A 57,671-nucleotide genomic window follows, 5' to 3' on the forward strand; every position below is an offset into this window, starting at 1 on the left:
GTCGCTCACCAGGCCACCGGCTTCCTGGATCAGCAGCACGCCCGCGGCCATGTCCCACTCGGACAGGCCCGACTCCCAGAAGGCGTCGAAGCGGCCGGCGGCTACATAAGCCAGGTCCAGGCTGGCGGAGCCTGCGCGACGGATGCCGGCGGTCTGGCCGGTCAGGGCGCGGAACATGCCCAGGTAGTTGTCCAGGTCGGCCATCTGGCTGTCACGGAACGGGAAGCCGGTGCCCAGCAGCGCGCCTTCCAGGCTGGTGCGCGAGCTGACGCGCAGGCGGCGGCCATTGAGCTGGGCGCCACGGCCACGGCTGGCGGTGAATTCTTCCTGGCGAACCGGGTCGACGATCACGGCGTGTTCGAGGCGGCCACGGTATTTGCAGGCGATGCTGACAGCGAAGTGCGGAACGCCACGCAGGAAGTTGGTGGTGCCGTCCAGCGGATCGATGATCCACAGGTAATCCTTGCCTTCTTCACCGCTGCCCGCGTGCAGGCCGGTCTCTTCACCCTGGATCGAGTGGTTCGGGTAGGCCTTGCGCAGGGCCTCGACGATGACCTTCTCGGCGGCGCGGTCAACCTCGGACACATAGTCCTTGGCCTGCTTTTCGTCGACTTTGATGCTATCCAGGCGTTCGATGGAGCGGAAAATCAGTTCACTGGCGCTGCGAGCGGCGCGCAGGGCGATATTCAGCATAGGCTGCATGGGAAGGTCACCTGGAGATGTTAAAGAGGAAAGCCGATCATTCTAGCAGAAATCTTTGACGACAGAAGTGTCACATTTGCTTTCATGGCGTTACGCTGGTCGGTTCTGTAAGATCGAACCCTCCTGTTTCCGCATCCGAGAGCACGACACCTTGCTGCAAAATATTCGTGTTGTTCTGGTCAATACCAGCCACCCCGGCAACATCGGCGGCGCTGCGCGTGCCATGAAAAACATGGGCTTGTCGCGTCTGGTGCTGGTGCAGCCAAAAGAGTTTCCGGCCGCGGACGCCAGCGCCCGCGCCTCGGGCGCCGACGACGTGCTGGACAACGCCCAGGTGGTCGACAGCCTCGAGCAGGCGCTGGTCGGCTGCAGCCTGGTCATGGGTACCAGCGCCCGTGAGCGCAGCATCCCCTGGCCGCTGATCGACCCGCGCGAGTGCGGGGCCAGGGCCGTGGCCCAGGCCATGGGCGGCGAAGAGATCGCCCTGGTGTTCGGGCGCGAGCACGCCGGCTTGACCAACGAAGAACTGCAGCGATGTCACTTCCACGTGCACATTCCCTCGAACCCCGACTTCAGCTCGCTGAATCTGGCCGCCGCCGTCCAGGTGCTCTCCTATGAGGTGCGCATGGCCTGGCTGGCAGGGCAGGGCAGTGCGGTGAAGGTCGAGAAGGTCGACGCCAGCGAGCTGGCGACCATGGACGAAATGGAGCTGTTCTACGATCACCTGGAAAAGACCCTGGTGGACATCGGCTTCCTCGATCCCGAGAAACCCAAGCACCTGATGGCGCGCCTGCGCCGGCTGTATGGGCGAAGCTCGGTCGAGCGTCCGGAAATGAGCATTTTGCGCGGCATCCTTACTGAGACCCAGAAGGTCGCACGGGGCGAGCCGCATAAAAGGAAGGACTGACAGATGTTCGAGCGTCTGCGTGAAGATATCCAGAGCGTTTTCCATCGTGACCCGGCGGCGCGCAACGCCTTCGAGGTCCTGACCTGCTACCCGGGGATGCATGCCATCTGGCTGCACCGCCTGGGCAATGCCCTGTGGCGGCGCGACTTCAAGTGGCTGGCGCGGCTGGTGTCGAACTTCGGTCGCTGGATGACCGGCATCGAGATCCACCCGGGGGCGACCATCGGCCGGCGCTTCTTCATCGACCACGGCATGGGCATCGTCATCGGCGAGACTGCCGAGATCGGCGACGACGTGACCCTGTACCAGGGCGTCACCCTCGGTGGCACCAGCTGGAACAAGGGCAAGCGTCACCCGACCCTGGAAAACGGCGTGGTGGTCGGTGCCGGGGCCAAGGTGCTGGGTCCGTTCACCGTTGGCGCCGGGGCCAAGATCGGCTCCAACGCCGTGGTCACCAAGGCGGTGCCGGCCGGCGCCACGGCGGTGGGCATCCCGGGGCGGATCATCGTCAAGACCGAGGATGACGCCGTCGAGGCCAAGCGCAAGGCCATGGCCGAGAAGATCGGCTTCGATGCCTACGGCGTCAGCGGCGACATGCCAGACCCGGTGGCCCGCGCCATCGGCCAGATGCTCGACCACCTGCAGGCCGTCGACGAGCGCCTGGAGGGCATGTGCGGCGCGCTGACCCGGATGGGCAGTGACTACTGTGCCAAGGAACTGCCGGCGCTGCCCGATGATGACTTTGCCGCGGCCTGTGCCGAGCTGAAGCAGGGCGACACTCAGTCGCATTGATTGCGCCGGCCCGACACAAGGGGCGTGTGCTTGCGCCCCTTGTCTGCTACACTCGCGCCCGCCTCCCGCATGCATACCCGACTAAAGCACTAGGTCTAATAGTTGACTTAAATGCTCGGGAATCGCATACTCGCACACATCCTGTAACTCCCGTGGTACCCATACGCCATGCGACTGACTACCAAAGGCCGATACGCCGTGACCGCCATGCTCGACCTGGCGTTGCACGCGCAGCATGGGCCGGTGTCTTTGGCCGACATTTCCGAGCGCCAGGGCATTTCCCTCTCTTATCTGGAACAGCTGTTCGCCAAGCTGCGCCGCAGCAGCCTGGTATCCAGCGTTCGCGGTCCGGGTGGCGGCTACCAGCTGTCGCGGGGCATGGAAACCATCCAGGTGGCCCAGGTCATCGACGCGGTCAACGAATCGGTCGATGCCACCCGTTGCCAGGGCCTGGGGGACTGCCACGCCGGTGATACCTGCCTGACTCACCACCTGTGGTGCGACCTGAGCCAGCAGATCCATGAATTCCTCAGTGGCATCAGCCTGGCCGACCTCGTCATGCGCCGCGAGGTGCAGGAAGTCGCCCAGCGCCAGGACCTGCGCCGTGTCGCAGGCCGAGTTGCCCAGTTGGACAAGATTGAGACGTCCGCCGTCGACTGAAACCGCAGCGACGAGCGACGCCACCGCCTGATAGGAGATACTCAATGAAGTTGCCGATCTACCTCGATTACTCCGCGACCACGCCGGTCGATCCCCGTGTCGCCCAGAAGATGGCCGAGTGCCTGCTGGTTGACGGGAACTTCGGCAACCCGGCCTCGCGCTCCCACGTGTTCGGCTGGAAGGCCGAGGAAGCAGTCGAGAACGGCCGCCGCCAGGTCGCCGAACTGATCAACGCCGACCCGCGCGAGATCGTCTGGACCAGCGGTGCCACTGAGTCCGACAACCTCGCTCTGAAGGGCGTGGCGCACTTCTATCAGACCAAGGGCAAGCACATCATCACCTCCAAGATCGAGCACAAGGCGGTCCTGGACACCGCTCGCCAGCTCGAGCGTGAAGGTTTCGAAGTCACTTACCTCGAGCCCGGCGAAGACGGCATCGTCACCCCGGCCATGGTCGAGGCCGTGCTGCGCGACGACACCATCCTGGTCTCGCTGATGCACGTGAACAACGAAGTCGGCTCGATCAACGACATCGCCGCCATCGGTGAACTGACCCGCTCGCGCGGCGTCTTGTTCCATGTCGATGCCGCCCAGTCGGCCGGCCGCGTCGAGATCGACCTGCAGAAACTCAAGGTCGACCTGATGTCGTTCTCCGCGCACAAGGTCTACGGCCCGAAAGGCATCGGCGCGCTGTACGTCAGCCGCAAGCCGCGCGTGCGCCTGGAAGCCATCATTCACGGCGGCGGCCATGAGCGCGGCATGCGTTCGGGCACCCTGCCGACCCACCAGATCGTCGGCATGGGCGAGGCCTTCGCCATCGCCAAGCAGGAAATGGCCGCTGAAAACGTGCGCATCAAGGCCCTGAGCGACCGCTTCTTCAAGCAGGTCTCGGACCTCGAAGAGCTGTACGTCAACGGCAGCCAGACCCAGCGCGTGCCGCACAACCTGAACCTGAGCTTCAACTACGTCGAGGGCGAGTCGCTGCTGATGTCGCTGAAGGACATCGCCGTTTCGTCCGGTTCGGCCTGCACCTCCGCTTCGCTCGAGCCGTCCTACGTCCTGCGCGCCCTGGGCCGCAACGACGAACTGGCGCACAGCTCGATCCGCTTCTCCTTCGGCCGCTTCACCACCGAAGAAGAAGTCGACTACGCCGCGCAGAAAGTCTGCGAAGCCGTGAACAAGCTGCGTGAATTGTCGCCGCTGTGGGACATGTACAAAGACGGCGTCGACATCTCCAAGATCGAGTGGGCCGCCCACTAAGCAGTCGCCGGCAAGAGCGGCTCCCTGATGAGGAAGGAATTGCACCATGGCATACAGTGAAAAGGTCATCGACCACTACGAAAACCCGCGCAACGTCGGCAAGATGAACGCCGACGATCCGGATGTCGGCACCGGCATGGTCGGCGCCCCGGCTTGCGGCGACGTGATGCGCCTGCAGATCAAGGTCAACGAGCAGGGCGTCATCGAAGACGCCAAGTTCAAGACCTACGGCTGCGGTTCGGCCATCGCCTCCAGCTCCCTCGCCACCGAGTGGATGAAGGGCAAGACCCTGGATGAGGCCGAGACCATCAAGAACACCCAGCTGGCTGAAGAGCTGGCACTGCCGCCGGTCAAGATCCACTGCTCCGTGCTCGCCGAAGATGCCATCAAGGCCGCTGTTCGCGATTACAAGCAGAAGAAAGGCTTGATCTAAGTCGACTGTCGCGAGGTAAGGAGTTCCGATGGCTATCAGCATGACAGAAGCCGCCGCCAACCACATTCGCCGTTCCCTCGACGGGCGCGGCAAGGGTGAGGGCATTCGCCTGGGCGTGCGCACCACCGGCTGCTCGGGCCTGGCCTACGTGCTGGAGTTCGTCGACGAGCTCGCCGCCGAAGACCAGGTGTTCGAGAACCATGGCGTGAAGGTCATCATCGACCCGAAAAGCCTGGTCTACCTCGATGGCACCGAGCTGGACTTCGTCAAGGAAGGGTTGAACGAAGGCTTCAAGTTCAACAACCCCAACGTGCGCGGTGAGTGTGGCTGCGGCGAAAGCTTCAACGTCTGAGGCTGGCCGTGGGTACTCCTTGTCATTTCGCCCTGTTTGAGCTGCAACCCGGTTTTCGCCTGGACCTCGACAAGCTGGCCGTTCGCTACCGCGAGCTGGCCCGCGAGGTCCATCCGGACCGTTTCGCCGACGCTTCCGAGCGCGAGCAGCGCGTAGCCCTGGAAAAGTCGGCGGCCCTCAACGACGCCTACCAGACCTTGCGCAGCGCCCCGCGCCGGGCCCGCTACCTGCTGGCCATCGGCGGCCACGAGGTGCCCCAGGAAGTCACGGTGCACGACCCGGACTTCCTGCTGCAGCAGATGCAGTGGCGCGAAGAGCTCGAAGACCTGCAGGACGAAGCCGACCTCGACGGTGTCGCCGTGTTCAAGAAGCGCCTCAAGGTCGCCCAGGACACGCTGAACGAGGATTTCGCCGCCTGCTGGGATGTTGCTGCAGAGCGTGAGCAGGCCGAGCGCCTGATGCGCCGCATGCAGTTCCTCGACAAGCTCGCCCAAGAAGTGCGCCAACTCGAAGAGCGCCTCGACGATTAACCCCGGCGTTGCCCGTGATGACGCCTAAGGTACTCAGATAAGCATGGCCCTACTGCAGATCGCCGAACCCGGTCAGAGCCCCCAGCCGCACCAGCGCCGCCTGGCGGTGGGCATCGACCTGGGCACCACCAATTCTCTCGTCGCCGCCGTGCGCAGCGGGCGCAGCGAACCGCGCCCGATGCCCGGGGCAGTGTCATCCTGCCATCCGCCGTGCGTTATCTCGACAACGCTGTCGAAGTCGGCCTGGCCGCGCGCGAGGCGGCCCCCAGCGACCCGCTCAACAGCATCCTGTCGGTCAAGCGCCTGATGGGGCGTGGCCTGGCGGACGTCAAGCAGCTGGGCGAGCAACTGCCGTACCGCTTTGTCGGCGGTGAATCGCACATGCCGTTCATCGACACGGTCCAGGGCCCGAAAAGTCCGGTGGAAGTGTCGGCCGATATTCTCAAGGTGCTGCGTCAGCGTGCCGAGGAAACCCTCGGTGGTGAGCTGGTTGGCGCGGTGATCACCGTCCCGGCCTATTTCGACGATGCCCAGCGCCAAGCCACGAAGGATGCAGCCAAACTGGCCGGCCTCAATGTCCTGCGCTTGCTCAACGAGCCGACCGCGGCTGCCGTGGCCTATGGCCTGGACCAGGATGCCGAAGGCGTCGTGGCGATTTTCGACCTGGGCGGCGGCACCTTCGATATCTCCATCCTGCGCCTGACCGCCGGTGTCTTCGAAGTGCTGGCTACCGGTGGCGACACCGCCCTGGGTGGTGATGACTTCGACCATGCGATCGCTGGCTGGATCATCGAGCAGGCCGGCTTGTCCGCCGACCTCGATCCGGCCACTCAGCGCCTGCTGCTGCAGACCGCTTGCGCGGCCAAGGAAGCCTTGACCGACAGTGAAGCGGTCAGCGTCCAGCATGGTGCCTGGCAGGGCGAGCTGACCCGTGCCGCCTTCGAAGCCATGATCGAACCGATGATCGCCCGCAGTCTCAAGGCCTGCCGCCGCGCCGTGCGCGACAGCGGTATCGAGCTGGAAGAGGTCGGCGCGGTGGTCATGGTCGGTGGTTCGACCCGCGTGCCGCGTGTGCGCGAGGCGGTCGGCGCGCTGTTCGGCCGTACCCCGCTGACCTCGATCGACCCGGACCAGGTGGTGGCCATCGGTGCTGCCATCCAGGCCGACACCCTCGCCGGCAACCGCCGCGAAGGCGGTGAGCTGCTGCTGCTCGACGTCATCCCGCTGTCCCTGGGTCTTGAGACCATGGGCGGGCTGATGGAGAAGGTGATCCCGCGCAACACCACCATTCCGGTGGCTCGCGCCCAGGAATTCACCACGTACAAAGATGGCCAGTCGGCCATGATGATCCACGTGCTGCAGGGCGAGCGCGAGCTGATCAGCGACTGCCGTTCCCTGGCCCGCTTCGAGCTGCGCGGGATCCCGGCCATGGTCGCGGGTGCGGCGAAGATCCGCGTGACCTTCCAGGTCGACGCCGACGGCCTGCTCAGCGTCGCGGCCCGCGAACTGGGTTCGGGCGTGGAATCGAGCATCCAGGTCAAGCCGTCCTACGGCCTGACCGACGGCGAGATCGCCCGCATGCTCAAGGACTCCTTCGAGCACGCCGGCTCCGACAAGCATGCGCGCCAGCTGCGCGAGCACCAGGTCGACGCCGAGCGCCTGCTCGAGGCGGTGCAGGGCGCCCTGGACGCCGATGGCGAGCGCCTGCTCAGCAGTGACGAGCGCGACGCGATCGAATTCCAGATGCAAGAACTACGTGATTTGCTGACCGGCACCGATGGCGCCGCCATCGAGCAACAGACCAAGCGTCTGTCGCAGGTGACCGATGCATTTGCCGCCCGTCGCCTTGATTCGACGGTCAAAGCCGCACTGGCCGGGCGCAACCTGAATGAGATCGAGGAGTAACCGATGCCGCTGGTGACATTCCTGCCGCATGAGAAGTTCTGCCCCGAGGGCTTGACCGTGGAAGTGCCGTCCGGGACCAACATCCTGGAACTGGCCCACGACCATCACATCGAGATGGAAAGCGCCTGCGGCGGCGTCAAGGCCTGCACCACCTGCCATTGCATCATCCGCAAGGGCTTCGACTCCCTTGAAGAAGCGGACGAGCTCGAAGAGGACATGCTGGACAAGGCCTGGGGCCTGGAGGCGCAGTCGCGCCTGGGTTGCCAGGTGGTCGTCGGCGATGAGGACCTCACCATCGAGATCCCCAAGTATTCGCTCAACCACGCCGCCGAAGCGCCGCACTGAGGGCCTGTACATGAGTCTGAAATGGGTTGATGTACTTGAGATCGCCATCCAGCTTGCGGAAAGCAAGCCCGAGGTCGATCCTCATTACGTGAATTTCGTCGATCTGCGCGCATGGGTCATGGCCCTGCCGGACTTCGATGACGATCCGTCGCGTTGCGGCGAGAAGGTTCTCGAGGCCATCCAGGCGGCCTGGATCGAAGAAGCCGACTGAGCGCACGCCGCAGGTTAGGCAATCCCCTGGAACCCGCGTATAATTCGCGGGTTTAATTTTTCGCAACACTCAATATTCTGGAGTTTTCCATGGCTGTTCAACGTACTTTCTCCATCATCAAGCCTGACGCCGTTGCCAAGAACGTCATCGGCGAGATCACCACTCGCTTCGAGAAAGCCGGCCTGCGCGTCGTCGCTTCGAAAATGAAGCAGCTGTCCAAAGCCGAAGCCGAAGGCTTCTACGCCGAGCACAAAGAGCGTGGCTTCTTTGGTGACCTGGTTGCCTTCATGACTTCCGGCCCAGTCGTTGTACAGGTTCTGGAAGGCGAAAACGCCATTCTGGCCAACCGTGAGCTGATGGGCGCCACCAATCCTAAAGAAGCTGCTGCTGGCACCATCCGCGCCGACTTCGCCGAGTCGATCGACGCCAACGCCGTTCACGGTTCGGACTCCGAAGCCGCTGCCGCTCGCGAAATCGCTTACTTCTTCGCAGCTACCGAGGTAACCACTCGCTAAGCGAAAGCTTACGGGTGTGAGGGTGAATCCATGACGACATCGACTGGCAAGATCAACCTGCTGGGGCTGACCCTGGCGGAAATGGAACAGTTCTTCGACTCAATCGGGGAGAAGCGCTTCCGCGCCGGGCAGGTGATGAAATGGATTCACCATTTTGGCGTCGATGATTTCGCCGCCATGACCAATGTCGGCAAGGTCTTGCGCGAGAAGCTCGAGGCTGTTGCCGAGATTCGGGGCCCGGAAGTGGTCAGCGAAGACATTTCCGCCGACGGTACCCGCAAGTGGGTGGTCCGCGTTGCCTCCGGCAGCTGCGTCGAGACCGTCTACATCCCCACCGACGATCGCGGCACCCTGTGCGTGTCGTCGCAAGCCGGCTGTGCCCTGGACTGCAGCTTCTGCTCCACCGGCAAGCAAGGCTTCAACAGCAACCTCACCGCCGCCGAAGTGATCGGCCAGGTGTGGCTTGCCAACAAATCCTTCGGAACCGTTCCGGCCAAGATCGACCGCGCCATCACCAACGTGGTCATGATGGGCATGGGCGAACCCCTGCTGAATTTCGACAATGTCATCGCCGCCATGAAGATCATGATGGAAGATCTGGGCTATGGCATTTCCAAGCGTCGCGTCACCCTGTCCACCTCGGGCGTGGTGCCGATGATCGACGAGCTGGCCAAGCATATCGACGTGTCGCTGGCCCTGTCGTTGCACGCGCCGAACGACGAGCTGCGCAACAAGCTGGTGCCGATCAACAAGAAGTACCCGCTGAAGATGCTGCTGGAGTCGTGCATGGGCTACATGTCCACCCTCGGCGGCAAGCGCGTGCTGACCATCGAGTACACCCTGCTCAAGGACGTCAACGACCAGCCCGAGCACGCCGCGCAGATGATCGAACTGCTGCGTGATGTGCCGTGCAAGATCAACCTGATCCCGTTCAACCCGTTCCCGCACTCGGGCTACGAGCGACCGAGCAACAATGCCATCCGTCGCTTCCAGGACCTGCTGCACCACGGCGGCTTCAACGTGACCACGCGCACCACCCGCGGTGACGACATCGACGCCGCCTGCGGTCAGCTGGTAGGTCAGGTCAACGACCGTACCCGCCGCAGCGAGCGCTACATCGCCGTGCGCCAGCTGGCTGCCGACGAGCCGCAAGACAGCGCCGCGCGCCCCTGACGAGCACCTGCCCCATGAGCCTGCGCGCCGCGCTGTCGATCCTGACGCTTTCGCTGCTGGCCGGCTGCGTGTCCGGCGGCGCGGGCGACCCCCTGGCCAGCCGCCAGGGGCGTGAGGCGGCGGGGCGGGCCTACGTGCAGTTGGGGCTGGGGTATTTGCAACAAGGTTTAACTGAGCGCGCCAAGGCGCCGCTGGGCAAGGCCCTGGCCCTGGACGCCCGTGACGGCGAGGCTCATGCGGCACTGGCCCTGGTGTTCCAGGCCGAGGATGAGCCCGCACTGGCCGGCGAGCACTTCGCCAAGGCCTTGGCCATCCGCCCGGATGACACACGAATCCGCAACAATTACGGCAGTTTCCTATATGCTCAGGGCCGTTTCGACGAAGCCCGGGCGATGTTCCTCCAGGCTGCCGCCGATACCTTGTATCCTGAGCGTTCCCGCGTGTACGAGAACCTGGGGCTCACCGCCCTGAAGCTGGGGCAGGGTGAACAGGCGCGCGTCTACCTGGAAAAAGCCCTTCGGCTCAATCAGCGGCAACCGAAGGCATTGCTCGAAATGGCTGAGTTGTCCTACGAAAACAGGCATTATGTGCCGGCCCGGGATTACTACGATCGATTCAGCCAGCTGAGCGACCAGGATGCCCGCAGCCTGCTGCTGGGCCATCGCCTGGCAATCGCCCTCGACGAACAGGGCACCGCGACCCGTTTGGGCCAGCAATTACAACGACTTTATCCCGGTACGCCGGAATATCAGCAATACCTGTCGGAGCAACGATGAAAGCCGCGCACACTGAAGTAGCAGCAGCGACTCGCCAGAACCCCGGTGATGTCTTGCGCCAGGCCCGCGAAAAACGCGAATGGAGCCAGGCCGAGGTCGCTCGCAAGCTCAACCTCACGGTATCTTCGCTGAACAACCTGGAAAACGGCGCCTTCGACAAGCTGCCCGGGCACACCTTCGCCCGTGGCTACATCCGTGCCTACGCCAAGCTGATGGACATGGACCAGGCGCCCCTGGTCGAGGCCTTCGACCAGATCACCGGTACTCACGCCCAGGGCAGCGAAGTGCACGCCCTTGGCCGCATCGAAGAACCGGTGCGCCTGTCGCACAATATCCTGCGGGTGGTCAGCCTGTTGCTGCTGGTCGCGGTGGTCGGCGGTGGCTTCTTCTGGTGGCAGGACCAGAGCAGCCTGCGTGGCAAGGACCTGGCCAAGATCGCCCTGGAGCACGTCGAGGTCGAGAGTGCCGACGGCACCACCCAGATTCATCCGCTGGACGAGCCGGAAGACCAGGCCGTGAGCGAAGGCCAGCAGCCCGAGAGCCAGGCCCTGCCACTGGAGCCGAACGCTACCGAGCAGGCGCCGGTCGCCGAGACCCAGGCGCCAGTTGCGGCTGTGGCACCCGCCGCGCCAGCCACCAGCACCGCGCCGGCACCGGCCGCCGCCGCACCTGTGGCACCGGCTGTCGCGCCAACCGCCCCTGCCGTGGTCACGCCCGCCGCGCCTGTTGCCGCAGCGCCAGCCGCGCCAGTCGCGCCGGTCGCGTCGACCGCGCCGGTCGCAGCGCCTGCGCCCGCTGACGCCGCACCGGCCCCGGCCGGCAGCGCCAAGGTCCATATCCAATTCACCGCCGATTGCTGGACCCAGGTCACCGACGGCAACGGCAAGGTGCTGTTCAGCGCCATCAAGCGCAAGGGCGACAACCTGGAACTGACCGGCAAGCCACCGTTCGCGGTGCGCCTGGGCTTCGCCCGCGGCGCCCAGGTGAGCTACAACGGCCAGGCGGTCGATGTCGCCCCGTTCACCAGTGGCGAAACCGCTCGCCTGAAGTTGGGACAGTAAGTCATGCACGGCGAATCTCCGATCAAACGTCGCGAATCCCGCAAAATCTGGGTCGGCAATGTGCCGGTGGGTGGTGATGCGCCCATCGCGGTGCAGAGCATGACCAACACCGACACCAACGATGTCGCCGCCACCGTGGCGCAGATACAGCGCCTGGTCGATGCCGGCGTGGACATCGTGCGGGTCTCGGTGCCGGACATGGACGCCGCCGAGGCGTTCGGCAAGATCAAGAAGCTGGTCAGCGTGCCGCTGGTCGCCGACATCCACTTCGACTACAAGATCGCCCTGCGCGTGGCTGAGCTGGGCGTCGACTGCCTGCGCATCAACCCGGGCAACATCGGTCGTGAAGACCGTGTGCGCGCCGTGGTCGACGCGGCCCGCGACCGTGGCATCCCGATCCGCATCGGTGTCAACGCCGGTTCCCTGGAAAAGGACCTGCAGAAGAAGTACGGCGAGCCCACCCCGGCGGCGCTGGTCGAGTCGGCGCTGCGCCATGTCGAGCACCTCGATCGCCTGGACTTCCAGGACTTCAAGGTCAGCGTCAAGGCCTCCGACGTGTTCATGGCCGTCGAGGCCTACCGCCTGCTGGCCAAGCAGATCATCCAGCCGCTGCACCTCGGGATCACCGAAGCCGGCGGCCTGCGCTCGGGGACGGTGAAATCCGCCGTCGGCCTAGGTATGCTGCTGGCCGAAGGCATCGGTGACACCATCCGCATCTCCCTGGCCGCCGATCCGGTCGAGGAAGTGAAGGTCGGCTACGACATCCTCAAGTCGCTGCACCTGCGTTCGCGTGGCATCAACTTCATCGCCTGCCCGAGCTGCTCGCGGCAGAACTTCGATGTGGTCAAGACCATGAACGAACTGGAAGGGCGCCTGGAAGACCTGCTGGTACCGCTGGACGTGGCGGTGATCGGTTGCGTGGTCAACGGCCCGGGCGAGGCCAAGGAGTCGCACGTGGGCCTGACCGGCGGCACGCCGAACCTGGTCTACATCGATGGCAAGCCATCGCAGAAACTGAACAACGACAACCTGGTCGACGAGCTGGAAAAGCTCATCCGCCAGAAAGCGGCCGAGAAGGCCGAGGCCGACGCGGCGCTGATCGCCCGCGGCTGAGAAACAGATTCGTAAGGACTACTCGTGAGCAAATCGCTGCAAGCCATTCGTGGCATGAACGACATCCTGCCCGACCAGTCGCCGCTGTGGCGCTATTTCGAGGGCACCGTGGCTGGCTTGCTGGACAGCTACGGCTACAGCCAGATCCGCACGCCGATCGTCGAGTTCACCGAGCTGTTCAAGCGCTCGATCGGTGAAGTCACCGATATCGTCGAGAAGGAGATGTACACCTTCGAGGACCGCAACGGCGACTCGCTCACCCTGCGCCCCGAAGGCACCGCGGCCTGCGTGCGTGCCGTGCTCGAGCACGGCATCACCGGCAATGGCCAGGTGCAAAAGCTCTGGTACATCGGCCAGATGTTCCGTCACGAGCGTCCGCAGAAGGGCCGCTACCGCCAGTTCCACCAGATCGGCGTTGAGGTGTTCAACCTCGATGGTCCGGACGTCGACGCCGAACTGATCATGCTGACCTGGCGCCTGTGGGGCCTGCTGGGCATCCAGGACGCGGTCGAGCTGCAGCTCAACAGCCTGGGCACCAGCGAAGCCCGCGCCCGCTATCGCGACGCGCTGGTCGAGTTCCTCTCGGCTCGCCTCGAGCAACTGGACGAGGACAGCCAGCGCCGCCTGAAAAGCAACCCGCTGCGCATTCTCGACAGCAAGGATGCGAACACCCAGGCGGTGCTGGTCGGCGCGCCGAAGCTGGAAGACTACCTGGACGAAGAATCCCGTGTGCACTTCGAGGGCCTGAAGGCCCGCCTCGACGCCGCCGGCATTCCGTTCGTGATCAATACCAAGCTGGTGCGCGGCCTGGACTACTACAGCAAGACCGTGTTCGAGTGGGTCACCGACAAGCTCGGCGCCCAGGGCACCGTCTGCGCCGGTGGCCGCTATGACGGCCTGGTCGAGCAGATGGGCGGCAAGCCGACCCCGGGCGTGGGTTTCGCCATGGGCATCGAGCGCCTGATCCTGCTGCTGGAGACCCTGGGCAAGGTGCCCGAGTCGATCAGCCGCACCATCGACGTCTACCTGTGCGCCTTCGGCGAGCCGGCAGAACTGGCCGGCCTGCGCCTGAGCGAAAGCCTCCGCGATCGCCTGCCGGGTCTGCGTCTGGCAGTCAATGCCGGTGGCGGCAACTTCAAGAATCAGTTCAAGAAAGCCGACAAGAGCGGCGCGCTGTTCGCGCTGATTCTGGGCGACGACGAGCTCGAGAAGCAGCAGATCGGCCTGAAGCCCCTGCGTGGCCAGGGAGAACAACAGAACATTGCCTGGGATGCGCTTGCCGCGCACCTGGAAACCGCGATCACTCAGGCGTGACGCGGTCTGACAACGAATAGGCGAATAGGAGTATTGGGGTGTCGAGTACCGATGATGAGAGCCTGGCAGCAGCCAAGGACTGGTGGAACCGCAACGGCAAGCCGCTGCTGACCGGCGCCCTGCTGGCCGGCGTGGTGGTGTTGGGCTGGCAGACCTGGCACAAGTACCAGGCCAACCAGTCCCAGGGCGCCTCGGTGCTGTACCAGGCGCTGCTGGAAACCTCGTTGACGCCTGACGGCAAGCCCGATGCGAGCAAGGTCGCCGAGCTGTCCGGCAAGCTCAAGAGCGAGTTCGGCGGCACCGCCTACGCCCAGTACGGCAGCCTGTTCGTGGCCAAGGTCGCGGTCGAGAGCGGCAAGCTGGACGACGCGGCCAGCGAGCTGAAGAGCGTGCTGGACAAGCCGGCCGACGCCACCCTCGGCGAGATCTCGCGCCAGCGCCTGGCCCGCGTGCTTGCGGCACAGGACAAGGCCGAGGACGCGCTCAAGCTGCTCGAGGGCGACACCGACAAGGCCTTCCTGGCCAGCCGCGAAGAGCTCAAGGGCGACCTGCTGGTACAGCTGGGCCGCGCCGACGACGCGCACAGCGCCTACGAAAAAGCCAAGGCCGCGCTGTCCGACGACGCCGCGATCGGTGGCCTGCAACTGAAGCTGGATGACCTGGCCAAAGGGGACGCCTGAAGTGAAGGGTTGGAAACAAGCAGCAGTGCTCACCCTCGCCGTACTGGCGGCGGGTTGCAGCAGCAACAGCAAGAAGGAACTGCCCCCGGCCGAGCTGACCAAGTTCACCGAGGAAGTGGTGCTGAAGAAGCAGTGGAGCCGTTCGATCGGTGACGGCCAGGGCGAGACCTACAACACCCTGGTGCCGGCCATCGAGAACGACCGTATCTACGCCTCCGACGTCAACGGCGAGGTCTTCGCGCTGAACCGCATCACCGGCGACGTGGTGTGGAAGAAGGACCTCGAGCTGCCGGTATCCGGCGCCGTGGGCGTGGGCTACGGCCTGGTCATGCTGGGTACCCTCAAGGGCGAGGTCATTGCCCTGGATTCCAGCACCGGCGAGGAGCGCTGGCGCTCGCGCGTCAGCAGCGAAGTGCTGGCGCCGCCCGCCAACAACGGTGACGTGGTGGTGGTGCAGACCCAGGACGACCGTCTGGTCGGCTTCGACGCCGCCACCGGCGACCGCCGCTGGATCTACGAGAACAGCCCGGCCGTGCTGACCCTGCGTGGCACCGGCGCGCCGGTGGTGACCAACCGCCTGGCCGTGGCCGGCCTGTCCACCGGCAAGGTGGTGGCGGTCGATATCAGCAACGGCGTGCCGGTGTGGGAGAGCCGCGTGGCGATTCCGCAGGGCCGTTCCGAGCTGGACCGTGTGGTGGACATCGACGGCGGCCTGCTGCTGTCCGGTGGCACCCTCTACGTCAGCACCTACCAGGGCCGCGTCGCCGGCCTGGACCTGGAAAGCGGCCGCGTGCTGTGGCAGCGCGATGCTTCCAGCTATGTGGGTGTCGCCCAGGGCTTCGGCAACGTCTACGTGAGCGAAGCGTCGGGTACCGTGCAGAGCGTCGACGAGCGTTCTTCCAGCTCGCTGTGGAGCAACGACTCGATGGCTCGCCGTCAGCTGTCGGCGCCGGAAGTGTTCTCCAGCTATGTGGCGGTGGGCGACTTCGAGGGTTACCTGCACCTGCTCAGCCAGGTCGATGGCCGCTTCGTCGGCCGTGAGCGTATCGACAGCGATGGCCTGCGCGCCCGACCCCTGGTGGTCGGCGACACCATCTACGTCTTCGGCAACAGCGGCAAGCTCGAGGCACTGACCATCCGCTGAAGCTATGCTTGAGCTCGCTCGCGGGCTCAGGCCGCGGCGCATGACGCGCCGCCCGAACTCCGGCCGCTGCCTTGCAGCGGCCTTTGCATTTTCAAGAATTCAAGAGTGGAGAGCCGCATGGTTCCCGTAATCGCCCTGGTGGGCCGGCCGAACGTCGGTAAATCCACCATGTTCAACCGCCTGACCAAGACCCGCGACGCCATCGTCGGCGACCTGTCGGGCCTGACCCGTGACCGCCAGTACGGCGATGCCAGCTGGCAGGGTCGCTCCTACATCCTGATCGACACTGGCGGTATCACCGGTGACGAAGTGGGCATGGACGAGAAGATGGCCGAGCAGTCGCTGATGGCCATCGAGGAAGCCGACTACGTGCTGTTCCTGGTCGATGCCCGTGCCGGCATGACCGCCGCCGACCAGATGATCGCCGATCACCTGCGCAAGCGGAACAAGGAAGCGATCCTGGTCGCCAACAAGATCGACAACATCGATCCCGATATCGCCCGCGCCGAGTTCTCGCCGCTGGGCATGGGCAACGCCATTCCGGTGGCGGGCTCCCAGGGCCGCGGTATCAACGCCCTGATGGAATCGCTGCTCGGCCATATTCCCCGTGATCCCGAGGAAGAAGCCCTCGACGAAGATGTCGCCGAAGGCGAGGAAGCCACGCGCATCCCCGGCCCGAGCGAAAAGGACGGCATCAAGATCGCCATCATCGGCCGCCCCAACGTGGGCAAGTCGACCCTGGTCAACCGCATGCTCGGCGAAGAGCGCGTGGTGGTGTACGACCAGCCGGGCACTACCCGTGACAGTATCTACATTCCGTTCGAGCGTGATGGCGAGAAGTACACCTTCATCGACACCGCCGGCGTGCGCAAGCGCGGCAAGATCCACGAGGAAGTCGAGAAGTTCTCGGTGGTGAAGACCCTGCAGGCGATCAAGGACGCCAACGTGGTGATCTTCGTCATGGACGCCCGCGAAGGCGTGGTCGACCACGACCTCAACCTGCTGGGCTTCGCCCTGGACGCCGGCCGCGCCGTGGTCATCGCCCTGAACAAGTGGGACGGCATGGAGCCGGGCGAGCGCGACTACGTGAAGACCGAGCTGGAACGCCGGCTGTTCTTCGTCGACTTCGCCGACATCCACTTCATCTCGGCGCTGCACGGCACCGGCGTGGGCCACCTGTACAAGTCGGTGCAGGCCGCGTTCAAGTCGGCGGTCACTCGCTGGCCGACCAGCCGCCTGACGCAGATCCTCGAAGACGCCATCAGCGTGCACCAGCCGCCGCTGGTCAACGGTCGCCGCATCAAGCTGCGCTATGCCCACCTCGGTGGCGCCAACCCGCCGCTGATCGTGATCCACGGCAACCAGACCGACAAGATCCCCAACTCCTACTCGCGTTACCTGGAGAACACCTACCGCCGGGTGCTCAAACTGGTCGGCACGCCGATCCGCATCGAGTACAAGGGCGGTGACAACCCGTTCGAGGGCAAGAAAAACACCCTCACCGATCGCCAGGTCAACAAGAAGCGCCGCCTGATGTCGCACCACAAGAAGGCTGAGAAGAAGCGTCGCGACAAGCGTTAGTAACAGCGCTTGCAGAAGTCTCGTTGGGAAGGGCCTCGTGGGAGCGGGCTTGCCCCGCGATGAGATTGTTCAGGTCAATTGATTGCCTGATCTGACCTCATCGCGGGGCAAGCCCGCTCCCACGCTTCATTCTGCTGTTGGGTTGCAACGGTTGACCCACCGCAATCCCCCTATTGTTTCAACCTTTTTCCTGACTGCTTGATCCGCTATGCTCGGACCCAACCCCGTGCCGGACAAACCCCAGGAAAGAGGGCTCCATGATCCGCAGCAAACTGCCGAACGTCGGCACGACCATCTTCACCACCATGTCGCAACTGGCCATGCAGACCGGTGCGCTCAACCTCTCCCAGGGCTTCCCTGACTTCAACGGTCCCCAGGCCTTGCTCGATGCCGTCGGTCGCCATGTGGCCGCCGGGCATAACCAGTATTCGCCCATGACCGGCCTGCCGGCACTGCGCCAGCAGGTGGCGGCGAAGATCGCCCGCTTGTACGGCGCGAACGTCGATGCCGACCAGGAAGTGACCATCACCCCCGGTGCCACCGAGGCGATCTTCTGCGCCATCCAGGCGGTGATCCATGCCGGCGACGAGGTGATCGTCTTCGACCCCAGCTACGATAGCTACGAGCCCTCCGTGGAACTGGCCGGCGGGCGCTGCGTGCATGTGCCGCTCAGCGGCGGCAATTTCAACATCGACTGGCAAAAGTTAAGCGACGCGCTCAGCCCACGCACGCGCATGGTCATCCTCAACTCGCCGCACAATCCCAGCGGCGCGCTGATCAGCCGTGACGACCTGGACCAGCTGGCCAGGCTGATCGGTGACCGCGATATCTACCTGGTCAGCGACGAGGTCTACGAACACCTGATCTACGACGGTGTGCGCCATGCCAGCGTGCTGGCACACCCGCAGCTCTATTCGCGGGCGTTCGTCGTCAGCTCGTTCGGCAAGACCTACCACGTCACCGGCTGGAAGACCGGCTACGTGGTCGCCCCGCCGGCCCTCAGCGCGGAACTGCGCAAGGTGCACCAGTACGTCAATTTCTGTGGCGTGACGCCCTTGCAGTGCGCGCTGGCCGACTTCATGGCCGAGCACCCCGAGCATATCGACGAGCTACCGGCCTTCTACCAGGCCAAGCGCGACCTGTTCTGCGACCTGCTGCAGGCCTCGCGTTTCACCTTCACCCGCACGCCGGGCACCTATTTCCAACTGGTGGACTATTCGCAGATCCGGCCCGACCTGAACGATGTCGACATGGCCTTGTGGCTGACCCGTGAGCATGGCGTGGCCAGCATCCCGGTGTCGGTGTTCTACCAGCAACCCATCCCCGAGCAACGCCTGGTGCGCCTGTGCTTTGCCAAACGCGAGGAGACGCTGCGCCAGGCAGCGGAGAAACTATGCGCGATCTGAGCCAACTGCCGAACCTGAAAATCGCCCTGGTGCAGACCACCCTGGCCTGGCACGACCGCGAGGCCAATTACGCGCATTTCGAGGAGCTGATCGGCCAGGCCGGCGAGGTGGACCTGGTGGTCCTGCCGGAAATGTTCACCACCGGTTTCTCGATGGAGTCCGAAAGCCTGGCGGAGCCTGAAAACGGCCCGACCTACAAGTGGCTCAAGGCCCAGGCGAAGAAAGCCAACGCGGTGATCACCGGCAGCGTGATCATCCAGGCCGCCGACGGCAGCCACCGCAACCGCCTGCTGTGGGCGCGGCCCGACGGTGAGATCCTGCACTACGACAAGCGTCACCTGTTCCGCATGGCCGGCGAGCACAAGCACTACACCCCGGGCGAGCGCCAGGTGCAGTTCGAGCTCAAGGGTTGGCGGATCCGCCCGCTGATCTGCTACGACCTGCGCTTCCCGGTGTGGAGCCGCGATGCCCAGGACACCGACCTGCTGCTGTACACCGCCAACTGGCCGGCGGCGCGGCGCCTGCACTGGAACCGCCTGCTGCCGGCGCGGGGCATCGAGAACCTGTGCTTCGTCGCGGCGGTGAACCGGGTGGGCACCGATGGCAAGGGCTTCGCCTATTCCGGTGACAGCCAGGTGCTGGACTTCCAGGGCGAGAGCCTGCTGAGCGCGGGCGAGGCCGACGGGGTGTTCACCGTGGTGCTGCGGGCGGCGGAGCTGGCGGCGTACCGGGCGCGGTTCCCGGCGAACCTGGATGCCGATACCTTCGATCTGCATTGAGGGCCAATCGCGGGGCAAGCCCGCTCCCACGGTATCGTGGGAGAGGGCTTGCCCCGCGATGCTTTCAGGCTTCAGTACACATCTCGCCGGTACCGCCCATCCTCGATCAGTTGCTGCACTGCCGCTTCACCCAGCATTCCCTGCAACGCCGCATCCACCCCGGCCGCCATGCCGTGCAGGCTGCCGCAGACATACACGCAAGCGCCATCCTCGACCCAGCGCTTGAACTCGGCGGCCTGCTGCAACAGCACGTCCTGCACATAGATCTTTTCCGCCTGGTCCCGCGAAAACGCCAGGTCCAGCCGTTGCAGATCGCCGCTTTCCACCCAGCCCCGCAGCTCTTTGCCACACAGCAGGTCGTGTGCACGGTTGCGTTCACCGAACAGTAGCCAGTTGCGTTGTTCGCCCTCGGCAATACGGGCCTTGAGCAGGCTGCGCAGACCGGCCAGTCCGGTACCATTGCCGATCAGCACCATGGGCGCCGACTCGGCGGGCAGGTGGAAACCGCTGTTGCGACGCAGGCGTGCGCTGACGCTGCCTTCCAGCGGCAGGTATTCGGTCAGCCAGCCGGAACCCAGGCCCAGGTTGCCATCGGCGTGGCGTTCCTGGCGCACGATCAGCTCCAGCACGCCATCGCTGGCGATGGAGGCAATCGAGTATTCACGTGCAGTCAGCGGGATCAGGGCATCGACCAGTGCCTGGGCATGCAGGCCGATCAGGTGTTCGCGGCTGACCGGCAACTGGCGGCTGGCCAGGCCCTGCGCCAAGGTTTCCTGCAGGCCGTCGAGCTGCACCGGGCTGCGTGGATTGAGGCCCAGGCCGGCCAGGAAGGCATCGACGCGGGGCAGGCCGTTGCGCGGCAGGATCTCGATCAGGTCACCGGCTTCCCAGGTCACGGGCGCTTCTGCCTGCAGGCCCAGCAGGTACACCGGCGCCCCCTGGCTGCCGGGGTTGATCCGTTCGCGGCGCGACAGGCGCCAGTTGCCGAAGCTTGGCGGCTGCCAGGCGGCAACCGGGCGGGCGCCGGTCAGTTGCGTCAGTTCCTGTTGCCACAGTTGCAGGGCGACAGGGTCGGCGTTGTCCACCTCCACCGGGCTGAAGGCGCAACTGGCGCCACGTTCGCCGAGCCAGGCCTGGAGCCGGCGGGCGAAGCCGCAGAAGTGCGGGTACTGGCGGTCGCCCAGGGCCAGCAAGGCATAGTCCAGGTGATCCAGTGGCCAGGCTTGGCCTAGTACCTTGCGCTCGAAGCCACGGGCGCTGTCCGGGGCCTCGCCGTCGCCGAAGGTGCTGACCACGAACAGCGCGCGGTTGGCCTGGCGCAATTCGGTCTCGCCCAGTTCGGCCAGCGGGCGTACCTGCACCGGCAAGCCGGCGGCTTGCAGTTGGCCGGCGCTCTGCCAGGCGAGCTGTTCGGCGAAGCCGCTCTGGCTGGCGAAACCGATCAGCCAGCGGTCGCCGTCATTCGACTGCGGGGCCATCGCACCACGGGCGGCGCGAACCTGGCGCTTCTTGCGTCGACGGTCGAGGTACAGCAGCCAGCCGGTGACGAAGAACAGCGGCATGGTCAGACTGGCGAGGGTGACGATGATCCGCCCCGGCAGGCCGAAGTAGCTGCCCACGTGCAGGGCGTAGACGCTCTGCAGCAACTGGGCCTTGAACGACTTGTCGGTGTAGCGCTCGTGACGCTTGACCTGGCCGGTGGCCGGGTCGAGGGTGAGGGTGTTGAGGGCGCGCTCATGGTCGGCGCCCTGCAGCAGGTAGAACAGGGTCGCCGGTTGCCCGCCGGCCGGTGGCAGGCGCAGGTTGTAGGTGGACAGGTCGGGGCCTGCGGCGGCCTTGAGGTTGGTCCAGATGGCATCGTAATCGACAACAAGAGGCGGGGCGTTCTTGTCCACCTTGGGCGGGCCATGGCGACCACTGCGGCCTTCGCCACGCTTCTGCTCGCCGGCTGCGGGCTGGTCGGCCAGCAGGCGATTGAGGCCTTCGCGGTACCACTCGTAGGACCAGAACAGCCCGGTCAGGGCGAACAGCAGGTAGAACAGCAGGCACCATGTGCCGAACACCGCGTGCAGGTCCCAGTTGAAGGCGCGGCCTTTCTTCGCCCAGTCCAGCGTCAGCCAGGTCCGCCAGTTCAGTGCCTTGCGCGGCCAGCGCAGGTACAGCCCGGACAGGCAGAAGAAGATCAGCATCAGGGTGCAGGCACCGGTGATCTGCCGGCCTGTGTCACCCATGGCCAGGAACCGGTGCAGGTTGAGCATGAGGTTGAAGAAGCCCAGGCCGGCCACGTCACCCTTGAGTTCTCCGGTGTACGGGTCGGCGTAGCGCAGCGCGCCACGGCGCTCGCCGGGGGCGGGGGTGAAGAAGATCCGCGCGGCATTGCCCTCGCGGGTATCGACCCAGAGCATGGAGACCTTGTCGCCTTGCGCGGCCTCGACCCGGCGGACCAGCTCGGCCGGTGGCAGCACACCTTCCTGGCGGATCTCGACCTTGAGCACCTCGGCGTTGAACGCGCGCAGCAGTTCTTCCTGGAACGACCAGATCGCGCCGGTCACGCCCATCAGCGCCAGCACCAGGCCGGCGGTGATGCCAAAGAACCAGTGCAATTGGAACAGCGTCTTCTTCACCACATCGATCACCTTGTATTGCCGCCAGGAACTGCGCGGCGTGCATTATGCCTTGATACGCAAAAGCCCCGTTCACGGGAATGAACGGGGCGGGGTGTCCTGTGTTGGCCTCTTCGCGGGTAAACCCGCTCCCACAGGTACAGCACTGACTTTCAGAGCAGTGGCGAACCTGTGGGAGCGGGTTTACCCGCGAAGAGGCCGAAGCAGGCGCCGCTTACATCAGAAGTGCACGCTGGTGGTCAGCAACGCCGTGCGCCCCGCCGCCTGGTTGGCGAAGTGGGTGGAGTAGGCCTTGTCGTAGTAGACCTCGTTGGTGAGGTTCTGCACGTTCAGCTGCAGGTCGATGTTCTTGGTCAGCTTGTAGGCGGCCATGGCGTCGTAGCGTACGTAGCTGTCGACCATGGTGGTGTTGGCCACGCTGCCGTAGACGTCATCGACATAGAAGGCGCCGCCACCGACGGTCAGCTTCGGCGTCAGCTGGTAGGTGGTCCACAGGCTGGCGCTGTTGTTCGGCGTGTTGGGCAACTGGTTGCCGTCGTTCGCCTTGCCCATTGGGCCGCCGTCGATCTGGCGGGCCTGCATGTAGGTGTAGCCGGCGAACACCTGCCACTTGTCGGTCAGCTTGCCGCTGGCCGACAGCTCGATGCCTTGCACGCGGGTTTCACCGACGTTCTCGTAGGTGTTGGTGTTGACCTGGACCCGGGCGTTTTCCTTCTCGGTGCGGAACAGCGCGGCGGCCAGGGACAGGCGCTGGTCGAGCAGGTCCCATTTGGTGCCGAGCTCGTAGTTGGTGGTCTCTTCCGGCTCCATGTCACTGCCCAGCAGGTTGCCGGAACGGTCGGTGGTGTTGCCCAGCGGGTTGCCTTCGGTACCCTCGCCGAGCATGGCGCCAGGCGGCGTGGCGGAGGTGGCGTAGGACACATAGATGCTGCCGTTGTCCGCCGGTTTCCACACCAGGCCCAGCTGGCCGGTGATGAACTCGCTGGTGTCCGAGCCCTTGGCGGGGACGCCCTTGCTGCTCACCGCGGTGCTGCCGTCGGCGTTGTAGCCACGGTAGTCGGTGTCGAAGTGGTCATAGCGCAGGCCCATGTTCAGCAGCCACTGCGGCGTCAGCTCCAGGGTGTCGAATACGTAGAGCGCGCGGGTCTTGCTGCTGGTCCTGGTGCCGGCGTAGTTGCGCGCGACGGTGCCGACCCAGTTGTCGTCCGGGTTCGGGTTGTCCAGCGAGGTGCAGCTACCGCCACTGCCTGGGCCGGTGCAGGTGAGCTTGCTGTTGGGGGTGACGGTGTAGCTCTGGCGGTCGGACTCTTCCTTGGTGAACTCTACGCCGGTGGAGAAGCTGTTCTTCAGGCCGCCCAGGTAGAACTCGCCGAACAGGTCGGTCTGGTTGGTGGTGGTGGCGGTGTTGCCCACACGGGTGTTGGCGCGACGCCAGACGCCGTTGTTGTTGACGTTGCCGGCGCTGTCGTCAGGCTGGGTCAGCACGTAGTCCTGCATGCTGTTGCCGTGGCGCAGGGTGTTCTTGATGGTCAGCGTATCGGTCAGGTCGTGCTCGATGGCGAAGGTCGCGATATCGACGCGGGTCTTGCGGAAGTCGCGTCCGGTCAGGCCGTAGAAGTTGTCGCTGTCGCCACCGTCGACCGGCTTGTCCGGATGCGCCGATGTCCGTGCGGTGCTGCCTGCGCGCGGCACGCTGTAGGGGATGCCGGAGTCCGGCAGGTCGTCGCTTTCGAGGTGGTAGTAGTCGAGGTTGACGCGGGTCGGCGTACCCAGGCCGAAGGCCAGCGAGGGGGCGATGCCCCAGCGGTCGTAGTTGACCTTGTCGCGGCCGGCGACATTGCTTTCGTGGGTCATCAGGTTCAGGCGCCCGGCAACGCTGTCGCTGAACTGGTAGTTGCCGTCGAAGGTGTAGCGTTGGGTCTGGTCGCTGCCCCAGGTCCAGGCGCCGTCCAGCGAGTTGCCCAGGTGTGCGCGCTTGCTCACCAGGTTGATGGTGCCGCCTGCGGCGCCACGGCCACCGACTGCCGAGTTCGGCCCCTTGGCCACTTCGACAGACTCGATGGCGAAGATTTCGCGGGTCTGGGCGCCGGTATCGCGCACGCCGTCCAGGTAGGTGTCGCCCTGGGCGTCGAAGCCACGGATGAACGGGCGGTCGCCTTGCGGGTTGCCGCCTTCACCGGCGCCGAAGGTGATACCCGGCACGGTGCGCAGGGCATCCTGCAGGGACATGGCGTTGGTGTCCTTGATCACCTGCTGCGGGATCACGGTGACCGACCGTGGGGTGTCCACCAGCGGCGCGGTGTACTTCTGCGACGAGGCCTTGTCGACCTTGTACTCGGTGCTTGCCTGTTCGGCCTTGCCATTGACGCTGGTGGCGTCGAGAGTGATGGCGTTATTGGCGGCCGGGTCGGCGGCATAGGCCGAGGTGGCGGTGATCGCCATGCCGATGGCGGAGGCGAGCAGACGTGGTGAACTCACAGCAGATGGCACGTGACGCATTGTTGTAGACCTTCCCCAAGGTATGAAGGCCGCGGAGCATAATGTAAGTGATTGTAACGAACAATTGAGAAGCGTTTCCATTCGCCATAAATTTACATTCTTTACAATTTTGCCTTACGGTTTTTACGGTCTCATCCGTCGTGCCATGGAGAAAGGGGCTTGTGGTAGGTAAAAGGGAATCAATATCATTGGCGTCCCTTCAGTCATACCTGGTGCCCCCGCCATGCTGCTTCATATTCCCGGGCTGTTCGACGCCGACGAGATCTCGCGCATTCGCCAGGCCCTGGAGCAGGCCGACTGGGCCGATGGCAAGATCACCGCGGGGTACCAGTCGGCCAAGGCCAAGCACAACCTGCAGTTGCCCGAAGGCCATGCGCTGGCCAAGGAGATCGGCAGTGCGCTGATCGAGCGGCTGTGGCGCAACCCGTTGTTCATGTCGGCGGCGCTGCCACACAAGGTGTTCCCGCCGCTGATCAACTGCTACCGCGAAGGGGGCAACTTCGATTTCCACATCGACAACGCCCTGCGCCAGCCCAAGGGCAGCCCGGAACGAGTGCGCACCGACCTGTCCTCGACGCTGTTCCTCAGCGACCCGGACAGCTACGACGGCGGCGAGCTGGTGATCCAGGACACCTATGGCGTGCGCGAGGTCAAGCTGGCCGCCGGCGATATGGTGCTGTACCCCGGCACCAGCCTGCACAAGGTCAACCCGGTCACCCGCGGGGCGCGCTATGCGGCGTTCTTCTGGACCCAGAGCCTGGTGCGCGAGGACAGCCAGCGCACCCTGCTGTTCGAAATGGACAACGCGATCCGCCAGCTCACTGCCGATGTGCCCGGGCATCCGTCGCTGCTGCAACTGACCGGCACCTATCACAACCTGCTGCGCCGCTGGGCCGAGGTCTGAGCCGTGTCCTATCAGTTGCGTCGTGAGGATGTGGTGGATGTGGCCGGGTTGCAGGCGATGCTCGAGCACAGCCCGGGCCAGGCCGCCCAGGCGATCCTGGCGGCGGCGGGGCAGGGGGTGGTCGAGGCGCAGTTGCTGCTCGGGCAGATCCTGCTCGATGGGCGCGGTATCGAAGAAGATGCCGGCGTGGCCCGTCGTTGGTTCGCCATCGCCGCCCAGGGCGGCAGCGCCATGGCCCACAACATGCTCGGCCGGTGCCTGGAGCACGGCTGGGGTGGCGAGGTGGATCTCGCGCAGGCGGCCATTCACTATGCCCGTGCGGCCGACGCCGGCCTGGACTGGGGCATGTACAACCTGGCCAACCTGCTGGCCACCGGGCGCGGGGTGCCGGCCGACCAGGCCCAGGCGTTGATGTGCTACGAGAAAGCCGCGCAGATGGGGCATGCCAAGTCGATGAACCTGTATGGGCGCTACCTGGAGCAGGGGATTGCCACTGCGCCGAGTCCTGCCCGGGCGGTGCGCTGGTATCGGCGTTCGGCCGAGGCGGGGGATTTTCGCGGGATGTTCAGCCTGGCGCTGGTGCTGGTCGAGCGCGGGGAGATCGGGGAGGCCGGGCCTTGGCTGGAACGGGCCAGGGTGGAGGGCAACCTGAATTTCCTGCGCAGTGCGCTGGTGACGTTGCAGGGGGCGGGGCCGGCGCTGATGGCCCATGCGGCGCGCTATGCCGAGGAGATTGAACGAAGGCCGGCGCAACGCCTGTAGGAGCGGCCTTGTGCCGCGAAAGGGCCGCTCAGCGGCCCCGGCGATTGATGCGTTAACGCTGAAAGCCTGGGGCCGCCATGCGGCCCTTTCGCGGCACAAGGCCGCTCCTACAGAGTGGGGCAGGGCGGCATGTGAAAACGGGGCCTTGCGGCCCCGTTGTGCATTACAGGTAGTAGGCCTTCAGCGGCGGGAAGCCGTTGAACTCCACCGCGCTATAACTGGTGGTGTAGGCACCGGTGGACAGCCAGTACAGGCGGTCGCCGATCGCCAGGTTCAGCGGCAGGCCGTACTTGTAGTTCTCGTACATGATGTCGGCGCTGTCGCAGGTCGGGCCGGCGATCACCACTTCCTCGGTCTCGCCTTTCTTCTCGGTCCAGATCGGGAACTTGATCGCCTCGTCCATGGTTTCGATCAGGCCGGAGAACTTGCCCACGTCGGTGTAGATCCAGCGCTCGACTGCGGTGCGCGACTTGCGCGCCACCAGCACCACTTCACTGACCAGGATGCCGGCGTTGGCGATCAGCGAGCGGCCAGGCTCGAGGATGATTTCCGGCAGGTCGTCGCCGAAGTCTTCCTTAAGGAAGCGGATGATCTCCTCGGCATAGGTCTCGAGGCTGTTGGTGCGGGTGATGTAGTTGGCCGGGAAGCCACCGCCCATGTTGATCAGCTTCAGCTCGATGCCGTCTTCTTCCTTCAGGCGCTCGAAGATCACCTTGACCTTGGCGATAGCCGCGTCCCACACGCTGATGTCGCGCTGCTGGGAGCCTACGTGGAAGGAGATGCCGTAGGGCACCAGGCCCAGGTCGCGGGCGAGGATCAGCAGGTCCATGGCCATGTCGGTCTGGCAGCCGAACTTGCGCGACAGCGGCCAGTCGGCGGTGGTGGAGCCTTCGGTGAGGATGCGCACATAGACCTTCGAGCCCGGCGCGGCCTTGGCGATGTTGCGCAGGTCGGCTTCGGAGTCGGTGGCGTACAGGCGCACGCCTTTGTCGAAGAAGTAGCGGATGTCCTTGGACTTCTTGATGGTGTTGCCGTAGCTGATGCGGTCGGGGCTGACGCCACGGCCCAGCACCTTGTCCAGCTCGTAGATCGAGGCGATGTCGAAGCTCGAGCCTTTCTCCTTGAGCAGGTCGATGATCTCGACCGCCGGGTTGGCCTTGACCGCGTAGTAGACCTTGGCGAACTCGAAACCGGCGCGCAGGTCGTCATAGGCCTGGCTGATCATCTGGGTATCGATGAGTACGAACGGGGTTTCCTGCTTGTCGGCGAACGCCTTCATCTTCTGGAAGGTGTCACGCGCAAAGTAGTCTTCGACCTGGATCGACATGCTCAAGGGCTCCATGGGCAAACTGAAAAGATAAGTGGCAGCAAACTGAACGTCCTCCGTATCCCCACTTTGGTTCGCCTACTTCCCAAGGCATGTCGCCGAAAGCAAAAAGGTCAACCGTGCCAGGGAAGGGCGGCGGGTGACCTTGCTGTCTCGTCGTCAGTACTTGAGCCGGATGGATCGTTTCCAGCATGGACGTTCGGCGCGCACTTTAGGGCGTGAAAACCGCAAGATCAACAGGCAGGTCCGGGGTGTTCGTCGTGTATCGATGCCCCATCGCTGCAATAACCGACCGATGCGTGGCGTGGATGTTCCGGAAAAGGCCACAAGCGTTAAAAATTGTGGAATAGGTGGCGATCTGGTCGCGAACGGCTGATAGCTGGGTTCTTTGCATGTTGGCTGGCTTTCGCCGCGAAAGAGCCGAAGAATCGGCAGAAGACCGTTTGTCGGGGTTGTGTGGTGAACGGGGTTTTTCCGGAGAGTGTTCATATTTATGGCCACGGCGTGACGCCCGTCATTTTTTTCGAAATCGCCATAAATTTTTTGTTACCGACACCGGAAACCACCCTTGGTCGGCTCAAGACTGGGCCGATTGCCGTCCTTGATGAGAAACATTACTATTCGCGACCTCATCTGCCTCCCTGACGACCCCGAACGTGTCCGGACACAAAGGCTTCCTCGACCACTACCATGAGCTGATCGGCACCTGGACGCGCAAGTTGCGCAGTCGTCAGCAGGCCGAGGACCTCACTCACGACGCTTTTGTCCGGGTTCTGGAAAACCCGAACGAGCAGGTCGAGCAGCCGCGTGCCTACCTGCACCAGACCGCCCGCAACATCGCCGTCGATGGCTTTCGCCGCGAGGACCGTCGCCAGGCACTGGAACTTGAGGCGTTCGCCGACGGCGCCGCCAATGGCAGCGATCCGGAGGCCTACGTGCATGCCCTGGAACTGGCCGACAGCGTCGAGCGGGCGCTGGCCGAGCTGCCGCTCAACTGCCGCCGGGTGTTCATCTGGCAGAAGCTCGAGGGCCTGACCCAGGCCGAGATCGCCGAGCGCATGGGTTTGACCAAGAACATGGTCGAAAAGTATATGATCCGCACGCTCCGACATCTGCGTGAGCACTGTCGGCCAGATGAGTCAGGAGACCCCATTGTTCAGACAGCACGCGCCCGACCCCGTGGGCGAGCAGGCGGCCAGCTGGTTCGCCCGGGCCCAGGAGGCGCCGCATGACAGCGCCGTGCAGCAGGCCTTGCAGGCCTGGCTGGCGCAGCACCCACGCCATCGCGAGGAATACCAGCGCCTGGTACGGCTGTGGCGCGCCGCCGATTTCATCCCTCGACAACGCCTCGAAGCGCTGTGCCAGCCCGAGCCGGTGCGCCAGCTTCCACGCCGCCGTCTGCTGCGCCAGGCCTTGGCGGCCGGTGTGGCGGTGGCCGCGCTGGGGCTGGGCTGGACAGGTTGGCAGTACCAGCAGCTCAACCATCAGGACACGTTGAGCACGGCCCTGGGCGAGCGGCGTCAGGTCGAACTGCCGGACGGATCACGACTGGAACTCAACAGTGCCACCCAGGTGCAGGTGATGTTCTCTTCGGGGCAACGCCATGTACGCCTGGGGGCGGGCGAGGCGATGTTCATCGTTGCCCACGACAGTGGCCGGCCATTCGTGGTTAGCACCGCCCAGGGTGAAGTCACCGTCACCGGCACCCGCTTCGATGTGCGCCAAGAGCCGACCAGCACTCGCGTGGCGGTGGAGCAGGGTTCGGTGAAGGTGCAGGGCGCAGCCGAGTCGCTGGCGCTGCTTGGTGCCGGGCAGGGTTCGCATATCGACGCCCAGGGCAAGGTCGCCGCACCCTATGCCATCGATGCCAACGCCGTGACCGCCTGGCGCCAGGGCAAGCTGGTGTTCGACAACGCGCCGTTGAGCGAAGTGGTGGCGGAAGTCTCCCGCTACCGCGCCCAGCCGCTGCATGTGGCACCCGGCAAGGCCGCCGCGCTGCGCCTGTCGAGCACCTTCAGCACTGACGACCCGGACGCGCTGCTGCGGGCGCTGCCGAGCATCCTGCCGGTGCAGGTGAAGACCCGTCCGGATGGCTCCAGCGAAATTGTTCTGAAATAAATTCAGGTTTTTTTCCGTTCGTTCGTCTTCCCCGCCAGCTGCAACTGCCAAGCATTTCCATTTGCATGCAGTTGGCGTTTATTCCGACTCTCAGGACCCCTCGAAGACGTGAACAACAATAAGCCCCTTCTCCAGCTGCGCCGCCTGGCGCTGGCCCTGGCGGTCAGCGCCGCCGCCGGCAACAGCTACGCCGACAGCATCCAGATCCAGGCCCAGCCATTGGCGGGCGCACTCAAGCAACTGGGCCAGCAGACCCACCTGCAGCTGTTCTTCAGCCCCGAACTGGTGGACGGCAAGCAGGCCCCGGCGGTGTCCGGCAACCTGGCGCCGGAGCAGGCCCTGCAGCAACTGCTGCAAGGCAGCGGGCTGACCTTCGAGCAGTCTGCGGACACCGTGGTGGTCAAGCCGGTCCAGGCCGCCGGCAGCCTGACCAGCGGCAGCCTGGAGCTGGCGCCCACCGATGTGAAAGTGGTCGGGGACTGGCTGGGCGACGCCCAGCAGAGCGTGGTGCAGAACCACCCCGGCGCCCGCACCGTGGTGCGCCGCGAAGCGATGGTGGAGAAGGGCACGATGAACGTGCGCGACGCCCTGCGCGGCATCCCCGGCGTGCAGGTGCAGGACTCCAACGGCACCGGCGGCAGCGACCTGTCGCTGAACGTCGGCGTGCGCGGCCTTACCTCGCGCCTGTCGCCGCGCTCGACCGTGCTGATCGACGGCATCCCGGCGGCCTTCGCCCCTTACGGCCAGCCGCAGCTGTCGATGGCGCCGATCTCCTCGGGCAACCTCGACAGTATCGATGTGGTGCGCGGCGCCGGTTCCGTGCGCTATGGCCCGCAGAACGTCGGCGGGGTGATCAACTTCGTGACCCGGGCGATTCCCGAGAAGGCCACCGGCGAGTTGTCCACCACCCTGGAGACTTCCCGCCATGGCGGCTGGAAGCACACCGAGTCGGCCTTCGTCGGCGGCACCGCCGACAACGGCATGGGCGTGGCGCTGCTGTACACCGGCGTGAACGGTGACGGCTATCGCAGCAGCAACAACGACAACGAAATCGACGACGTGATGCTCAAGACCCACTGGGCGCCGACCGATGTCGACGAGTTCTGGCTCAACTTCCACTACTACGACGGCCGTGCCGACATGCCCGGCGGCCTGACCCAGGCCCAGTACGACCAAGATCCCTACCAGTCGGTGCGTGACTACGACTACTTCAGCGGCCGGCGCAAGGATGTTTCGTTCAAGTGGCTGCGGCAGATCGACGACGCCACCCAGTTCGAGGTGCTGACCTACTACACCGACAGTTTCCGTGGCAGCGCCATCGCCGCGCGCGACATGAAAACCCTGTCGTCGTACCCGCGCAACTACCACACCTTTGCCATCGAGCCACGCCTGTCGCGGATCTTCTTCGTCGGCCCGACCACCCAGGAAGTCAGCGTCGGCTATCGCTACCTCAAGGAAGCCATGCGCGAGCAGTCCACGCGCCTGGCCCTGGTCGACAACGTGCCCACCGTCACCCCGACCTCCGACGGCCATGTGTTCCAGGACCGCAGTGGCGGGACCGAGGCCAGCGCCTACTACATCGATGACAAGATCGACGTCGGCAACTGGACCATCACTCCGGGCATCCGCTTCGAGCACATCAACACCGACTGGCGCGATCGCCCGGTGATGGACGCCAACTATCGCCCCGTGCCGGAGAAGAACCGCAGCATTACCAGCAACGAGCCGCTGCCGGCGCTGAGCGTGATGTACCACATGTCCGACGCCTGGAAGCTGTTCGCCAACTACGAGACCTCGTTCGGCAGCCTGCAGTACTTCCAGCTGGGCCAGGGCGGTACCGGCAACAGCACGGCCAATGGCCTTGAGCCCGAGAAAGCCAAGACCTACGAAGTGGGTACGCGCTACGACAACGGCGGTTTTGCCGGTGAGCTGACCGCGTTCTACATCGACTTCGACGACGAGCTGCAGTACATCAGCAACGATGTCGGCTGGACCAACCTGGGGGCGACCAAGCACCAGGGCATCGAGGCCTCGGTACGCTACGACCTGGCCGGGCTCGACCCGCGCCTGGAAGGTCTGTCGGTCAATGGTGGCTATACCTATACCCGCGCTACCTATGAAGGGGAGATTCCCGGCTTCAAGGGCCGCGACCTGCCGTTCTACTCGCGCCAGGTGGCCACCGCCGGGCTGCGTTACGCCGTCAACCGCTGGACCTGGAACCTGGATGCCTACGCCCAATCCAAGCAGCGTGCGCCGGGGACCGGGATCAATGCCAACGGCAGTTTCAACGGTGACTACATCACCGAGCCGAGTGCTGACGGTCAGTATGGCGATATTCCGGGGTACGTGACCTGGCATGCCCGTGGCGGGTATGACTTCGGGCCGCAGCTGTCGAACCTGAAGCTGGCGGCAGGGGTGAAGAACCTCTTCGACAAGCGATACTTCACCCGCTCCAGCGACAACAACGCCGGGATCTATGTGGGTGAGCCGCGCACGTTTTATGTGCAGGCCAGTGTAGGGTTCTGAATGGGACCGCTTTGCGGTCCTTTCGCGGCACAAGGCCGCTCCTACAGGAGATCGCATTCCTCTGTAGGAGCGGCCTTGTGCCGCGAAAGGGGCGCAAAGCGCCCCCGGCTTTCTATCAGGAGGCCACTGCTTCGGCAGGCGACACGATACTGGTCTTGCCACCTCGCGAGCGTCCAGAACTCAGGTACGCCGCAATCGACTCCTGCGTCACCTCCCCCAAAAACATCCCTTCGGCATCCAGCACCGGCAACCACGCCCGGTTGAACTCGTACATCCGCGACAGCAGGATGCGCAGGTGCTCGTCATGCGCCGCGGTGGCATTGAACGGCCGCAGGAAATCCCCGCACGTCCCCTGCTGGCGGTGCATGTCGCGCCGACGCACATAGCCCAGCGCCTTGTTCTGACCATCGGTGACCACCACGTAGCGCCGGTCATGCTCGTCCAGCAGTTCCAGCGCGTCGCTCACTGGCGTTTGCGGGCTCACCGATGGCGCGTTGTCCGCGGCATCCTCGGCGCGGACCAGCAGCAGGCGCTTGAGCGTGCTGTCCTGGCCGACGAAGTTACTGACGAAATCGTCCACCGGATGGGCCAGCAAGGTGTCCGGGTGATCCAGCTGCAGCAACTTGCCGGCGCGGAAGATGGCGATCTTGTCGCCCAGCTTGATGGCCTCGTCGATGTCATGGCTGACCATGATCACCGTCTTGTTCAGCGCCCGCTGCATCTCGAAGAACTCGTTCTGGATCATCTCGCGGTTGATCGGGTCGACCGCGCCGAACGGCTCGTCCATCAGCAGCACCGGCGCCTCGGCGGCCAGGGCGCGGATCACGCCGATGCGCTGTTGCTGGCCGCCGGAGAGCTCGCGCGGGTAGCGCTGCAGGTACTGCTTGGGCTCGAGCTTGATCATGTGCATCAGCTCGCGGGCGCGGTCGTGGCATTTCTGCTTGTCCCAGCCGAGCAGGCGCGGGACCACGGTGATGTTCTCCTCGATGGTCATGTTCGGGAACAGGCCGATCTGCTGGATCACATAGCCGATATGACGACGCAGGGTTACCTCGTCCAGCGCGCTGGTGTCTTCGCCGTTGATGAACACCTGGCCCGAGGTCGGGGTGATCAGGCGGTTGATCATCTTCAGCGTGGTGCTCTTGCCGCAGCCCGAGGGGCCGAGGAACACGCAGATTTCGCCCTCGTTGACGGTGAGGCTTACCGCGTCGACGGCTTTGACGTCCTTGCCGTCGACGTTGAAGGTCTTGCTGAGGTTCTTCAGTTCGATCATGGGCGCAGTCCTTCCGGAGTCAGGGCACGTTGCAGGGTTTGCAGGAGCAGGTCGGCGATGATCGCCAGCAGGCTGACCAGCACGGCGCCGACCAGCAGCATCGACATGTCGCTGCGGCTGATGGCGGTGAGGATGAGCACGCCCAGGCCACCGGCGCCGATGGTCGCGGCGATGGTCATCACGCCGATGTTCATCACCACGGCGGTGCGCACGCCGGCCAGGATCACCGGCACGGCGATGGGCAGCTCGACCATGCGCAGGCGCTGGCCGAAGGTCATGCCGATGCCGCGGGCGGCCTCGCGAATGCCCGGCTCGACGTTGGTCAGGGCCAGGTAGGTGTTGCGCAGGATCGGCAGCAGTGAATAAAGGAACACGGCGGTGATCGCCGGCAGCGGCCCCAGGCCCTGGCCGAACTTCGAGTAGAACGGCAGCAGCAGGCCGAACAGGGCGATCGAGGGGATGGTCAGCAGCACCGTGGCACTGGCTTGCAGGGGGCCGGCGAACACCGGGAAGCGGGTCATCAGGATGCCCAGCGGCACACCGACGACGATGGCCAGGCCCACGGCGATGCCGACCAGGGTGACGTGCTGCCCGGTCAGTTGCAGGACTTGCGCCCAGTCGAGGTGGGCAAAGGTGTCGAGCAGGTTCATGGTTGTACCTCGCCGAGTGAATGCTCACGCAGGAATGTCGCGGCGACCACGGTCGGGCTCTGGTGTTCGACATCGACCTGGGCGTTGAGCTTGCGCATGGTCTGATCGTCGAGCTCATTGGCCAATGGCTCGAGCAGGGTGGCCAGTCGTGGGTGGGCGTCGAGCACCGCCTTGCGCAGCACGGGCGCCGCGGTGTAGTCGGGGAAATAGTGCTTGTCGTCTTCCAGCAGCTTGAGGTCGAAGGCGTCCAGGCGCCCGTCGGTGGTGTAGACCAGGCCGGCGAACACCTGGTTGTTGCGCATCGCCGTGTAGACCAGGCCGCCATCCATCTGGCGGATGTTGCGCCGGTCCAAGGGCAGCCCGTACATCTCGCGCAGGCCGACCAGGCCATCGGGGCGGTTGGCGAATTCGGTGTCCAGGGCCACCAGGTGGTTGCGGGCGGGCTCGTCACGCAGCACCTGGTTGAGATCGCTGATGGTGTTGACCTGCGGGTAGGCCGCGGCGACCTGCCTGGGCAGCCCCAGTGCGTAGGTGTTGCTGAACTTCGACGGAGCCAGCCAGACCAGTCCTTTCTTCGCATCGAGTGCCTTGACCCGGGCATAGGTGGCCTCGGCGCTGGGCATGCGCTCGTCGATATGGTTGTAGGACACCAGCGAGACCCCGGTGTATTCCCACATCAGGTCGAGCTGACCGGTTTCCTGGGCCTGGCGGGCGATGTTGCTGCCTAGACCGGCGGTCACCCGCACGTCGAAGCCGTTGGCGCGCAGGTACTGGGCGGTGATTTCGGCGAGCACGGTCTGTTCGGTGAACACCCGGGCGCCGATGCGGATCAGCGGTTTGTCCGCTGCCTGGGCAAAGCCTGCGCATAGCAGGGCCGCGCCCAGCAACAGGGCGATTGTCTTCTTCATGGTTTCCCTCTCGTTATCGGGCCAGGCCACGTTCCAGCCAGCGCTTGCTGGAGAAACTCACCAGCGCATCGAGCGCCAGGGCGAGCAGCGCGGTGCACGCGGCGCCCAGCAACAGCTGCGGCTGGTTGTTCAGGGCGATGCCGGGGAAGATCAGGCTGCCCAGGCTGTTGGCGCCGATCAAAAACGCCAGCGGCGCGGTACCGACGTTCAGCGCCAGGGCCACGCGCACGCCGCCGACGATGATCGGCACGGCATTGGGCAGTTCCACCTGCCACAGCTGCTGGCGCGGGGTCATGCCGATGCCTGTGGCGGCTTCCTTGAGCGAGGCGGGGACGTTTTTCAGGCCCTCGTAGGTATTGCGCACGATGGGCAGCAGGGAGGCGAGGAACAGCGCGAAGATTGCGGGACCTGCGCCGATGCCCAGGATACTCAGGGCGATGGCCAGGACGGCCAGGGGAGGGATGGTGTTGCCAACGTTGAAAAACTGCATGAAGCGCTCGGCCTTGTCGACCCGGTGCGGTCGACTCAGGGCAATGCCGGCGGGAATGCCCACGGCCAGCGCCGCCGCCATCGAAGCCAGCACCAGGACCAGGTGCGCTTGCAGGTAGAACCCAAGATCGTCGCGGTAGCGGGCGATCGTGTCGATGCCGATCCAGTGGACCAGCAGGGCCAGGATGACGAGCACGGCGGCCCATCCCAACAGCCCTTTTCCGTAGCGTGCAGCCACAGGCGGACTCCTTTTTTATAGTCGGCGATCACACCCCCGTGCGGCCGGCCATTCCTGGCGGCGGGCAGCGTGGTCGCGAGCAGCAGCCCGATGCGCGGCATCAGGCCATGAGCCGAACCCCGTCGGGCTCGTGAAGCAGGTGAAACCAGCCCTGAACCGAAGCGGGTTGCAGGGGAGTGGACGTCTCCGTGGAGGGAAAGGTTCCCATCTGGGGCGGCGTTTGGCCAGTGTTAATCACTGGAAAGATGGAAAAGCATCGAGAGAAAATTTCGGATTCATGCGCTCTGGGCGTTGAAAAAACTGCTTTGTAGCCATTTGTCGTGACCAGGCTAACGCTTGAGCGATCACGGGCCTTTTCGCGGGTAAACCCGCTCCCACAGGATCCCCGCAGTCTTTGAGTCTTGTGCAACTCCTGTGGGAGCGGGATTACCCGCGAAGAGGCCGGAACAGGTGCATTGGCTTCAGCAGATTTTGGCCCATGCCCCGACTTCAGGTATGATATCGCCCCTTTTTGAATCCCCAGTCAGGCGATTTCCCATGACCAACCAGGCCGCCGAAGTCGCGAAGCGCCGCACTTTCGCAATCATTTCCCACCCCGACGCCGGTAAGACCACCATCACCGAGAAGCTCCTGCTGATGGGCAAGGCGATCTCCGTCGCGGGTACCGTGAAGTCGCGCAAGTCCGACCGCCACGCCACCTCCGACTGGATGGAAATGGAGAAGCAGCGCGGCATCTCCATCACCACCTCGGTGATGCAGTTCCCCTACCGCGAGCACATGATCAACTTGCTCGACACCCCCGGTCACGAGGACTTCTCGGAAGATACCTACCGCACCCTGACCGCGGTGGACTCGGCGCTGATGGTGCTCGACGGTGGTAAGGGTGTAGAGCCGCGCACCATCGCCCTGATGGACGTCTGCCGCCTGCGCGACACGCCGATCGTCAGCTTCATCAACAAACTCGACCGTGACATCCGCGACCCGATCGAACTGCTCGACGAGATCGAGGCGGTCCTGAAAATCAAGGCCGCGCCGATCACCTGGCCGATCGGTTGCTACCGCGACTTCAAGGGTGTGTACCACCTCACCGGCGACTACATCGTCGTCTACACCCCGGGCCACGGCCACGAGCGCACCGAAGCCAAGATCATCCAGAACCTCGATTCCGACGAGGCCCGCGCGCACCTGGGCGACCAGTATGATTCCTTCGTCGAGCAACTGGAGCTGGTGCAGGGTGCCTGCCACGAGTTCAACCAGGACGAATTCATCAACGGCCAGCTGACTCCGGTGTTCTTCGGTACCGCCCTGGGCAACTTCGGTGTCGACCATGTGCTCGACGCGGTCGTCGACTGGGCGCCGCGCCCGCTGGGCCGGGTGGCCCATGAGCGTACCGTGGAGCCCGTGGAAGAGAAGTTCACCGGCTTCGTGTTCAAGATCCAGGCGAACATGGACCCGAAACACCGCGACCGCATCGCCTTCATGCGCATCTGCTCGGGCAAGTACGAGAAGGGCATGAAGATGCGCCATGTGCGGATCAACAAGGACCTGCGCATCGGCGATGCGCTGACCTTCTTCTCCTCCGAGCGCGAGCAGCTGGAAGAGGCCTATGCCGGCGACATCATCGGCCTGCACAACCACGGCACCATCCAGATCGGCGACACCTTCACCGAAGGCGAGGCACTGGGCTTCACCGGTATCCCGCACTTCGCCCCGGAGCTGTTCCGCCGCGTGCGCCTGAAGGACCCGCTGAAATCCAAGCAGCTGCGCCAGGGCCTGCAGCAGCTGGCCGAAGAGGGCGCGACTCAGGTGTTCTTCCCTGAGCGCAGCAACGACATCATCCTTGGCGCGGTCGGTGTGCTGCAGTTCGATGTGGTCGCCAGCCGCCTGAAGGAAGAGTACAAGGTCGAGTGCGCCTACGAGCCGATCACCGTCTGGTCGGCGCGCTGGATCAGCTGCGACGACAAGAAGAAGCTCGAGGAATTCCAGAACAAGGCCATGGAGAACCTGGCCATCGACGGCGGCGGTCACCTGACCTACCTGGCCCCGACCCGGGTCAACCTGTCGCTGATGGAAGAGCGCTGGCCGGACATCAAGTTCCGCGCGACTCGCGAGCATCACTGATTCTGAAGGCCTGCACTTGACCCTGTAGGAGCGGCCTTGTGCCGCGAAAGGGCCGCAAAGCGGCCCCAGCGATCTTTGATTAACATTGAATCCTGGGGCCGCTACGCAGCCCTTTCGCGGCACAAGGCCGCTCCTACAGGGGCCGCATAATACCCGCAATCAATTCCCCGCTTTTATGCTGGTCCAGATCCGCGTCCTGATGCGATCGATCTTCGCCGGCATCGCCTCCAGCGCATACAACTTGCCCATCACATCCGCGCTCGGGTAGATCATCGTGTTGCCCTTCATCGCCGGGTCCACCAGCGCGTCCGCCTGCTGGTTGCCATTGGCGTACTGCACGAAGTTGCTGATGTTCGCCATCACCTCCGGCTGCAACAGATAGTTCATATACGCGTACCCGGCTTTCTCATTGGGCGCATCGGCCGGCATGGCGACCATGTCGAACCACATCGGCGCGCCTTCCTTCGGGATCGAGTAGCCCACCTTCACCCCGTTCTTCGCCTCCTCGGCGCGGTTCTTCGCCTGCAGCACGTCTCCCGAGAAGCCCACCACCAGGCACACGTCGCCATTGGCCAGGTCGCCGGTGTACTTCGAGGAGTGGAAGTAGCTGATGTACGGTCGCACCTTCATCAGCAACGCCTTGGCCTTGTCGTAGTCCGCCGGGTTCTGGCTGTGGTGCGGCAGGCCCAGGTAGTGCAGGGCGATCGGTAGCAGCTCGGGGCCGTTGTCCAGCACCGCCACGCCGCAGCTCTTGAGCTTGGAGAGGTATTCGGGCTTGAAGAACAGGTCCCACGAATCGATGGGCGCGTTGTCGCCGAGCACCGCCTTGACCTTGTCGATGTTGTAGCCGATGCCGGTGCTGCCCCACAGGTAGGGGAAGCCGTACTGGTTGCCCGGGTCGTTCACCTCCAGCGCCTTGAGCAGCACCGGGTTGAGGTTCTTCCAGTTCGGCAGCTGCGACTTGTCCAGTTTCTTCAGGGCCTTGCCCTGGATCTGCCGGGCCATGAAGTGGTTGGAAGGGAACACCACGTCGTAGCCGGAGTGGCCGGTCATCAGCTTGCCGTCGAGTGTCTCGTTGCTGTCGAACACATCGTAGGTGGGCACGATGCCGGTGGTTTGCTGGAAGCTCTTCAGGGTGTCCGGGGCGATGTAGCTCGACCAGTTGTAGATCTTCACCGAGTCGGCGGCGCCGGCAACGCTTGCGGCCAGCATCAGGGGAGCGAGAAGGAGCGTGCGCATGTCGGGGTTACCTTGCTTTGTCTGTTGTTATCGAAGGCAGGCGATCAGCGGATCAGAAAATCAGGACGTAGGTCTTGCGCACGGTCTCCTGGATATCCCAGGTGCCGAGGCTGTTGGCCGGTAGCATCAGGGCGTCTCCGGCTTCTATGAGTAGCGGCTCGCCGCCGTCTGGGGTGAAGGTGCAGCGGCCCTTGATGAAGTGGCAGAACTCCTGTTGCACGATCTGCCGCCGCCAGCGCCCCGGGGTGCACTCCCAGATCCCGGTCTCGACGCCGTCATTGCGTTCGACGCAAGTGACCGAGGTGACCGCGACCGGCTCGCCGAGGGGCACGGCGACCGGGGTGGAACTGTCCAGGATGACGCTGTCGGTGTGCTTGAACTGGGTGATGCTCATGACCGGTGGATCCTGTGTGGTGATGAAGGGAAGTCAGTGCATGAAGCCTTCCATGAAGTCGGCCAACCCGCTGGCCAGGCGCCGCCGCCAGGGGGCGCTGGCTGGGTTGGCGAGGGTCCGGTCCTCGTGGACGAAACTCTGGATGATCGCGTTGTAGCCCAGCCAGCGGCAGGGCTCCGGTGGCCAGCTGGCCAGGCTCGACAGTGGGCGGTTGTCGTGCACCCAGGGCTGGGCGGTGAGCGCGTTGTGCTGGCCAAGGATCAGTGCCGCCAGGGTGCGTCCGCCCAGGTTGGTGGCGCCGACGCCTTCGCCGCCGTAGCCGCCGGACAGGGCGATGCCGCGTTGGCGATCGCACAGCATGTGCGGGCGGAAGCGCCGGGCCATGCCCAGGTTGCCGCCCCAGGAGTGGGTGATGCGCACATGCTTGAGCTGCGGGAACAGTTCGCCGAACAGGTTGCGGCGCAGCTCGATCTCGTTGTCGGTGAGGGTGAAGTCCTCGCGCAAGCGACCACCGAAGCGGTAGCCGCCGCGGGCGCCGAACACCAGGCGGTTGTCGGCGCTGCGCTGGCCATAGGTGACCTGGCGGCTGTTTTCGCTGAAGGCCTGGCCCTGGCTCAGGCCGATCTGTTCCCAGGTCGACTCGGGCAGCGGTTCGGTGGCCACCAGCAGGCTCTGCACCGGCAACTGGTGCCGCCCGAGGGGGGGCAGGCTGGCGGCGTAGCCTTCGACGGCCGGCACCACCCAGTGGCTGCGGATGCGTGCCAGCGGGGTGCGCACTTCGCCGGTCTGCCAGTCGACGGCCGGGGTGTTCTCGTAGATCGGCACGCCCATGGCTTCGACCGTCCGCGCCAGGCCGCGCACCAATCTGGCCGGTTGGATCGTGGCCACATGCGGGCTGTAGAGGGCGCCGTAGGGGTTGCTCACCTTCAACTGGGCATCCAGCTGTTCGGGGCGCAGCCAGCGGTAGTCGTCTTCGTTCATGCCCTGGCGGTAGAGGTCATCGAGCCAGGCGCGCAGGCTGCGCTCCTGTTCCGGGTAGCGAGCGGCGCAGTACAGCACCCCGCCCTTGCGGTAGTCGCAGGCGATGCCTTCGCGCAGCAGCACGTCGTGGACTTCGTCGGGGATGCCGTGCAGCAGGTCGATGCTTTCACGCCGCTGCTGCGGGGAGAGCGTGGCTAGCAGGCGATCCTCACCCAGCAGGTTGCCCATCAGCCAGCCGCCGTTGCGCCCGGAGGCACCGAAGCCGGCGATGTTGGCCTCGATCACGGCGATGTTCAGCTGCGGTGCCTGGCGCTTGAGGTAGTAGGCGGTCCACAGGCCGGTGTAGCCGGCACCGATGATGCACACATCGACATCGAGGTCCTGGCGCAGGGCCGGGCGCGCGCACAGGGGCTCGTCGAGCTGGTCCATCCACAGGCTGATCGTGCGCAGGGGTTGCATCGGGTCGGGCTCCACATCCGGTCAAGGTCTGTGGACGATCCTAGTGAAGCGCGAGGTGGGCTGTCTTACGTGCGTGCACGCAGGGAAATTTGCTTGAGGTAGGCCTTGGGCGACAGGCCGGTGTGCTCGCGAAAGCACTTGTAGAAGGCCGACAGCGAGTTGAAGCCTGCGTTGAACGCCAGTTCGTCGATGGGCGTGCGGGCACTGCCGGCGCCGAGGCTGGCCATCAGGTGTTGCAGGCGTGCCTGGTTGACGTAGCGGTAGAAGCTCTGGCCGAGCACCTGGTTGAGCAGGTAGGAGATCTGGTTGCGGCTGTAGCCGCTTTCGTCGGCGACCTGCTGCAGGTCGAGTTCCGGGTCGAGATAGGGGCGTTGGGCCTGGAAGTAATGCTCCAGGTCCTGGGCCATGGTCGACAGCTGGCGCGGTGACAGGCCCAAGCGGCTGGTGGCCGGACGCGGGCCGCCCGGCAGCCTGGCGTTGCCGCCCTGGCGTACCAGGGTGGCGTATTCGTTGACCCGCCAGATCAGCCCGTCCCTGACCGTGATCGCTTCGCTGGACTGGAACGCCACCAGCCCCTCGCCACCCTGGACCGTGACCTGGTACTGGATGAACGCGGTGCAGCCGTCGACGCGGATGCGGTCGCTGTGGACGATGTCCTCGCCGGCTTCATGGGGCAGGCAGGCGCGCACGTAGTCACGCAGCTCGTCGAAGCCGAGCACGCGGTTCTGGAAGAAGTCGTGGTACTGGATGTCCGGGTGGTAGAGCGCCATCACCCCGTCCAGGTCGCGATGCTTCCAGCACAGGTGGTAGCGCATGACGGTGTCGGCGGTGAGCGGGGTCTGCCCGGGGCCGTCGGGGAGGGGAGTGGCGGTCATGGGCTCGATAGTGCATTGCAGAAAACCCAGGCGCAAGGCCACGGATCCGGCATTTTGCACGGTTTTCCGGAGCAGTTAACGGCTAAGGGCTTGATTCGTATGAATGTAATTTTTTGATACGGCTGGCATGGGGGCTGCACTTCTTTTGATCAACACCGAACGAGGAGAACGGCCATGCGCTCGATACTGCTGTGGATGATTGGGGTGCCGATTCCGGTGATCATCCTGATCTGGTTCTTTATGCATTGAGATCACTGGGGCCGCTTTGCGGCCCTTTCGCGGCACAAGGCCGCTCCTACAGGCGGTTGCGTTCCCCTGTAGGAGCGGCCTTGTGCCGCGAAAGGGCTGCGAAGCAGCCCCAGCTATCTAGAGGAACTGCTCGGCATAGTGGCAAGCCACCTGCCGCGTACTCACCTGCCGCAACGCCGGCACTTCCTTCGCGCAACGCTCGGTGGCATACGGGCAGCGTTTGTGGAACGCGCAGCCATCCGGCGGATTCAACGGGTTGGGAAGCTCACCGGCAATGCGGATCTTCGGCTTCAGCGGATCCGGATGGATCGCCGGGGTCGCCGACAACAGCGCCTGCGTGTACGGGTGCAGCGGCTTGTCGTAGATATCCTCCTTCGGCCCCATCTCCGCCGGCCGCCCCAGGTACATCACCAGCACTTGGTCGGCCACATGGCGTACCACCGCCAGGTTGTGGGAGATGAACACGTAGGCGGTGTTGAACTCCTTCTGCAGGTCCATGAACAGGTTCAGCACCTGAGCCTGGATCGACACGTCTAGGGCCGAGGTCGGCTCGTCGGCCACCAGCACCTTGGGTTGCAGCATCATCGCCCGGGCCAGGGCGATACGCTGGCGCTGGCCGCCGGAGAACATGTGCGGGTAGCGCTGGTAGTGCTCGGGGCGCAGGCCCACCTGCTCCATCATCTTCTGCACTTTCTCGCGGCGCTCGGTCTTGCTCAACGAGGTGTTGATCAGCAGCGGCTCGGCGAGCTGGTCGCCGATCTTCTGCCGTGGATTGAGCGAGGCGTAGGGGCTCTGGAACACCATCTGCACGTCGCGGCGCAGTTGCTTGCGCTGGTCCTTGCTGGCGCCCTTGACCTCATGGCCGGCGATCTGCAGCGAGCCGGAGGAGGGTTCCTCGATCAGGGTCAGGGCCCGGGCCAGGGTCGACTTGCCGCAGCCGGACTCACCGACCACGGCCAGGGTCTTGCCGGCCTCCAGTTCGAACGACACGCCATTGAGCGCGCGGACCAGCGCATGGCCCTTGAACATGCCGCGGGAGACTTCGTAGTGGCGGGTCAGCTCACGAGCGGAAAGAACGACGGCCATCACGCCACCTCCTGGTTCAGCGGATAGAAGCAACGCACCAGGCTGTGGGCCTGGGGATCGAGGGCCGGGCGCTGCCGGCGGCAGTTTTCCTGCACATAGGGGCAGCGCGGCGACAGCAGGCAGCCCTGCGGACGGTCATAGCGGCCGGGGACGATGCCGGGCAGGGTGGCCAGGCGCTCGGCGCCGATGCTGTGATCGGGGATGGCCGCCAGCAGCGCTTCGCTGTACGGGTGGGCGGGGATGTCGAACAGCTCCGGCACCTGGCCGACTTCGACGGCCTGGCCCGCGTACATCACGCACACGCGCTTGGCGGTCTCGGCGACCACGGCCAGGTCGTGGGTGATGAGAATGAGCGCCATGTTGCGCTCTTTCTGCAGGTTGACCAGCAGCTCCATGATCTGCGCCTGGATGGTCACGTCCAGGGCCGTGGTCGGTTCGTCGGCGATCAGCAGCTTCGGTTCGCCGGCGATGGCCATGGCGATTGCCACGCGCTGGCTCATGCCGCCGGACAGCTGGTGCGGGTAGGCGTCCAGGCGGCTTTCGGCGGCCGGGATCTCGACCTTCTTCAGCAGTTCCAGGGCACGCTGGCGCGCGGCCTTGCCTTTCAGGCCAAGGTGCTGGCGCAGCACTTCCTCGATCTGGTAGCCCACGGTGTAGCTGGGGTTGAGCGCGGTCATCGGGTCCTGGAAGACCATGGCGATGTCCTTGCCCACCACCTTGCGGCGCTGACGGCCGCTGAGCTTGAGCATGTCGATGCCGTCGAAATTGAGCACGTCGGCGGTGATGCGCCCGGGGGCGTCGATCAGGCCCATCAGGGCCATCATGGTGACCGACTTGCCGGAGCCGGACTCGCCGACGATGGCGAGGATCTCGCCGGCGTCCACGCTCAGCTCGAGTCCGTCCACCACGGGCACGGCATTGGCGTCGCCGAAGCGCACGTTCAGGTTGTTGATCTGCAACAGTGACATGGCGTTCTCCTCAGGCGGCGTTCTTGAGTTTCGGGTCCAGCGCGTCGCGCAGGCCGTCGCCCATCAGGTTGATTGCCAGCACACTGAGCAGGATGGTCAGGCCAGGCAGGCTCACCACCCACCAGGCGCGCTCGATGTAGTCGCGGGCCGAGGCCAGCATGGTGCCCCACTCGGGGGTCGGTGGCTGGACGCCGAGGCCGAGGAAGCCCAGGGCGGCGGCGTCGAGGATCGCCGAGGAGAAGCTCAGGGTGGCCTGGACGATCAGCGGCGCCATGCAGTTGGGCAGCACGGTGACGAACATCAGGCGTGGCAGGCCGGCGCCGGCCAGGCGCGCGGCGGTGACGTAGTCGCGGTTCAGCTCGCCCATCACCGCGGCGCGGGTCAGGCGCACGTAGGAGGGCAGCGAGACGATGGCGATGGCGATCACCGTGTTGATCAGGCCAGGGCCGAGGATGGCGACGATGGCCACGGCCAGCAGCAGCGACGGCAGGGCCAGCATCACGTCCATCAGGCGCATGATCGAGGGGCCGAGGATCTGCGGGAAGAAGCCGGCCAGCAGGCCCAGCAGGATACCCGGTATCAGCGACATCACCACCGACGACAGGCCGATCAGCAGCGACAGGCGGGCGCCCTGGATCAGGCGCGAGAGCAGGTCGCGGCCCAGTTCGTCGGTGCCGAGGATGAACTGCCAGGTGCCGCCTTCGAGCCACACCGGCGGGGTGAGCAGGAAATCGCGGTACTGCTCGCTGGGATTGTGCGGCGCGACCCAGGGGGCGAACAGGGCGCAGAACACCACTAGGCACATGAAGGCCAGGCCGGCCACCGCGCCCTTGTTGCGCGAGAAGGCCTGCCAGAACTCTTTGTACGGCGAGGGGTAGAGCAAGCTTTGGTCAACCACGCTGGGCGGGGTGACGGATTTCGGAATCGGGCTGGTCATGGCGGAGTCCTCAGCGCTGATGACGGATGCGTGGGTTGGCCAGGCCGTAGAGGATGTCCACGACGAAGTTGACCAGGATCACCAGGCAGGCGATCAACAGGATGCCGTTCTGGACCACGGGGTAGTCACGGGCACCGATGGCCTCGATCAGCCATTTGCCGATGCCCGGCCAGGAGAAGATGGTTTCGGTGAGCACGGCGCCGGCCAGCAGCGTGCCGACCTGCAGCCCGAACACGGTCAGTACCGGGATCAGCGCGTTGCGCAGGCCGTGGATGAACACCACGCGCGACGGCGACAGGCCCTTGGCGCGGGCGGTACGGATGTAGTCCTCGCGCAGCACTTCGAGCATCGACGAACGGGTCATGCGGGCGATCACCGCCAGCGGGATGGTACCCAGCACGATGGCCGGCAGGATCAGGTGCATCACCGCGTCCTTGAACGCGCCTTCCTCGTCGCTGAGCAGGGTGTCGATGAGCATGAAGCCGGTTTTCGGCTCGATGTCGTAGAGCAGGTCGATGCGCCCGGAGACCGGCGTCCAGCCCAGGCTTACCGAGAAGAACATGATCAGGATCAGGCCCCACCAGAAGATCGGCATCGAGTAGCCGGCCAGCGAGATGCCCATCACCCCGTGGTCGAACAGCGAGCCGCGCTTGAGCGCGGCGATCACCCCGGCCAGCAGGCCGATGACCCCGGCGAACAGCAGGGCGGCCATGGCCAGCTCCAGCGTTGCCGGGAACAGGGTGAGGAATTCGTTCCATACGCTTTCACGGGTGCGCAGGGATTCGCCGAGGTCGCCCTGGGCGAGCTTGCCGACATAGTCCAGGTACTGGGCCGGCAGCGGCTTGTTCAGGCCCAGGCGCTCCATGGCCTGGGCGTGCATTTCGGGGTCGACCCGGCGTTCGCCCATCATCACTTCGACCGGGTCGCCGGGGATCAGGCGTATGAGCGCGAAGGTCAGCAGGGTGATACCGAAGAACGTCGGGATCAGCAGACCCAGGCGTCGGGCAATAAAACTCAACATTGTCAGGGGTACCTCATCAGCCGGTAACGGCAGTGCCGCCGGGGCCTCTTGCACAAGGTCCGGCGGCTGTTGTTGTTCTACTTCACCTTGGTGGTGGCGAAGTTGTTGTTGGTCAGTGGGTTGATCACATAGCCTTCGACGTTCTCGCGCATGGCGGTGAACATTTTCGGGTGGGCCATGCTGATCCACGGCTGGTCTTCATCGTACACCGCCAAAGCCTCGTTATAGAGCTTGGCGCGTTCGTCGTTGTCGATCACTTCGCGGGCGCGGGTGATCAGGTCCTGGAATTTCTGGTTGCACCAGCGTGCATAGTTCTCGCCGCTCTTGACCGCATCGCAGCTGAGCATCGGCGTGAGGAAGTTGTCCGGGTCGCCGTTGTCGCCGGCCCAGCCCGCCGACACCAGGTCGGCCTCGCCCTTCTTGGCGCGACGCAGCATCTCGGCCCATTCCATCACGCGGATGTCGAGCTTGATGCCGATCTTGGCCAGGTCGGACTGGAGCATTTCGGCCGACAGGCGGGGGTTGGGGTTGGTCGGGCCGCCGCCGTTGCGGGTGAACAGGGTGATCACCGTGCCTTCCGGCACGCCGGCTTCCTTGAGCAGGGCGCGGGCCTTGTCGAGGTCGTGGGGCGGGTTCTTGTTGTCGGTGTTGTAGCCGATCATGGTCGGCGGGTACGGGTTGACGCCCGGCAGCGCGTTGCCCTTGCCGAACAGCTGGTCGACGTGGGTCTGGCGGTCGAAGGCCATGTTGATCGCCTTGCGCACGCGCACGTCGCTCAGGTACTTGTGCTGGGTGTTCATCGAGATGTAGCCGGTGACCAGCGCCTCGATCTCGGCGACCTTGAGTTTCGGATCGGTCTTGATGCCCGGCACGTCGTCAGGCTTGGGATACAGGGCGATCTGGCACTCGTTGGCGCGCAGTTTCTGCAGGCGCACGTTGCTGTCGGTGGCGATGGCGAAGATCAGCCCGTCGGCCGGCGGCTTGCCGCGGAAGTAGTCCGGGTTGGCCTTGTAGCGAACCTGGGCATCCTTGCTGTAGCGCTGGAACACGAACGGGCCGGTGCCGACCGGCTTGCTGTTGAGGTCGGAGGTCTTGCCGGTCTTGAGCAGCTGGTCGCCGTACTCGGCGGAGTAGATCGAGGTGAAGGCCATGGCCAGGTCGCGCAGGAAGGGCGCTTCCGGGCGGGTCAGGGTGATCACCACGGTGTGGTCGTCGGTCTTCTCGACCGACTTGAGCAGGTCCTTGAAGGCCATGCTCTCGAAATAGGGGTAGCCGACGCTGGTCTTGTCGTGCCACGGGTGGTCTTTCTTCAGCTGGCGGTTCAGGCTCCACAGCACGTCATCGGCGTTGAAGTCGCGGGTCGGGGTGAAGTAGTCGGTGGTGTGGAACTTGACGCCTTCGCGCAGATGGAAGGTATACACCAGCCCGTCGGGGCTGACTTCCCAGCTCGTGGCCAGGGCCGGCTGGATCTCGGTGGTGCCGGGCTTGAAGTCGACCAGGCGGTTGAAGATGGCCTCGGCCGTGGCGTCGGCGGTGACGGCGGTGGTGTACTGGACGATGTCGAAGCCTTCCGGGCTGGCTTCGGTGCACACCACCAGCGGCTTGGCCGCCAGATTCGATGCGGCGCCCAGGATGACGGCTGCCAAGGCAGCACGTAGCGGTAGCATTTTCATGGAACCTCCCTGCAGTGCTAGTTCCAGCGTAGCCGCCACGGCCCGTGGGGAGTCGGGCCGTGGCGCCAACGGTCAGAGGATGTTGAACGGAATGGTGGTGACGACGCGGAACTCGTCGAGGCTGCCGTCGCTCTGTGCCTTGCTCGCACGGTGGGCGGTATAGGTGGCGCGGATGGTGGTGTCCTTCAGCATGCCGCTCTGTACCGCGTAGCTGGTGCCGATGCCCCACTCGTAGTGGTTCTCGCCGTCCTGGCCACGGACGTCATAGGCGGTGCCCTTGTAGTGGGTACCGTCGATGTCCCAGCCGCGGGCGTTGTAGACGTTGAACTTCAGGCCCGGCACGCCATACGGCGCCATGTTCAGCACATAGCTGATCTGCAGGGATTTTTCGTTCGGGCCGTTGAAGTCCGACAGCAGGGAGTTGGCCAGGTAGATGCCGTTGGTTTCGTGCAGGTAGTCGAAGTACTCGTTGCCGTTGACCTGCTGCCAGGAGGCGGTGAGGGTGTGGGCCTGGTGGGTCAGGCCGAACGACAGGCTGTAGGTGTCGTTGTCGATCTCGCCCATCTTCTTGCTGCCTTCGTCCACGGTCTTGTAGTAGTTCAGACCGGTGGTCAGGCTCAGCACCGCGCTGTCACCCAGCACGTGGTTGGCGCCGAAGTAGTACTGGTTCCAGAAGTCCTCGACCTTGGTGGCGTAGAGGCTGGTGGTCAGGCTCTTGAGCGGCTGGTAGTTGATGCCGACGGTGCTGGCGCGGTCGGTTTCCCTGCCGTTGCCGTATTCGCTGCGGAACTTGCTCAGGCTCTGCTCGGTACGCGGCGAGACGCGGTCGAAGGTACCCACGTCGAACGACAGGTTCTCGAACTCGGCGCTGTGCAGGAACGCGCCCTGGAAGCTCGAAGGCAGCGCACGGTTGCCGATATAGGCGATCATCGGCGTGTCCACCGACTGGCGGCCCACGGTCAGCGTGGTGTTGGAGATGCGCGCCTTGACGTTGCCCAGGCCCATCTTGCTCCACTGGCCGATCGGATCGCCGTCGCTGTGGGTCAGCGTACGGTTGTTCGGGCCGGCCACGGCGGCGCGGCCCTGCTCGAGGGCGATGGCGTTGTAGGCCGCGGCCTCGACGGCGAAGCCCACGGTGCCTTCGGTGAAGCCCGAACTGTAGTTGAGGATGGTGCCCTGGACCCAGTTGTCACGGCTGTGGGTGTCGTGGCGGCTGCCGTCGCTCTTGGTGTACTTCCACAGCGGCGCGCGGGTGGCGCGTTCGCGGGCGTACCAGTTGCGGGTGCTGCCAGACAGGCTCTGGCCATCGATGAAGCCCTTGGCCTCGGCCTGCTCACTGCTGGACTTGAGCGCGATCGGCACGAAGTCCTGGCTCATCGGTTCGGCCTGGGCGAGGGCGCAGAAGGCGCCCACGGACAAGGCCAGTGCGGTGGTGGTGGTACGAATCAACATGAAAGCTCCCTGATATTTTTTTAGTTATCACCCGACCTCGTGGGCCGGGCTTGTCACGGTGACGCGGTACTGCAGTGTCTGCCTTGGGGTTGCCAGGCAAATCCGGGCTGCACGCGGACGCGGGAGTGGGTCGCACCCCCGGCCGGGCGATACAGGGTCAATCGATGCTGACGCCGGAGAAAACGTTGCGTCCGAAGGGGCTGACCTTGAAGTCTTTCACGCTGATGCTCAGCGGCTGGTTGACCGTGGAGTGCGCGACCGGGGTGATCGGCACCTGTTGCTTGAGGCGTTGCTGGGCTTGTTCGTAGAGGCTGGTGCGCTGGTCGCGATCGGTGACCTGCTTGGCTTTCTTGACCAGGGCGTCGTACTGCGTGTCGCACCACAGCGAGTAGTTGTTGCTGCCGATGGCGTCGCAACTGAACAGCGTGCCCAGCCAGTTGTCCGGGTCGCCGTTGTCGCCGGTCCAGCCGATCAGGGCGATATCGTGCTCGCCGTTCTTCATGCGCTTGAGGTATTCACCCCACTCGTAGCTGACGATGCGCACCTTGAAGCCGAGCTTGCTCCAGTCGGACTGGAGCATTTCGGCCATCAGCTTGGCATTGGGGTTGTAGGGGCGCTGCACCGGCATGGCCCACAGGGTGATCTCGGTGCCTTCCTTGACCCCGGCCTGCTTGAGCAGCTGCTTGGCTTTTTCAGGATCGAAGGGCGCGTCCTTGATCGACTTGTCGTAGGACCACTGGGTCGGCGGCATGGCGTTCGACGCGGCTTGGCCGGCGTCCTGGTAGACCGCCTCGATGATGGCTTTCTTGTTCACCGCCATGTCCATGGCCTGACGCACTTCCAGCCGGTCGAACGGCGGGTGCTGGGTGTTGTAGGCGATGTAGCCGAGGTTGAAGCCGGGCTGGGTCATCACCTGCAGCTTGCCGTCGCCCTTGAGCGCTGGTAGGTCGGCCGGGCGTGGATGCAGGGTGATCTGGCACTCGTTGCGGCGCAGCTTCTGGATGCGCACCGACGGGTCGACGTTGATGGAGAACACCAGGTTGTCGATCTTCACCCGGTCCGGCGCCCAGTAGTCCTTGTTGCCCTTGAAGCGGATCTGCGAATCCTTCTGGTAGCGCTGGAACACGAACGGGCCGGTGCCGATGGGCTTCTGGTTGATGTCGCTGGCCTTGCCGCCGGCCAGCAGGTGCTCGGCATACTCGGCGGAGAGGATCGAGGCGAAGGCCATGGCGATGTTCTGCAGGAACGCGGCGTCGACCTTGTTGAGGGTGAAGACCACGGTCAGCGGGTCGGTCTTCTCGACCTTGGCGATGTTCTTGTCCAGGCCCATGCTGATGAAGTACGGGAACTCGGTGGGGTAGGCCTGGCGGAAGGGATGGTTCTTGTCGAGCATGCGGTTGAAGGTGAACAGCACGTCGTCGGCGTTGAAGTCGCGGGTGGGCTTGAAGTCCTTGTTGGCATGGAACTTCACCCCGGGGCGCAGGTGGAAGGTGTACTTCAGGCCGTCCTCGGACACCTGCCAGTCGGTGGCCAGGCCCGGCTGCACGGCGGTGCCGCCACGCTCGAACTCGACCAGGCGGTTGTAGATCGGCTCGGCGGCGTCGTTGTCGGTGGCCGCGGTGTACTGTGCGGTGTCGAAGCCCGCCGGGCTGCCCTCGGAGCAGAACACCAGGTTGTTGGCGAGGCTCGTCGGTGCCTGGCTCAGCAGGCCGAGGGCAAGCAGGGTGGAACACAGTGTGGTCAGGCGCATGGCAGATCCTTTGTCCGTCTTTTTCGGGCCGCGACAGGCAAAACGCGGCTGCAACATCCCGGTCCTGACGATAGGTGCGCCAGAATGTGGGAGCCAGGGTTCGCTACTGATTTGGGTGCGGGAGCGTTCCGGCGAGCGTGAGGGAATTGCCCTACGTATCGCCCGGTCGTGTCATCGTCCCGCCGGCAAGCCCGGCGGGACGATCACGGCCGTTACTTGCTCACGCTGACCCCGTAGAAGGAGTTCAGGCCGAAGGGGCTGATCTTGAAGTCCTTCACGGACGTGCTCATTGGCTGATACACGGTGGAGTGGGCGATCGGGGTGATCGGCACCTGCTCCTTGAGGATGTGTTGCGCCTGCTTGTACAGCTCGGTGCGCTTGGCCTGGTCGGGGGTGGCCTTGGCCTGCTTGATCAGGTCGTCGTAGGGCTTGAAGCACCACTTGGAGAAGTTGTTGCCGCTCATGGCGTCGCAGCTGTACAGGGTGCCGAGCCAGTTGTCCGGGTCACCGTTGTCGCCGCTCCAGCCGATCAGCATGGCACCTTGCTCGCCGCCCTTGGAACGCTTGATGTACTCGCCCCATTCGTAGCTGACGATCTTGGCCTTGATGCCGACCTTGGCCCAGTCGGACTGGAGCATTTCGGCCATCAGCTTGGCGTTGGGGTTGTACGGGCGCTGCACGGGCATGGCCCACAGGGTGATCTCGGTGCCTTCCTTGACGCCGGCCTCCTTGAGCAGCTGCTTGGCTTTCTCAGGATCGTACTTGGCGTCCTTGATCGTGGTGTCGTAGGACCACTGGGTCGGCGGCATGGCGTTGACCGCCAGCTGGCCGGCGCCCTGGTACACCGACTCGATGATCTGCTGCTTGTTGACGGCCATGTCCAGCGCTTCGCGCACCTTGAGTTGCGACAGCGGGTTGGCGTCGTTGCTGCCCTTGACCTTGTCCATCACGTTGTAGGCGATGTAGCCGAGGTTGAAGCCGGCCTGTTCAGGCATCTGCAGCTTCTTGTCTTCCTGCAGCGGCTTGATGTCGGCCGGGCGCGGGAACAGGGTGACCTGGCATTCGTTCTTCTTGAGCTTCTGCATGCGCACCGAGGCGTCGGTGCTGATGGCGAAGATCAGGTTGTCGATCTTGACGTCTTCGGGCTTCCAGTAGTCCTTGTTGCCCTTGTAGCGGATCTGCGCGTCCTTCTGGTACTTGCTGAACACGAACGGGCCGGTGCCGATCGGCTTCTGGTTGATATCGGCGGCCTTGCCCTGCTTGAGCAACTGATCGGCGTACTCGGCGGACTGGATCGAGGCGAAGCTCATGGCCAGGTTCTGGATGAACGCGGCGTCGACGTCGTTGAGGGTGAACTTCACGGTGTGCTCGTCGACCTTCTCGAGCTTGGCGATGTTCTTGTCCATGCCCATGTCGGTGAAGTACGGGAATTCGGTGGGGTAGGCCTTGCGGAAGGGGTGGTCCTTGTCGAGCATGCGGTTGAAGGTGAACAGCACGTCATCGGCGTTGAACGCACGGGTTGGCTTGAAGTACTCGGTGGTATGGAACTTCACGCCTTCGCGCAGGTGGAAGGTGTAGGTCTTGCCGTCATCGGAAACCTCCCATTGGGTAGCCAGGCCCGGAATGACCTTGGTACCGCCGCGCTCGAACTGGGTCAGGCGGTTGAACATGGTTTCGGCGGAGGCGTCAAAGTCGGTCCCGGTGGTGTACTGGCCAGGGTCGAAACCGGCCGGGCTGCCTTCGGAGCAGAACACCAGATTGGTCGCGGCGTGGGCGAACGGTGCGCCGGCTAGCAAGCCTGCGCCAACCAGGAACGGAATGACTGCGTGTTTGAGCATGGTGGCCTCATTGTTGTCATTTTTCGAATTGAGGCGGCCTCGTGAGCCGACCTGCGGATACTTATGCAGGGGGTGTTCCCAATGCAACACTCAGCGGGATGGTTGGCGCCAAAATAGTGGTACGGACGTACATGGATGTCGCATCCATATAACTTTGGCGAATGTTGATCGTTTGCGCGGGAGAAAAGGGCGAAAATTACAAGATATTTCGCCCTTTATGTGACAAGCAGACGCACCCGTTTGGTGCGTAGGAAAGGTCTGAAACTGCTGTCCGAGACGCTTTACGCGACTCGGACATCCAGTTGGAGGGTTCAGGGGACCTGGACTTCGATCAGGCCATCGGCACTCATGCTGACTTCGCTGGTGCCCGCCTCGATATCCGGTGCCGGTGCGGCCTCGTCGGCGGCGCCCTTGGCCATCATCGCCATCGGTGCGCTACGCAGGTACGGACGTGGGTAGCCGCTGCTGTTGAGGTTCAGGCTGACCACCTTGTAGCCTTTGCCGCCGAGGGCCTCGGTGGCCAGCTGGGCGCGGGCCTTGAAGGCGGCGACGGCGTCCTTGAGCAGCTCGTCCTCATTGGACTTGCGCGTGGCCGGGGCGATGGAGAAGTCCATGCCGCCCATTTTCAGATCCTGCAGCAGCTCGCCGGTGAGCTTGGACAGGGCCGGGAAGTCGGCGCCTTCCAGGCGCAGCTCGGCGCGCTCGCGCCAGCCGGTGATCTTCTGGCCCTTGGTGTCGTAGATCGGGTAGCTGTTGCGGCTGCCCTGGCTGATCTTCACATCCTTGACCTGGCGGGCCTGCTGCACGGCCTTGTTCATGGTCTCGGTGATCTCCTTGGCGAGCTTGCCCGGGTCGCTGTTCTGGGCTTCGCTGTACAGCGTCACGACCATCAGGTCGCGCGCCACTTCCTTGCTGACTTCGGCGCGCAGCGACACCTGGTTGTAGCGAGGCTCATCGGCCGCCAGGGCCGGCAGGCTGGCGAGCATGCCGCAGGACAGGGCAACGGCGGCGGCGCCGCGACGGGAAATGTGCATGTGGAGCTCCTTGGCAAGGTAAGGCGTGGATGAGGACATCCGTTCCACGCATGGCCGATCAGACCGGCAACAGTGTAGTGGGTTCAAAAATGCCATCATGAGTCTGTGACAAACTGTGGCGCTTTGCCGCATCGCTGCAGCGAGGCGCCCGGCTTCGGTATACTCCAGCCGATTTTCCTGGAGCACTCATTGGGAGAGCTCATGCTCGCCGTCGCACAACCGTTGTCCGCTACACGCCAGAACCTCTGGCGCCTGACCTTCATCCGCATTCTCGTGCTGGCGGCCCAGGCCGGCTCCGTGGGCGTGGCCTACTGGACCGAGCTGCTGCCGTTGCCGTGGTTCTCGCTGGCGGTGACGCTGGCGCTGTCGTCGCTGCTGTGCGCGTTCACCGCCCTGCGCCTGCGCTTGTCGCTGCCGGTCACCGAGCTCGAATACGCCCTGCAGCTGGCCTGCGATCTGCTGATCCACAGCGCCCTGCTTTATTACTCGGGCGGTTCGACCAACCCCTTCGTCTCTTATTACCTGGTGCCGCTGGCGATCGCCGCAGTGACGCTGCCATGGATCTACTCGCTGGTGCTCTCGGGCATCGCCCTGGTGGCCTACAGCTTGCTGCTGGTGCAGTACTACCCGTTGGAAACGCTGCCGCTGGCGCGTGACACCATGCAGGTCTACGGCATGTGGCTGAGCATTGCCCTGGCTGCCGGGGTGATCACCTTCTTCGCCGCGCGCATGGCCGAGGAGCTGCGTCGGCAGGAGAACCTGCGTGCCGAGCGGCGCGAGGAGAGCCTGCGCGACGAGCAACTGCTGGCCGTGGCCACCCAGGCCGCTGGCGCCGCCCATGAGCTGGGCACGCCGCTGGCGACCATGAGCGTGCTGCTCAACGAGATGCGTCAGGATCATGCCGACCCCCTGTTGCAGGAAGACCTGCAGATCCTTCAGGACCAGGTCAAACTGTGCAAGGAAACCTTGCAGCAACTGGTGCGCGCCGCCGAGGCCAACCGGCGCCTGGCGATCGTCGAGCAGGATGTCACCGCCTGGCTGGACGAGGCGCTCAACCGCTGGCACCTGATGCGTCCGGAGGCCAGCTATCGCTTCCAGCGCCTGCGCGATGGCGTGGTGCCGCGGCTGACACCGCCGCCGGACCTGACCCAGGCGCTGCTGAACCTGTTGAACAACGCCGCCGATGCCTGCCCGGACGACCTGGAGGTGCGCCTGGACTGGGACGCCCAGGACATCGTCATCAGCATCCGCGACCATGGCCCCGGCGTGCCGCCGGCCATCGCCGAGGCGATCGGCAAACCCTTCATTACCACCAAGGGCAAAGGCTTCGGCCTGGGCCTGTTCTTGAGCAAGGCCAGCGTGACGCGTGCGGGCGGTTCGGTGAAACTCTATAGTCATGAGCAGGGTGGCACCCTGACCGAATTGCGCCTGCCCCATGGCAAGCGAGGAGATGCAAGATGAGCGAAGAAAACCAGGTCGAAGGCGAAGAACTGCCGCACCTGCTGCTGGTGGATGACGACGCCACCTTTACCCGGGTGATGGCCCGAGCCATGGCCCGTCGCGGGTTCCGCGTGAGCACTGCGGGTTCCGCCGAGGAAGGCCTGAAGCTGGCCGAGCAGGACCTGCCGGACTACGCCACGCTGGACCTGAAGATGGAAGGCGACTCTGGCCTGGTGCTGCTGCCCAAGCTGCTGGAGCTGGACCCGGAGATGCGGGTGGTGATCCTGACCGGCTACTCGAGCATCGCCACGGCGGTCGAGGCGGTCAAGCGCGGAGCCTGCAACTACCTGTGCAAGCCGGCGGACGCCGACGATGTGCTGGCGGCGCTGCTCTCGGAGCACACCGACCTGGACACCCTGGTGCCGGAAAACCCGATGTCGGTGGATCGCCTGCAGTGGGAGCATATCCAGCGGGTACTGAGCGAGCACGAAGGCAACATTTCCGCCACGGCGCGGGCGCTGGGCATGCACCGGCGCACGCTGCAGCGCAAGTTGCAGAAGCGCCCGGTGCGGCGCTGACGCACATTCCTGTAGGAGCGGCCTTGCGCCGCGAAAGGGCTGCGCAGCAGCCCCGATCTCGGTGGAACGCTGAAACCGCCGGGGCCGCCTTGCGGCCCTTTCGCGGCGCAAGGCCGCTCCTACAGGGATTGCGCATGGCCCGATGAGAGGCCCCCGCCTTCTATCAGGCTTTCACCCCCGAGCGGTCAACCCGCACCGCCAGCTGCCCAGCCCCCGATGGGGCCTCGAACGCCACCTGTCCCCCTGCCGGCACTTTCGCCCGGCCAATTACCTTGCCAGCACGCAGCAACTCCAGCGGCATGCCTTCCATCGACTGGCCCGAAGCCAGTTCCAGTTTGATCTTGATAGTCATCGGTAACCTCCTTGTCACGCGTTGCGATCGATATAGAGCGTGGTCTTGCCGTCCAGGCTGGCGATCAGTTCCGGTGAACCGCCGCGGAACTGGCGGAACAGATTGCGCCCGCGCTGCTTGCCGTCCGCTGGCACCTGCACGCTCGGGTGGAACTGGTCGGTCAACTCGACATAGGCGCTCCACGGGCCGATATACGACTCGTTGAGCTGGTCGGTGATGCTGAAGGCGTAGCGCACCGCGTTGCCCCGCTGCCAGTTCAGGCCATCGGGCTCGCGGCGCTCCCAGCCGGTGATCGCCGGCGAGGCAGCCGGGGCATCGATGAAGCCGGTGGGCTTGTTCGGCTTGTAGTCCTTGAGCAGCAGGTAGGTGCTCCAGCCCCACCAGTCGCCGATGCGGTTGCGATCGTTGAGGTCGTTGACATCCTTGCGCCGCAGCACGGTCTTGCCGTCCTGGAAGTACAGCGGGGCGAAGTTGCCGGGCACCAGGTCCTGCTCGGCGGCCCGCAGGTCGGGCGCCAGGCGCAGCGCCGCGAAGTCCTTCGCCGCCGGCGCGCGACCTTCGGCGAAGGCCTGGAACACCTCGTCGGCCGAGCGTTGCACGGCGCGGCCCACCTGGCGACGGTTGGCCACATCGACGCTGTCGAAGTAGCGCTTGTCGCCGTAGGCGCGCCATTGCTCGCCTTCGGCATTACGCACGGCCAGGCCGTACTTGCTGTCCTCGTCGTGCATGAAGCGCGAGATCAGCGAGCCGACGTCACTCGGCGTGACGGTATCGGCCAGGGCCTTGCGCGGCACCCGCAGGTGGCCGGCGGAGAACAGGTCGGTGAGGAAGTGGTCGGCGAAGGCGTTCATCGCGTAGGCCAGTTGCAGGTCGCGCTCCTCGCCGCTGGCGCGGGCTTTCAGCGCCTGTTGCAGGGCGGCGGCGTGGCCGGCCTGGTAGGCCGCCAGCGCCCAGGGGCCGAAGTGATCCCAGTTGCTGGCGGCCAGTTTCAGGTAGCGGCCCAGGGGAAATAGGTCGGAGGCGAAGCTGCCGCCACCGGTGATGCGGTTCCAGCGCGCCGACAGGCTGTCACCCAGCGCGTCATAGGCCTCGTGGGGCTGGCGGCCGTCCTTGATGGCCTGGTTGGCGGCGCCGATTTCTTCCTGCATGACCGCAAGGATCTGTTCGGCTTCCGCCTTGGCCGCCGGCAGGCGCGCCAGGGAGTCGAAGGCCTGGGTGAAGCGTTCGATCCGCTCGGCGTCGTTGGCGCCATCGGCGATCGGGCGCTC

General features: G+C 64.7%; 50 protein-coding genes and 2 pseudogenes (2 of these 52 running past the window's edge). 29 read left to right on the forward strand and 23 right to left on the reverse strand.

Going from position 1 to position 57,671, the window contains the following annotated elements; translation table 11 throughout:
* Positions 1-702, reverse strand: partial view of a type III secretion system regulator SuhB gene (gene suhB, locus VUG52_RS04695; RefSeq protein WP_050704356.1) — the 5' portion only. The gene continues 117 nt to the left of window position 1, outside the view; the window shows 702 of its 819 coding nt (coding positions 1-702); the start codon lies at positions 700-702; its stop codon lies beyond the left edge, outside the window.
* 151 nt (positions 703-853) lie between these two features.
* On the opposite strand from suhB, the gene trmJ reads away from it, so the two are divergent.
* From trmJ to VUG52_RS04800, 21 genes and pseudogenes are all read left to right on the forward strand, one after another.
* The gene (gene trmJ / locus VUG52_RS04700) at positions 854-1,609 is read left to right on the forward strand and encodes a tRNA (cytosine(32)/uridine(32)-2'-O)-methyltransferase TrmJ (protein WP_050704357.1); all 756 of its coding nucleotides are present in this window, start codon (positions 854-856) and stop codon (positions 1,607-1,609) included.
* A gap of 3 nt (positions 1,610-1,612) precedes the next feature.
* Positions 1,613-2,401: a serine O-acetyltransferase gene (cysE, locus tag VUG52_RS04705; RefSeq protein WP_028689587.1), complete on the forward strand. Its 789-nt coding sequence runs from the start codon at positions 1,613-1,615 to the stop codon at positions 2,399-2,401.
* A 168-nt stretch (positions 2,402-2,569) separates the two neighbouring features.
* Positions 2,570-3,061, forward strand: a complete 492-nt coding sequence (gene iscR, locus VUG52_RS04710; RefSeq protein WP_050704358.1) for a Fe-S cluster assembly transcriptional regulator IscR — start codon at positions 2,570-2,572, stop codon at positions 3,059-3,061.
* Between the two features lie 44 nt (positions 3,062-3,105).
* On the forward strand, positions 3,106-4,320 hold the full coding sequence (locus VUG52_RS04715) for an IscS subfamily cysteine desulfurase (protein ID WP_046854251.1): 1,215 nt from the start codon (positions 3,106-3,108) through the stop codon (positions 4,318-4,320).
* A 46-nt stretch (positions 4,321-4,366) separates the two neighbouring features.
* Positions 4,367-4,753 (forward strand): Fe-S cluster assembly scaffold IscU, encoded by a 387-nt coding sequence (gene iscU, locus VUG52_RS04720; RefSeq protein ID WP_011532337.1) that lies wholly within the window; start codon positions 4,367-4,369, stop codon positions 4,751-4,753.
* 28 nt (positions 4,754-4,781) lie between these two features.
* On the forward strand, positions 4,782-5,105 hold the full coding sequence (gene iscA / locus VUG52_RS04725) for an iron-sulfur cluster assembly protein IscA (protein WP_023630636.1): 324 nt from the start codon (positions 4,782-4,784) through the stop codon (positions 5,103-5,105).
* A gap of 8 nt (positions 5,106-5,113) precedes the next feature.
* Positions 5,114-5,635, forward strand: a complete 522-nt coding sequence (gene hscB, locus VUG52_RS04730) for a co-chaperone HscB (protein WP_050704359.1) — start codon at positions 5,114-5,116, stop codon at positions 5,633-5,635.
* A 43-nt stretch (positions 5,636-5,678) separates the two neighbouring features.
* Positions 5,679-7,540: pseudogene (gene hscA, locus VUG52_RS04735) on the forward strand (Fe-S protein assembly chaperone HscA).
* Positions 7,541-7,543: 3 nt separating this feature from the next.
* On the forward strand, positions 7,544-7,885 hold the full coding sequence (gene fdx, locus VUG52_RS04740) for an ISC system 2Fe-2S type ferredoxin (protein WP_046854253.1): 342 nt from the start codon (positions 7,544-7,546) through the stop codon (positions 7,883-7,885).
* 10 nt (positions 7,886-7,895) lie between these two features.
* Positions 7,896-8,096, forward strand: a complete 201-nt coding sequence (gene iscX, locus VUG52_RS04745) for a Fe-S cluster assembly protein IscX (protein ID WP_028689593.1) — start codon at positions 7,896-7,898, stop codon at positions 8,094-8,096.
* Positions 8,097-8,185: 89 nt separating this feature from the next.
* Positions 8,186-8,611 (forward strand): nucleoside-diphosphate kinase, encoded by a 426-nt coding sequence (ndk, locus tag VUG52_RS04750; RefSeq protein ID WP_023630072.1) that lies wholly within the window; start codon positions 8,186-8,188, stop codon positions 8,609-8,611.
* A gap of 30 nt (positions 8,612-8,641) precedes the next feature.
* On the forward strand, positions 8,642-9,784 hold the full coding sequence (gene rlmN / locus VUG52_RS04755; protein WP_050704361.1) for a 23S rRNA (adenine(2503)-C(2))-methyltransferase RlmN: 1,143 nt from the start codon (positions 8,642-8,644) through the stop codon (positions 9,782-9,784).
* A gap of 14 nt (positions 9,785-9,798) precedes the next feature.
* A complete protein-coding gene (gene pilW, locus VUG52_RS04760) occupies positions 9,799-10,560 on the forward strand; it encodes a type IV pilus biogenesis/stability protein PilW (protein WP_220689975.1) in 762 nt (253 codons plus the stop codon).
* Entirely contained in the window at positions 10,557-11,621 is a 1,065-nt protein-coding gene (locus VUG52_RS04765) for a RodZ domain-containing protein (RefSeq protein ID WP_050704048.1), read from the forward strand. The genes pilW and VUG52_RS04765 overlap by 4 nt, the downstream gene beginning before the upstream one ends.
* A gap of 3 nt (positions 11,622-11,624) precedes the next feature.
* Positions 11,625-12,734: a flavodoxin-dependent (E)-4-hydroxy-3-methylbut-2-enyl-diphosphate synthase gene (gene ispG, locus VUG52_RS04770; RefSeq protein ID WP_011532347.1), complete on the forward strand. Its 1,110-nt coding sequence runs from the start codon at positions 11,625-11,627 to the stop codon at positions 12,732-12,734.
* Positions 12,735-12,758: 24 nt separating this feature from the next.
* Positions 12,759-14,048, forward strand: a complete 1,290-nt coding sequence (gene hisS, locus VUG52_RS04775; RefSeq protein WP_050704049.1) for a histidine--tRNA ligase — start codon at positions 12,759-12,761, stop codon at positions 14,046-14,048.
* A gap of 38 nt (positions 14,049-14,086) precedes the next feature.
* Positions 14,087-14,728 carry a tetratricopeptide repeat protein gene (locus VUG52_RS04780; protein WP_050704050.1) on the forward strand — a complete coding sequence of 214 codons (642 nt, stop codon included), beginning with the start codon at positions 14,087-14,089 and terminating at the stop codon, positions 14,726-14,728.
* Positions 14,703-15,872 carry an outer membrane protein assembly factor BamB gene (gene bamB, locus VUG52_RS04785; RefSeq protein WP_088852385.1) on the forward strand — a complete coding sequence of 390 codons (1,170 nt, stop codon included), beginning with the start codon at positions 14,703-14,705 and terminating at the stop codon, positions 15,870-15,872. Before VUG52_RS04780 ends, bamB begins: the two co-directional genes overlap by 26 nt.
* 117 nt (positions 15,873-15,989) lie before the next feature.
* Positions 15,990-17,453, forward strand: a complete 1,464-nt coding sequence (gene der / locus VUG52_RS04790) for a ribosome biogenesis GTPase Der (RefSeq protein WP_023630727.1) — start codon at positions 15,990-15,992, stop codon at positions 17,451-17,453.
* Positions 17,454-17,710: 257 nt separating this feature from the next.
* Complete coding sequence (locus VUG52_RS04795; RefSeq protein ID WP_050704051.1) at positions 17,711-18,859, forward strand: pyridoxal phosphate-dependent aminotransferase; 1,149 nt, start codon at positions 17,711-17,713, stop codon at positions 18,857-18,859.
* Positions 18,847-19,638, forward strand: a complete 792-nt coding sequence (locus VUG52_RS04800; protein WP_050704052.1) for an amidohydrolase — start codon at positions 18,847-18,849, stop codon at positions 19,636-19,638. The genes VUG52_RS04795 and VUG52_RS04800 overlap by 13 nt, the downstream gene beginning before the upstream one ends.
* Before the next feature lie 71 nt (positions 19,639-19,709).
* Here the strand turns inward: VUG52_RS04800 and VUG52_RS04805 are convergent, their stop codons facing one another.
* Together VUG52_RS04805 and VUG52_RS04810 are read right to left on the reverse strand one after the other, a co-directional pair.
* Positions 19,710-22,265, reverse strand: coding sequence for a sulfite reductase flavoprotein subunit alpha (locus VUG52_RS04805; protein WP_050704076.1), 2,556 nt, complete (start codon positions 22,263-22,265; stop codon positions 19,710-19,712).
* Positions 22,266-22,481: 216 nt separating this feature from the next.
* A complete protein-coding gene (locus VUG52_RS04810) occupies positions 22,482-24,761 on the reverse strand; it encodes a TonB-dependent receptor (protein WP_262974183.1) in 2,280 nt (759 codons plus the stop codon).
* Between the two features lie 223 nt (positions 24,762-24,984).
* Here VUG52_RS04810 and VUG52_RS04815 point away from each other — a divergent pair, with 223 nt between their 5' ends.
* A complete protein-coding gene (locus VUG52_RS04815) occupies positions 24,985-25,665 on the forward strand; it encodes a Fe2+-dependent dioxygenase (protein ID WP_050704054.1) in 681 nt (226 codons plus the stop codon).
* A gap of 3 nt (positions 25,666-25,668) precedes the next feature.
* Positions 25,669-26,427 (forward strand): tetratricopeptide repeat protein, encoded by a 759-nt coding sequence (locus tag VUG52_RS04820; protein ID WP_262951877.1) that lies wholly within the window; start codon positions 25,669-25,671, stop codon positions 26,425-26,427.
* Between the two features lie 163 nt (positions 26,428-26,590).
* Here VUG52_RS04820 and VUG52_RS04825 read toward each other — a convergent pair whose 3' ends face one another.
* Positions 26,591-27,754, reverse strand: a complete 1,164-nt coding sequence (locus VUG52_RS04825; protein WP_262951875.1) for a type III PLP-dependent enzyme — start codon at positions 27,752-27,754, stop codon at positions 26,591-26,593.
* Between the two features lie 656 nt (positions 27,755-28,410).
* On the opposite strand from VUG52_RS04825, the pseudogene VUG52_RS04830 reads away from it, so the two are divergent.
* The 3 genes and pseudogenes from VUG52_RS04830 to VUG52_RS04840 all read left to right on the forward strand — a co-directional run.
* Positions 28,411-28,878, forward strand: a pseudogene (locus VUG52_RS04830) (sigma-70 family RNA polymerase sigma factor); the annotation flags it as partial.
* A gap of 10 nt (positions 28,879-28,888) precedes the next feature.
* Positions 28,889-29,872, forward strand: a complete 984-nt coding sequence (locus VUG52_RS04835; RefSeq protein ID WP_262951873.1) for a FecR family protein — start codon at positions 28,889-28,891, stop codon at positions 29,870-29,872.
* Between the two features lie 108 nt (positions 29,873-29,980).
* Positions 29,981-32,398 (forward strand): TonB-dependent siderophore receptor, encoded by a 2,418-nt coding sequence (locus VUG52_RS04840; RefSeq protein WP_331832482.1) that lies wholly within the window; start codon positions 29,981-29,983, stop codon positions 32,396-32,398.
* A gap of 115 nt (positions 32,399-32,513) precedes the next feature.
* Here VUG52_RS04840 and VUG52_RS04845 read toward each other — a convergent pair whose 3' ends face one another.
* From VUG52_RS04845 to VUG52_RS04860, 4 genes are read right to left on the reverse strand one after another with little or no spacing between them, the layout of a single operon-like run.
* A complete protein-coding gene (locus tag VUG52_RS04845; RefSeq protein ID WP_262951868.1) occupies positions 32,514-33,671 on the reverse strand; it encodes an osmoprotectant ABC transporter ATP-binding protein OsmV in 1,158 nt (385 codons plus the stop codon).
* Positions 33,668-34,321 carry an ABC transporter permease gene (locus VUG52_RS04850; protein WP_050704060.1) on the reverse strand — a complete coding sequence of 218 codons (654 nt, stop codon included), beginning with the start codon at positions 34,319-34,321 and terminating at the stop codon, positions 33,668-33,670. Before VUG52_RS04850 ends, VUG52_RS04845 begins: the two co-directional genes overlap by 4 nt.
* A complete protein-coding gene (locus tag VUG52_RS04855; RefSeq protein WP_262951865.1) occupies positions 34,318-35,229 on the reverse strand; it encodes a glycine betaine ABC transporter substrate-binding protein in 912 nt (303 codons plus the stop codon). Before VUG52_RS04855 ends, VUG52_RS04850 begins: the two co-directional genes overlap by 4 nt.
* 13 nt (positions 35,230-35,242) lie before the next feature.
* Positions 35,243-35,956: an ABC transporter permease gene (locus VUG52_RS04860; RefSeq protein ID WP_028689613.1), complete on the reverse strand. Its 714-nt coding sequence runs from the start codon at positions 35,954-35,956 to the stop codon at positions 35,243-35,245.
* A 537-nt stretch (positions 35,957-36,493) separates the two neighbouring features.
* On the opposite strand from VUG52_RS04860, the gene VUG52_RS04865 reads away from it, so the two are divergent.
* The gene (locus VUG52_RS04865) at positions 36,494-38,077 is read left to right on the forward strand and encodes a peptide chain release factor 3 (protein ID WP_028689614.1); all 1,584 of its coding nucleotides are present in this window, start codon (positions 36,494-36,496) and stop codon (positions 38,075-38,077) included.
* A gap of 159 nt (positions 38,078-38,236) precedes the next feature.
* Here VUG52_RS04865 and VUG52_RS04870 read toward each other — a convergent pair whose 3' ends face one another.
* The 13 genes from VUG52_RS04870 to VUG52_RS04930 all read right to left on the reverse strand — a co-directional run bounded on the left by VUG52_RS04870 (position 38,237) and on the right by VUG52_RS04930 (position 54,033).
* Positions 38,237-39,316, reverse strand: a complete 1,080-nt coding sequence (locus tag VUG52_RS04870) for a polyamine ABC transporter substrate-binding protein (RefSeq protein WP_050704062.1) — start codon at positions 39,314-39,316, stop codon at positions 38,237-38,239.
* A 52-nt stretch (positions 39,317-39,368) separates the two neighbouring features.
* On the reverse strand, positions 39,369-39,710 hold the full coding sequence (locus VUG52_RS04875) for a cupin domain-containing protein (RefSeq protein WP_050704063.1): 342 nt from the start codon (positions 39,708-39,710) through the stop codon (positions 39,369-39,371).
* A gap of 33 nt (positions 39,711-39,743) precedes the next feature.
* Positions 39,744-41,150, reverse strand: a complete 1,407-nt coding sequence (locus VUG52_RS04880) for an NAD(P)/FAD-dependent oxidoreductase (RefSeq protein WP_331832483.1) — start codon at positions 41,148-41,150, stop codon at positions 39,744-39,746.
* A 65-nt stretch (positions 41,151-41,215) separates the two neighbouring features.
* Positions 41,216-42,025, reverse strand: coding sequence for an AraC family transcriptional regulator (locus VUG52_RS04885; RefSeq protein ID WP_050704065.1), 810 nt, complete (start codon positions 42,023-42,025; stop codon positions 41,216-41,218).
* Between the two features lie 366 nt (positions 42,026-42,391).
* Positions 42,392-43,360 (reverse strand): peptide ABC transporter ATP-binding protein, encoded by a 969-nt coding sequence (locus tag VUG52_RS04890; protein WP_050704066.1) that lies wholly within the window; start codon positions 43,358-43,360, stop codon positions 42,392-42,394.
* Entirely contained in the window at positions 43,360-44,328 is a 969-nt protein-coding gene (locus VUG52_RS04895) for an ABC transporter ATP-binding protein (protein WP_331832484.1), read from the reverse strand. Before VUG52_RS04895 ends, VUG52_RS04890 begins: the two co-directional genes overlap by 1 nt.
* Before the next feature lie 10 nt (positions 44,329-44,338).
* The gene (locus VUG52_RS04900; RefSeq protein ID WP_046854276.1) at positions 44,339-45,265 is read right to left on the reverse strand and encodes an ABC transporter permease subunit; all 927 of its coding nucleotides are present in this window, start codon (positions 45,263-45,265) and stop codon (positions 44,339-44,341) included.
* 10 nt (positions 45,266-45,275) lie between these two features.
* Complete coding sequence (locus VUG52_RS04905) at positions 45,276-46,286, reverse strand: ABC transporter permease subunit (protein WP_028689623.1); 1,011 nt, start codon at positions 46,284-46,286, stop codon at positions 45,276-45,278.
* 77 nt (positions 46,287-46,363) lie between these two features.
* Positions 46,364-47,959 (reverse strand): ABC transporter substrate-binding protein, encoded by a 1,596-nt coding sequence (locus VUG52_RS04910; protein ID WP_050704067.1) that lies wholly within the window; start codon positions 47,957-47,959, stop codon positions 46,364-46,366.
* Positions 47,960-48,031: 72 nt separating this feature from the next.
* Positions 48,032-49,411 (reverse strand): OprD family porin, encoded by a 1,380-nt coding sequence (locus tag VUG52_RS04915; protein ID WP_050704068.1) that lies wholly within the window; start codon positions 49,409-49,411, stop codon positions 48,032-48,034.
* Positions 49,412-49,568: 157 nt separating this feature from the next.
* Positions 49,569-51,161: an ABC transporter substrate-binding protein gene (locus VUG52_RS04920; protein WP_050704069.1), complete on the reverse strand. Its 1,593-nt coding sequence runs from the start codon at positions 51,159-51,161 to the stop codon at positions 49,569-49,571.
* Positions 51,162-51,373: 212 nt separating this feature from the next.
* The gene (locus VUG52_RS04925) at positions 51,374-52,999 is read right to left on the reverse strand and encodes an ABC transporter substrate-binding protein (protein WP_050704070.1); all 1,626 of its coding nucleotides are present in this window, start codon (positions 52,997-52,999) and stop codon (positions 51,374-51,376) included.
* A 311-nt stretch (positions 53,000-53,310) separates the two neighbouring features.
* The gene (locus VUG52_RS04930; protein ID WP_050704071.1) at positions 53,311-54,033 is read right to left on the reverse strand and encodes an SIMPL domain-containing protein; all 723 of its coding nucleotides are present in this window, start codon (positions 54,031-54,033) and stop codon (positions 53,311-53,313) included.
* 201 nt (positions 54,034-54,234) lie between these two features.
* Between VUG52_RS04930 and VUG52_RS04935 the strand changes: the two genes are divergently transcribed.
* Both VUG52_RS04935 and VUG52_RS04940 read left to right on the forward strand, forming a co-directional pair.
* Complete coding sequence (locus tag VUG52_RS04935) at positions 54,235-55,494, forward strand: ATP-binding protein (protein ID WP_050704072.1); 1,260 nt, start codon at positions 54,235-54,237, stop codon at positions 55,492-55,494.
* On the forward strand, positions 55,491-56,051 hold the full coding sequence (locus tag VUG52_RS04940) for a response regulator transcription factor (RefSeq protein ID WP_028689629.1): 561 nt from the start codon (positions 55,491-55,493) through the stop codon (positions 56,049-56,051). The genes VUG52_RS04935 and VUG52_RS04940 overlap by 4 nt, the downstream gene beginning before the upstream one ends.
* 163 nt (positions 56,052-56,214) lie before the next feature.
* On the opposite strand, the gene VUG52_RS04945 is transcribed toward VUG52_RS04940, so the two are convergent.
* Both VUG52_RS04945 and VUG52_RS04950 read right to left on the reverse strand, forming a co-directional pair.
* Entirely contained in the window at positions 56,215-56,403 is a 189-nt protein-coding gene (locus VUG52_RS04945) for a hypothetical protein (RefSeq protein WP_050704073.1), read from the reverse strand.
* Positions 56,404-56,417: 14 nt separating this feature from the next.
* Positions 56,418-57,671: the 3' portion of a hypothetical protein gene (locus VUG52_RS04950; protein ID WP_050704074.1), read on the reverse strand. Its footprint extends 381 nt past the window's final position; 1,254 of the gene's 1,635 nt are visible here — the last part of the coding sequence; its start codon lies beyond the right edge, outside the window — the gene reads right to left on this strand; it ends in the stop codon at positions 56,418-56,420.

The sequence above is a fragment of the Pseudomonas sp. LH21 genome (assembly GCF_036549575.1).
GTDB lineage: Bacteria > Pseudomonadota > Gammaproteobacteria > Pseudomonadales > Pseudomonadaceae > Aquipseudomonas > Aquipseudomonas peradeniyensis.

Coding starts and splice junctions, on each gene's coding strand:
- cysE (WP_028689587.1), top strand. CDS start 1,613: ATGTTCGAGCGTCTGCGTGAAGATATCCAGAGCGTTTTCCATCGTGAC.
- iscR (WP_050704358.1), top strand. CDS start 2,570: ATGCGACTGACTACCAAAGGCCGATACGCCGTGACCGCCATGCTCGAC.
- VUG52_RS04715 (WP_046854251.1), top strand. CDS start 3,106: ATGAAGTTGCCGATCTACCTCGATTACTCCGCGACCACGCCGGTCGAT.
- iscU (WP_011532337.1), top strand. CDS start 4,367: ATGGCATACAGTGAAAAGGTCATCGACCACTACGAAAACCCGCGCAAC.
- iscA (WP_023630636.1), top strand. CDS start 4,782: ATGGCTATCAGCATGACAGAAGCCGCCGCCAACCACATTCGCCGTTCC.
- fdx (WP_046854253.1), top strand. CDS start 7,544: ATGCCGCTGGTGACATTCCTGCCGCATGAGAAGTTCTGCCCCGAGGGC.
- iscX (WP_028689593.1), top strand. CDS start 7,896: ATGAGTCTGAAATGGGTTGATGTACTTGAGATCGCCATCCAGCTTGCG.
- ndk (WP_023630072.1), top strand. CDS start 8,186: ATGGCTGTTCAACGTACTTTCTCCATCATCAAGCCTGACGCCGTTGCC.
- rlmN (WP_050704361.1), top strand. CDS start 8,642: ATGACGACATCGACTGGCAAGATCAACCTGCTGGGGCTGACCCTGGCG.
- pilW (WP_220689975.1), top strand. CDS start 9,799: ATGAGCCTGCGCGCCGCGCTGTCGATCCTGACGCTTTCGCTGCTGGCC.
- VUG52_RS04765 (WP_050704048.1), top strand. CDS start 10,557: ATGAAAGCCGCGCACACTGAAGTAGCAGCAGCGACTCGCCAGAACCCC.
- ispG (WP_011532347.1), top strand. CDS start 11,625: ATGCACGGCGAATCTCCGATCAAACGTCGCGAATCCCGCAAAATCTGG.
- bamB (WP_088852385.1), top strand. CDS start 14,703: ATGACCTGGCCAAAGGGGACGCCTGAAGTGAAGGGTTGGAAACAAGCA.
- der (WP_023630727.1), top strand. CDS start 15,990: ATGGTTCCCGTAATCGCCCTGGTGGGCCGGCCGAACGTCGGTAAATCC.
- VUG52_RS04795 (WP_050704051.1), top strand. CDS start 17,711: ATGATCCGCAGCAAACTGCCGAACGTCGGCACGACCATCTTCACCACC.
- VUG52_RS04800 (WP_050704052.1), top strand. CDS start 18,847: ATGCGCGATCTGAGCCAACTGCCGAACCTGAAAATCGCCCTGGTGCAG.
- VUG52_RS04810 (WP_262974183.1), bottom strand. CDS start 24,761: ATGCGTCACGTGCCATCTGCTGTGAGTTCACCACGTCTGCTCGCCTCC.
- VUG52_RS04815 (WP_050704054.1), top strand. CDS start 24,985: ATGCTGCTTCATATTCCCGGGCTGTTCGACGCCGACGAGATCTCGCGC.
- VUG52_RS04825 (WP_262951875.1), bottom strand. CDS start 27,754: ATGTCGATCCAGGTCGAAGACTACTTTGCGCGTGACACCTTCCAGAAG.
- VUG52_RS04835 (WP_262951873.1), top strand. CDS start 28,889: ATGAGTCAGGAGACCCCATTGTTCAGACAGCACGCGCCCGACCCCGTG.
- VUG52_RS04845 (WP_262951868.1), bottom strand. CDS start 33,671: ATGATCGAACTGAAGAACCTCAGCAAGACCTTCAACGTCGACGGCAAG.
- VUG52_RS04850 (WP_050704060.1), bottom strand. CDS start 34,321: ATGAACCTGCTCGACACCTTTGCCCACCTCGACTGGGCGCAAGTCCTG.
- VUG52_RS04855 (WP_262951865.1), bottom strand. CDS start 35,229: ATGAAGAAGACAATCGCCCTGTTGCTGGGCGCGGCCCTGCTATGCGCA.
- VUG52_RS04865 (WP_028689614.1), top strand. CDS start 36,494: ATGACCAACCAGGCCGCCGAAGTCGCGAAGCGCCGCACTTTCGCAATC.
- VUG52_RS04870 (WP_050704062.1), bottom strand. CDS start 39,316: ATGCGCACGCTCCTTCTCGCTCCCCTGATGCTGGCCGCAAGCGTTGCC.
- VUG52_RS04875 (WP_050704063.1), bottom strand. CDS start 39,710: ATGAGCATCACCCAGTTCAAGCACACCGACAGCGTCATCCTGGACAGT.
- VUG52_RS04880 (WP_331832483.1), bottom strand. CDS start 41,150: ATGCAACCCCTGCGCACGATCAGCCTGTGGATGGACCAGCTCGACGAG.
- VUG52_RS04885 (WP_050704065.1), bottom strand. CDS start 42,025: ATGACCGCCACTCCCCTCCCCGACGGCCCCGGGCAGACCCCGCTCACC.
- VUG52_RS04890 (WP_050704066.1), bottom strand. CDS start 43,360: ATGGCCGTCGTTCTTTCCGCTCGTGAGCTGACCCGCCACTACGAAGTC.
- VUG52_RS04895 (WP_331832484.1), bottom strand. CDS start 44,328: ATGTCACTGTTGCAGATCAACAACCTGAACGTGCGCTTCGGCGACGCC.
- VUG52_RS04900 (WP_046854276.1), bottom strand. CDS start 45,265: ATGACCAGCCCGATTCCGAAATCCGTCACCCCGCCCAGCGTGGTTGAC.
- VUG52_RS04905 (WP_028689623.1), bottom strand. CDS start 46,286: ATGTTGAGTTTTATTGCCCGACGCCTGGGTCTGCTGATCCCGACGTTC.
- VUG52_RS04910 (WP_050704067.1), bottom strand. CDS start 47,959: ATGAAAATGCTACCGCTACGTGCTGCCTTGGCAGCCGTCATCCTGGGC.
- VUG52_RS04915 (WP_050704068.1), bottom strand. CDS start 49,411: ATGTTGATTCGTACCACCACCACCGCACTGGCCTTGTCCGTGGGCGCC.
- VUG52_RS04920 (WP_050704069.1), bottom strand. CDS start 51,161: ATGCGCCTGACCACACTGTGTTCCACCCTGCTTGCCCTCGGCCTGCTG.
- VUG52_RS04925 (WP_050704070.1), bottom strand. CDS start 52,999: ATGCTCAAACACGCAGTCATTCCGTTCCTGGTTGGCGCAGGCTTGCTA.
- VUG52_RS04930 (WP_050704071.1), bottom strand. CDS start 54,033: ATGCACATTTCCCGTCGCGGCGCCGCCGCCGTTGCCCTGTCCTGCGGC.
- VUG52_RS04935 (WP_050704072.1), top strand. CDS start 54,235: ATGCTCGCCGTCGCACAACCGTTGTCCGCTACACGCCAGAACCTCTGG.
- VUG52_RS04940 (WP_028689629.1), top strand. CDS start 55,491: ATGAGCGAAGAAAACCAGGTCGAAGGCGAAGAACTGCCGCACCTGCTG.
- VUG52_RS04945 (WP_050704073.1), bottom strand. CDS start 56,403: ATGACTATCAAGATCAAACTGGAACTGGCTTCGGGCCAGTCGATGGAA.